Annotated in this window: 28 protein-coding genes, 1 pseudogene and 1 riboswitch; of the genes and pseudogenes, 12 read left to right on the top strand and 17 right to left on the bottom strand. The window is 71.3% G+C overall.

What is annotated here, in order from left to right; translation table 11 throughout:
- Nucleotides 1–2,114 (bottom strand): GNAT family N-acetyltransferase (locus ACGF8A_RS22775; protein WP_393110938.1); only part of this gene is annotated, 2,114 nt, incomplete at its 3' end.
- Between the two features lie 179 nt (nucleotides 2,115–2,293).
- Between ACGF8A_RS22775 and ACGF8A_RS22770 the strand changes: the two genes are divergently transcribed.
- Nucleotides 2,294–2,575, top strand: a complete 282-nt coding sequence (locus ACGF8A_RS22770) for an HPr family phosphocarrier protein (RefSeq protein WP_393110936.1) — start codon at nucleotides 2,294–2,296, stop codon at nucleotides 2,573–2,575.
- A 179-nt stretch (nucleotides 2,576–2,754) separates the two neighbouring features.
- On the opposite strand, the gene ACGF8A_RS22765 is transcribed toward ACGF8A_RS22770, so the two are convergent.
- The 4 genes from ACGF8A_RS22765 to ACGF8A_RS22750 form a co-directional block, all read right to left on the bottom strand.
- Nucleotides 2,755–3,450 (bottom strand): GntR family transcriptional regulator, encoded by a 696-nt coding sequence (locus tag ACGF8A_RS22765; protein WP_393110934.1) that lies wholly within the window; start codon nucleotides 3,448–3,450, stop codon nucleotides 2,755–2,757.
- A 187-nt stretch (nucleotides 3,451–3,637) separates the two neighbouring features.
- Complete coding sequence (locus tag ACGF8A_RS22760; protein ID WP_393110932.1) at nucleotides 3,638–4,402, bottom strand: M23 family metallopeptidase; 765 nt, start codon at nucleotides 4,400–4,402, stop codon at nucleotides 3,638–3,640.
- Nucleotides 4,403–4,414: 12 nt separating this feature from the next.
- Nucleotides 4,415–4,580, bottom strand: a riboswitch (cyclic di-AMP (ydaO/yuaA leader).
- 201 nt (nucleotides 4,581–4,781) lie between these two features.
- Nucleotides 4,782–6,170, bottom strand: a complete 1,389-nt coding sequence (locus tag ACGF8A_RS22755) for a M16 family metallopeptidase (protein ID WP_393110931.1) — start codon at nucleotides 6,168–6,170, stop codon at nucleotides 4,782–4,784.
- On the bottom strand, nucleotides 6,167–7,555 hold the full coding sequence (locus ACGF8A_RS22750; RefSeq protein WP_393110929.1) for a M16 family metallopeptidase: 1,389 nt from the start codon (nucleotides 7,553–7,555) through the stop codon (nucleotides 6,167–6,169). The genes ACGF8A_RS22755 and ACGF8A_RS22750 overlap by 4 nt, the downstream gene beginning before the upstream one ends.
- Nucleotides 7,556–7,875: 320 nt before the next feature.
- Here ACGF8A_RS22750 and ACGF8A_RS22745 point away from each other — a divergent pair, with 320 nt between their 5' ends.
- Nucleotides 7,876–10,332 (top strand): DNA topoisomerase (ATP-hydrolyzing) subunit A, encoded by a 2,457-nt coding sequence (locus tag ACGF8A_RS22745; RefSeq protein ID WP_393110927.1) that lies wholly within the window; start codon nucleotides 7,876–7,878, stop codon nucleotides 10,330–10,332.
- 60 nt (nucleotides 10,333–10,392) lie between these two features.
- Here ACGF8A_RS22745 and ACGF8A_RS22740 read toward each other — a convergent pair whose 3' ends face one another.
- Nucleotides 10,393–11,490 carry a CobW family GTP-binding protein gene (locus ACGF8A_RS22740; protein WP_393110925.1) on the bottom strand — a complete coding sequence of 366 codons (1,098 nt, stop codon included), beginning with the start codon at nucleotides 11,488–11,490 and terminating at the stop codon, nucleotides 10,393–10,395.
- Between the two features lie 248 nt (nucleotides 11,491–11,738).
- Between ACGF8A_RS22740 and ACGF8A_RS22735 the strand changes: the two genes are divergently transcribed.
- From ACGF8A_RS22735 to ACGF8A_RS22725, 3 genes and pseudogenes are all read left to right on the top strand, one after another.
- Complete coding sequence (locus ACGF8A_RS22735; protein WP_393110923.1) at nucleotides 11,739–12,146, top strand: DUF6082 family protein; 408 nt, start codon at nucleotides 11,739–11,741, stop codon at nucleotides 12,144–12,146.
- Between the two features lie 228 nt (nucleotides 12,147–12,374).
- Nucleotides 12,375–12,612, top strand: a pseudogene (locus tag ACGF8A_RS22730) (hypothetical protein).
- 90 nt (nucleotides 12,613–12,702) lie between these two features.
- Nucleotides 12,703–13,398 (top strand): DUF6082 family protein, encoded by a 696-nt coding sequence (locus ACGF8A_RS22725; protein WP_393110921.1) that lies wholly within the window; start codon nucleotides 12,703–12,705, stop codon nucleotides 13,396–13,398.
- Nucleotides 13,399–13,400: 2 nt separating this feature from the next.
- On the opposite strand, the gene ACGF8A_RS22720 is transcribed toward ACGF8A_RS22725, so the two are convergent.
- Nucleotides 13,401–14,567, bottom strand: a complete 1,167-nt coding sequence (locus tag ACGF8A_RS22720; protein ID WP_393110919.1) for a citrate synthase/methylcitrate synthase — start codon at nucleotides 14,565–14,567, stop codon at nucleotides 13,401–13,403.
- A 111-nt stretch (nucleotides 14,568–14,678) separates the two neighbouring features.
- On the opposite strand from ACGF8A_RS22720, the gene ACGF8A_RS22715 reads away from it, so the two are divergent.
- The 4 genes from ACGF8A_RS22715 (at nucleotide 14,679) to ACGF8A_RS22700 (ending at nucleotide 19,430) form a co-directional block, all read left to right on the top strand.
- On the top strand, nucleotides 14,679–15,980 hold the full coding sequence (locus tag ACGF8A_RS22715; RefSeq protein WP_393110917.1) for a citrate synthase: 1,302 nt from the start codon (nucleotides 14,679–14,681) through the stop codon (nucleotides 15,978–15,980).
- A 10-nt stretch (nucleotides 15,981–15,990) separates the two neighbouring features.
- Nucleotides 15,991–16,950 (top strand): sucrase ferredoxin, encoded by a 960-nt coding sequence (locus ACGF8A_RS22710; RefSeq protein ID WP_393110915.1) that lies wholly within the window; start codon nucleotides 15,991–15,993, stop codon nucleotides 16,948–16,950.
- A gap of 129 nt (nucleotides 16,951–17,079) precedes the next feature.
- On the top strand, nucleotides 17,080–18,750 hold the full coding sequence (locus ACGF8A_RS22705) for an ATP-binding protein (RefSeq protein WP_393110913.1): 1,671 nt from the start codon (nucleotides 17,080–17,082) through the stop codon (nucleotides 18,748–18,750).
- On the top strand, nucleotides 18,750–19,430 hold the full coding sequence (locus tag ACGF8A_RS22700) for a response regulator (protein ID WP_393111008.1): 681 nt from the start codon (nucleotides 18,750–18,752) through the stop codon (nucleotides 19,428–19,430). Before ACGF8A_RS22705 ends, ACGF8A_RS22700 begins: the two co-directional genes overlap by 1 nt.
- 275 nt (nucleotides 19,431–19,705) lie before the next feature.
- On the opposite strand, the gene ACGF8A_RS22695 is transcribed toward ACGF8A_RS22700, so the two are convergent.
- From ACGF8A_RS22695 to ACGF8A_RS22685, 3 genes are all read right to left on the bottom strand, one after another.
- Nucleotides 19,706–21,298 carry a cation acetate symporter gene (locus ACGF8A_RS22695; protein WP_393110911.1) on the bottom strand — a complete coding sequence of 531 codons (1,593 nt, stop codon included), beginning with the start codon at nucleotides 21,296–21,298 and terminating at the stop codon, nucleotides 19,706–19,708.
- Nucleotides 21,295–21,753 carry a DUF485 domain-containing protein gene (locus tag ACGF8A_RS22690; protein ID WP_393110909.1) on the bottom strand — a complete coding sequence of 153 codons (459 nt, stop codon included), beginning with the start codon at nucleotides 21,751–21,753 and terminating at the stop codon, nucleotides 21,295–21,297. Before ACGF8A_RS22690 ends, ACGF8A_RS22695 begins: the two co-directional genes overlap by 4 nt.
- A 97-nt stretch (nucleotides 21,754–21,850) precedes the next feature.
- On the bottom strand, nucleotides 21,851–23,974 hold the full coding sequence (locus tag ACGF8A_RS22685) for a type IIA DNA topoisomerase subunit B (protein ID WP_393110907.1): 2,124 nt from the start codon (nucleotides 23,972–23,974) through the stop codon (nucleotides 21,851–21,853).
- A gap of 443 nt (nucleotides 23,975–24,417) precedes the next feature.
- Between ACGF8A_RS22685 and ACGF8A_RS22680 the strand changes: the two genes are divergently transcribed.
- Nucleotides 24,418–24,648: a hypothetical protein gene (locus ACGF8A_RS22680; protein WP_393110905.1), complete on the top strand. Its 231-nt coding sequence runs from the start codon at nucleotides 24,418–24,420 to the stop codon at nucleotides 24,646–24,648.
- A 148-nt stretch (nucleotides 24,649–24,796) separates the two neighbouring features.
- Here the strand turns inward: ACGF8A_RS22680 and ACGF8A_RS22675 are convergent, their stop codons facing one another.
- From ACGF8A_RS22675 to ACGF8A_RS22645, 7 genes are all read right to left on the bottom strand, one after another.
- Complete coding sequence (locus ACGF8A_RS22675; RefSeq protein WP_393110903.1) at nucleotides 24,797–25,720, bottom strand: serine protease; 924 nt, start codon at nucleotides 25,718–25,720, stop codon at nucleotides 24,797–24,799.
- Nucleotides 25,721–25,988: 268 nt separating this feature from the next.
- Nucleotides 25,989–27,533 carry an RNA polymerase sigma factor gene (locus ACGF8A_RS22670; RefSeq protein ID WP_393110901.1) on the bottom strand — a complete coding sequence of 515 codons (1,545 nt, stop codon included), beginning with the start codon at nucleotides 27,531–27,533 and terminating at the stop codon, nucleotides 25,989–25,991.
- A 729-nt stretch (nucleotides 27,534–28,262) separates the two neighbouring features.
- Entirely contained in the window at nucleotides 28,263–29,150 is an 888-nt protein-coding gene (locus ACGF8A_RS22665) for a FadR/GntR family transcriptional regulator (RefSeq protein WP_393110899.1), read from the bottom strand.
- A 173-nt stretch (nucleotides 29,151–29,323) separates the two neighbouring features.
- A complete protein-coding gene (locus ACGF8A_RS22660) occupies nucleotides 29,324–31,924 on the bottom strand; it encodes an ATP-binding cassette domain-containing protein (protein ID WP_393110897.1) in 2,601 nt (866 codons plus the stop codon).
- A gap of 174 nt (nucleotides 31,925–32,098) precedes the next feature.
- Nucleotides 32,099–32,857: an NUDIX domain-containing protein gene (locus ACGF8A_RS22655; protein ID WP_393110895.1), complete on the bottom strand. Its 759-nt coding sequence runs from the start codon at nucleotides 32,855–32,857 to the stop codon at nucleotides 32,099–32,101.
- 192 nt (nucleotides 32,858–33,049) lie between these two features.
- Entirely contained in the window at nucleotides 33,050–34,969 is a 1,920-nt protein-coding gene (locus tag ACGF8A_RS22650; protein ID WP_393110893.1) for a glycogen debranching N-terminal domain-containing protein, read from the bottom strand.
- Nucleotides 34,970–35,718: 749 nt separating this feature from the next.
- The gene (locus ACGF8A_RS22645) at nucleotides 35,719–37,383 is read right to left on the bottom strand and encodes a DUF4192 domain-containing protein (RefSeq protein WP_393110891.1); all 1,665 of its coding nucleotides are present in this window, start codon (nucleotides 37,381–37,383) and stop codon (nucleotides 35,719–35,721) included.
- A 139-nt stretch (nucleotides 37,384–37,522) separates the two neighbouring features.
- On the opposite strand from ACGF8A_RS22645, the gene ACGF8A_RS22640 reads away from it, so the two are divergent.
- Both ACGF8A_RS22640 and ACGF8A_RS22635 read left to right on the top strand, forming a co-directional pair.
- Nucleotides 37,523–39,688, top strand: coding sequence for a RecQ family ATP-dependent DNA helicase (locus ACGF8A_RS22640; protein WP_393110889.1), 2,166 nt, complete (start codon nucleotides 37,523–37,525; stop codon nucleotides 39,686–39,688).
- Nucleotides 39,689–39,989: 301 nt separating this feature from the next.
- On the top strand, nucleotides 39,990–40,616 hold the full coding sequence (locus ACGF8A_RS22635; RefSeq protein WP_393110887.1) for a hypothetical protein: 627 nt from the start codon (nucleotides 39,990–39,992) through the stop codon (nucleotides 40,614–40,616).
- The last annotated feature ends 233 nt before the right edge of the window (nucleotides 40,617–40,849 follow it).

Here is a 40,849-nt window from a genome sequence, read left to right as displayed (position 1 = left end):
GACCTACCTGCCCCGGAGGACGACGGAGCCCCTCGCTCCGCGGACCTACCTGCCCCGGAGGACGACGGCGTCCACGGCTCCGCGGACCTACCTGCTCGGGGAGACGACGGAGTCCCTCGCTCCGGTGGCCTGACGCGCCCGGGAGCCGGCCCGCCCGAGCCCGCGCCCGCACCCGGCGCCTGCTGGCGTTCCGCCGGGCGGAAGGGCTGAGCGCCCGCACCGCCCGCCGGCGTCGCCTGCGGTGCCGTGCTCGCCGCCGCGGAAAGCGCGTCCGCGAGTCCGCCCAGCTCCACGTGCACCACCAGCACCGGCTTCGCTGGAACCGCCGTCGCGCCCGACCTCAGGGCCTCCGCCAGCGCCGCGTCCCCCGCCGTCCCCTCCCCCACCATCGGTATCGCGGTCACCACGACGGCGTCACAGGTGTCGTCCGCCAGGGCCCGCGTCAGCGCCTGACGGAAGTCCTCCGGCGAGGCCGCGGTGGTGAGGTCCAGCGGAGCCTGGGGCCGCAGCCCCTCGGCCAGACAGGCGTCGTAGGTGAGCAGCCCCAGCGATTCGGAGTTCCCCACGATCGCCACGCGTGGCCCCGCCGGCAGCGGCTGGCGCGCGAGCAGCAGCCCGGCGTCCACCAGCTCGGTGATCGTGTCGACCCGGATCACGCCGGCCTGCCCCAGCAGCGCGGACACGGTGGCGTACGGCAGCCGCGTCGCCCGTACCGCGTGTCCCTGCGGTGCCGCTCCCCCGTGGCGCGCGCCCTGGACCACCACGAGCGGCTTCGCCGCCGCGGTCCTGCGCGCGAGGCGGGTGAACTTGCGCGGGTTGCCGATGGACTCCAGGTACATCAGCACGACGTCGGTGTCCGGATCGTCGTACCAGTACTGAAGCAGGTCGTTGCCGGAGACGTCCGCGCGGTTGCCGGAGGAGACGAACGTCGACACGCCCGTGTCCCCCGTCACCCCGCCGCCGCGCCGGTGCAGCCGGGACAGCAGCGCGATGCCGATCGCCCCGGACTGCGCGAACAGCCCGATCCGCCCGGGCCGTGGCATCTCGGGTGCCAGCGAGGCGTTGAGCCGCACCTCCGGGGAGGTGTTGATGATCCCGAAGGTGTTCGGCCCGATGATCCGCATGCCGTACGCGCGCGCGTGCCGCACGAGTTCACGCTGGCGCTCACGTCCGTCGGGCCCGCTCTCGGCGTACCCGGCGGAGACCACGACGAGCCCCTGGACCCCGTGCTCCCCGCACTCGGCGACCACCTCGGGCACGTGCCCCGCGGGCACCGCCACCACGGCGAGGTCCACGGGCTCGTCGATGTCCCGCACCGAGCGGTGCGCCGGGACCCCGTCGAGTTCCTTCTGTCCTTCGCCGAGCGCCCTGTTGACGGCGTACAGGCGGCCGGTGAAGCCGGCTTCCCGGATGTTGCCGAGCACGCTGCGGCCGACGCCCCCGGGTGTGCGTCCGGTGCCGACGACGGCGATCGAGCCGGGCGTCAGCAGCCGCCGAACCGACCGCCCCTCCGCGCGCTGCTCCCGCGCGCGTTGCACCGCGAGCGAGCGGTCGGTGGGTTCGAGGTCGAACTCCAGGCGTACGACACCGTCCTCGAAGCTGCGCTTCTGGGTGTAACCGGCGTCCGTGAACACCTTGATCATCTTGGTGTTGGAGGGCAGCACCTCGGCGGCGAAGCGGCGGATGCCGCGCTCGCGGGCGACGGCGCCGATGTGCTCCAGCAGCGTCGAGGCGACCCCGCGCCCCTGGTGTGCGTCCTGCACCAGGAAGGCGACCTCGGCCTCGTCGGCGGGCGCGGACGCGGGCATGCCGTCGGCGCCGATGCGGTCGTAGCGTACGGTGGCGATGAACTCGCCGCCGATGGTGGCAGCGAGTCCCACCCTGTCCACGAAGTCGTGGTGCGTGAAGCGGTGGACGTCCTTCGCGGACAGGCGCGGGTAGGGCGCGAAGAAGCGGTAGTACTTCGACTCGTCCGAGACCTGCTCGTAGAAGCTGACCAGGCGCTCGGCGTCGTCGACGGTGATGGGCCGGATGCGCGCGGTGCCGCCGTCGCGCAGCACCACGTCGGCCTCCCAGTGGGCGGGGTACTCGTGCCGGTCCGACGGGCTCTGCATGGGCCCCAGAGTACGGCTCGCGTACGACATCGGCGCGAGGCAGTCTGTGGAGGGATGCCCGCCGGACCGAGGCCGCGGTCCGGCTCGCACTCCGGGACGGGCCACGGGCCCGTCCGGGCATGCTTCACCATATGGGAAACTGGTCTAGACAACCCTGAACACCTGAAGGGCAGCATCACATGGCTGAGCGCCGCGTCAACGTCGGCTGGGCCGAGGGTCTCCACGCCCGCCCCGCCTCCATCTTCGTCCGAGCCGCCACGGCCGCAGGCGTCCCGGTGACGATCGCCAAGGCGGGCGGCAACCCCGTCAACGCGGCCTCCATGCTGGCCGTCCTGGGGCTGGGCGCCCAGGGGGGCGAGGAGATCGTCCTGGCTTCCGACGCCGAGGGCGCGGAAGCCGCGCTCGGCCGTCTGGCCAAGCTGGTCGCGGAGGGCCTCGAGGAGCTTCCCGAGACCGTCTGACCGGCCGACGGCATTCCTGAAGCCGCGCCGCCCTTTTCCGGGTGGCGCGGCTTCAACCGTTTCCCGGCCCGCGCGCCCGCGTTTTCGCAACGGGTCTCGCCAACAATTCAGAGAACGCCGAAAACGGCAGCAAAAATGCGCCGCCGCAGATTTTCACTTCTTTGTATACGGCGCTCTTGTTAATGCCGTGGGCCCGACATGTTTACGGCATGTTGCGAAGTCCTCACACGGTCCGCGCGATCACCGTTTCCGGGAAACCGGAGCCGGTGCGCGCCGGTCGCACGCTCGGCGTGCAGCGCCGTGACCGCCCGCGCCCGCTCACCGTCGCCGCGCGCCACCGCGTCCACGATCGCGCCGTGCTCCGTCCAGGACTCCACAGGGCTGACAGGCGCCTCCACGGCGTACATCCAGGCGATCTTGTGCCGCAGCTGGGTCAGCATCGCGATCAGGGCGGGGCTGCCGGAGGCCTGGGCGAGCGTCTCGTGGAACCAGCCGCCCAGTGAGCGCAGATCCTCGCTGCCACCCCGCCTGGTCCTCTCCTGGCCCAGTCTGACCAGGCCGCGCAGCACCTTCAGATGGGCCTCGGTGCGCCGCTGGGCGGCCCGCGCGGCGCCGAGCGGTTCCAGCAGCAGGCGCATCTCCAGCAGGTCGGCGGCCTCCTGCTCGGTCGGCTCCGCCACGCACGCGCCCGCGTGCCGCCGGGTCACCACGAAGCCCTCCGCCTCCAGCGTGCGCAGCGCCTCGCGGACGGGGACACGCGAGACTCCGTAGCGGCGGGCGAGGAGTTCCTCGGTGAGCCGGCCGCCCCGCTCGTAGACACCCGCGACGATGTCGTCCCGGATGGCCGTGCACACCGAACGCGCCGGAATACGCATGACCGACCTCCGCCTTAATCCCCGTGCAACGTCGACGACTGACGTGTGTTCCGTGACTCTATTGCAATGGGCCGGGATTTCCGATGGCGGGCCGGAATCCATGGATATCTTTTGGACATACCGGAGCACGAAACGCCGAAAGCCCCGGCTCAGGGAGCCGGGGCCGCGGGAAGCGGGCGATTCGCCGTCAGACGCCGACGCCGTGCGAGCGGAGGTAGGCGACCGGATCGATGTCCGTGCCGTACTCGGCCGTCGTACGGGCCTCGAAGTGCAGGTGCGCTCCGGTGACGTTGCCGGTGGCGCCGGACAGGGCGATCTGCTGCCCCGGGGTGACCGTCTGGCCCACCGAGACCGCGATGGACGACAGGTGCCCGTACTGGGTGTACGTACCATCGTTCATCTTGATCACGACTTGATTGCCGTACGCCCCGCCCCAGCCGGCCTCGACCACGGTGCCGGAGCCGACAGAGCGCACGGGCGTGCCGCTCGCGGCGTGGAAGTCGACACCCGTGTGGCTGCCGGAGGACCACAGCGCGCCGCCGGACCGGTAGCCGGTGGAGACGTGGGAGCCGCTGATCGGCGCCACATAGGCGTTGAGGCGCTTGCGCTCGGCCTCACGGGCGGCGCGCTCCTTGGCCTCGCGCGCCTCCTTGGCCCGCTCCTGGGCCCGCTTCTTCGCGGCGGCCTCGGCCTTCCGCTCGGCGGCCGCCACCGCGGCGGCCTGCTTCTGGGCGGCGGCCTGGGCATCTATCTGCTCGGCGACCGAGTCGCCGATGGCGATGACCGGGAGCAGGCCGGACTGCTCGGCCGCGGGCTCGGCGGCGAGCGCGGGAGCGGCCAGGGTGCCGATGACACCGGTGGTGGTGAGCGCCGCGACACCCGCCGCGTGGGCGGTGGTGCGCTTCATCCGGCTGGGACGGCGATGCTTCCCGGTGGCGCGCGTGAACGCCATGTGGTGGCTGGTCCTTTCCTTCCCTCTCGCCTACCGGGTTAGCTGACGGGTTCGGAGCAGGAAGGTCTCCTACGGACTCCCTCGCCGCGCGCGGGCGTCCGATTCACCCCAGGGACTTCATGGTTGGGTCCCCGGCTCCCCTGGCTCGCGCCGTACGGGGACTCGGCGATGACTGTCCGGTGCCGCGGGTGCGGCGCACTGCCTGACGGACAGCCCGGATGACGCTAAGCGGGACATCTTTCAATCCCCAAACGCAATCCGGCGTTTGTAGCGCATCCCACAGGTCAGACGGGCAACCTCCGCCCCAATGCGGACATAGCGGGGCCCTGGTGACGCTTCCGTCACCAGGGCCCTGCACGCGCGTGCCCTCCGCGGGCCTCTACTCGGCCGGCACGACGGTGACTTCACCGATGCCGAGGGCCTCGACGGGCTCCTTGATCTGCGCCGCGTCACCGACGAGGACCGTCACCAGACGGTCCGCGGGGAAGGCGCTGACGACCGCCGCGGTGGCCTCGACGGTCCCGGTGGCGGCGAGCTGCTGGTACAGCCTCGCCTGGTAGTCGTCGGGCAGGTGCTGCTCGACCTGGTCGGCCAGGGTCCCCGCAACGGCCGCGGCGGTCTCGTACTTCAGCGGCGCCACACCGACGAGGTTCTGCACCGCGACGTCCCGCTCGGCGTCCGTGAGGCCGTCCGCGGCGAGCGTGCGCAGCACCGTCCAGAGGTCCTCCAGCGCGGGGCCGGTGTTCGGCGTGTCCACGGAGCCGCTGATGGCGAGCATGGCGGCACCGCTGCCGTCCGGAGCGGAACGCAGCACCTGGCCGAACGAGCGCACCCCGTAGGTGTAGCCCTTCTCCTCGCGCAGGACGCGGTCCAGACGGGAGGTGAGGGTGCCGCCCAGGCAGTACGTGCCGAGCACCTGCGCGGCCCATACACGGTCGTGCCGGTCGGGACCGACCCGGCCGATCAGCAGCTGGGTCTGGACCGCGCCGGGACGGTCCACGATCACCACGCGGCCGGTGTCGTCGGCGGTCACCGGCGGCACGGGGCGCGGCTGCGCCCGGGAGCCGGTCCAGGCGCCCAGGGTTTCGCCGAGCAGTGCGTCGAGGTCCACGCCGGTGAGGTCGCCGACAACCACGGCGGTGGCCGTGGCGGGGCGGACGTGCCGCTCGTAGAAGGCGCGTACGGCGGCGGAGTCGATCTTCGCGACCGTCTCCTCGGTGCCCTGGCGCGGGCGGGACATGCGCGAGGTCGCCGGGAACAGCTCCTTGGAGAGCTCCTTGGCGGCCCGCCGGGCCGGGTTCGCCAGCTCGTGCGGGATCTCGTCGAGGCGGTTGCGCACCAGCCGCTCGACCTCGCTGTCGGCGAACGCGGGCGCCCTGAGGGCGTCGGCCAGCAGACCGAGGGCCTTGGGCAGGCGGGAGACCGGCACCTCCAGGCTCAGCCGTACGCCGGGGTGGTCCGCGTGCGAGTCCAGGGTGGCGCCGCAGCGCTCCAGCTCGGCCGCGAACTCCTCGGCGGAGTGCTTGTCGGTGCCCTCGGAGAAGGCCCGCGCCATGATCGTGGCGACGCCGTCCAGGCCGGCCGGCTCGGCCTCCAAAGGCGCGTCCAGCAGCACCTCCACGGCGACGACCTGCTGGCCGGGCCGGTGGCAGCGCAGCACCGTCAGGCCGTTGTCCAGCGCCCCGCGCGCGGGGGCCGGGAACGCCCAGGGACGGGCCTCGCCCGCCTGCGGCCGGGGGTGGAAGTCCATCGTGGCGAGCTCGGTCACTTGGCCGCCTCCTCGGTGTCGTCGCCGGCGGCGGCCGGCGCGGCGTCGGTGTCGTCGTCTGCGTCGGTCTCGCCGGCTTCGGTGGCCGTGGGCTCGTAGACGAGTACCGCGCGGTTGTCGGGCCGCAGGCGTGCCTTGGCGACCTCCTGGACCTCCTCGGCCGTCACCTCCAGCACGCGCCGTACGGCGGTGAAGGCGAGCTTCGGGTCGCCGAACAGCACCGCGTACCGGCAGAGTTCGTCGGCACGGCTGGCGACCGTGCCGAGCCGGTCCAGCCACTCGCGCTCCAACAGGGCCTGCGCGCGTTCCATTTCCTCGGCCGTCGGGCCCTCCTCGGCGAACCGGGTGAGCTCCTCGTCGATGGCCGCCTCGATGACCGGCACCTCGACGTCCCCGGACGTCTTCACGTCCAGCCACCCCAGGGAGGGCGCTCCGGCCAGCCGCAGCAGGCCGAATCCGGCCGCGACGGCGGTACGGTCCCGTCGTACCAGCCGGTTGTACAGGCGGGACGACTCGCCGCCGCCGAGGATGGTGAGCGCGACATCGGCCGCGTCGCACGCGCGTGTGCCGTCGTGCGGGAGCCGGTAGGCGCCCATCAGGGCACGCGCCGGGACCTCCTCCTCGACGACCTCACGCAGCTCCCTGCCGATGACCTCGGGCAGCGAGCCGTCACGCGGGGTGGGCTTGCCGTCGTGGCCGGCGATGGAGCCGAAGTACTTCTTGATCCATTCCAGCGTCTGTTCGGGGTCGATGTCACCGACGACCGACAGCACCGCGTTGTTCGGCGCGTAGTACGTCCGGAAGAACTGGCGGGCGTCCTCCAGGGTCGCCGCGTCCAGGTCGGCCATCGAGCCGATCGGCGTGTGGTGGTAAGGGTGGCCCTCCGGGTAGGCGAGGGCGGCGAGCCTCTCGAAAGCGGTTCCGTAGGGGACGTTGTCGTAGCGCTGGCGGCGCTCGTTCTTGACGACGTCCCGCTGGTTCTCCATCGACTCGTCGTCGAGGGCGGTGAGCAGCGAGCCCATGCGGTCCGCCTCCAGCCAGAGGGCGAGCTCCAGCTGGTGGGTCGGCATGGTCTCGAAGTAGTTGGTGCGCTCGAAGCTGGTGGTGCCGTTCAGGGAGCCGCCCGCGCCCTGCACCAGTTCGAAGTGCCCGTTGCCCTTCACCTGGGCGGACCCCTGGAACATCAAGTGCTCGAAAAGGTGAGCCAGGCCGGTGCGCCCCTTGACCTCGTGGCGTGAGCCGACGTCGTACCACAGGCACACCGCGGCGACCGGGGTCAGGTGGTCCTCGGAGAGCACCACACGCAGGCCGTTGTCCAGGCGGTGCTCTGTCGCTGTCAGCCCGCCGGAGCCTGCCTCGGCTGTGGCCGTGTGACCCATGGGCATGTACGTCCCTTCGATCGCGGTGCGGTCGGGAAACCGCGGAAATCCTGCCAGTCCTGCCACTGTATGCAAGCGTGCCGACCTGGTGTGAAGTTCCCGGAGCGCGTACGCCCAGAGCGAGAACCGGGTTGCCCGTCGCGAGGGCGTAGCCTGCGGGTCGGCGCGGGGCCCGGCGGCCGACGTCGGGTCCAGCGTCCGCGTTGTCAGTGGCGCGGTCCACAATGGTCCGCGGCAGATGCCGTTCACGCTTCAGCAAGAGTGAGCCGCAGGGACCTCAGCGCCCCCGTGGGCGAACGACCAGAAAACAGGAGGAGCCGGCAGCGATGGCCCGCCGCAGCACGAAGACCCCGCCGCCCGACGACTCGTACGAGGAGCGGATCCTCGACATCGACGTCGTGGACGAAATGCAGGGCTCCTTCCTCGAGTACGCGTACTCGGTCATCTACTCCCGGGCCCTGCCGGACGCCCGTGACGGTCTCAAGCCCGTCCACCGCCGCATCGTCTACCAGATGAACGAGATGGGCGTACGCCCCGACCGCGGCTACGTGAAGTGCGCCCGCGTGGTCGGCGAGGTCATGGGTAAGCTCCACCCGCACGGCGACGCGTCGATCTACGACGCCCTGGTGCGCATGGCGCAGCCGTTCTCCATGCGGGTGCCCCTGGTCGACGGCCACGGCAACTTCGGCTCCCTCGGCAACGACGACCCGCCCGCCGCCATGCGGTACACCGAGTGCCGGATGGCCGATGCCACCAGCCTGATGACGGAGTCGATCGACGAGGACACGGTCGACTTCGCCCCGAACTACGACGGCCAGGAGCAGGAGCCGGTGGCGCTGCCCGCCGCCTTCCCGAACCTGCTGGTCAACGGCTCGTCCGGGATCGCGGTCGGCATGGCCACGAACATGCCGCCGCACAACCTGCGCGAGGTCATCGCGGCCGCCCGCCACCTGATCAAGCATCCGAACGCCGACCTCGACGCCCTGATGCGCCACATCCCGGGCCCCGACCTGCCCACCGGCGGCCGGATCGTCGGCCTCTCCGGGATCCGGGACGCCTACGAGACGGGCCGCGGCACGTTCAAGATCCGGGCCACGGTGTCCGTGGAGGACGTGACGGCACGCCGCAAGGGCCTGATCGTCACCGAGCTGCCCTTCGCGGTCGGTCCGGAGAAGGTCATCGCGAAGATCAAGGACCTGGTCGGTTCGAAGAAGCTGCAGGGCATCGCCGACGTCAAGGACCTCACGGACCGCGAGCACGGGCTGCGCCTGGTCATCGAGATCAAGAACGGTTTCGTGCCGGAGGCGGTCCTGGAGCAGCTCTACAAGCTCACGCCCATGGAGGAGTCCTTCGGCATCAACAACGTCGCCCTGGTCGACGGCCAGCCCCTCACCCTGGGTCTGAAGGAACTCCTGGAGGTCTACCTCGACCACCGCTTCGAGGTCGTGCGCCGCCGCTCGGAGTTCCGCCGCGGAAAGAAGCGTGACCGGCTGCACCTGGTCGAGGGCCTGCTCACGGCGCTGGTGGACATCGACGAGGTGATCCGCCTGATCCGCTCCAGCGAGAACTCCGCCCAGGCCAAGGAGCGCCTGATCGAGCGCTTCGGGCTGAGCGAGATCCAGACGCAGTACATCCTGGACACGCCGCTGCGCCGCCTGACCAAGTACGACCGCATCGAGCTGGACGCCGAGAAGGACCGGCTCACCGCGGAGATCTCGGAGCTCACGCGGATCCTCGAGTCGGACGCCGAGCTGCGCAAGCTGGTCTCGTCCGAACTGGCCGCGGTGGTGAAGAAGTTCGGCACCGACCGGCGTACGGTCCTGCTCGACTCGACCGCCACCGCGGTGGCCGCCGTCCCGCTTCAGGTGGCCGACGACCCCTGCCGGGTCCTGCTGTCCTCGACGGGGCTGCTGGCCCGCACGGCGAACGCCGAGCCGTTCCCCGAGGGCGCCGCCGCCAGGCGCGTCAAGCACGACGTGATCGTCTCGGCGGTGCCGGCCACGGCCCGCGGCGAGGTGGGCGCGGTGACCTCGGCGGGCCGGCTGTTGCGGATCAACGTCGTCGATCTCCCGCAGCTCCCGGAGACGACGACGTCGCCGAACGTCTCCGGTGGCGCGCCGCTCGCCGAGTTCGTCTCCCTGGAGGGTGACGAGACGGTGGTCTGCCTGACCACGCTCGACGAGTCCTCCCCCGGGCTCGCGCTGGGCACGGCGCAGGGCGTCGTCAAGCGCGTGGTCCCCGACTACCCGGCCAACAAGGACGAGCTGGAGGTCATCACCCTCAAGGAGGGCGACCGGATCGTCGGCGCCATCGAGCTGCGGACGGGTGAGGAGGACCTGGTCTTCGTCACGGACGACGCGCAGCTGCTGCGCTACCAGGCCTCACAGGTGCGCCCGCAGGGGCGCCCGGCGGGCGGTATGGCGGGCATCAAGCTCACCGAGGGTGCCAAGGTCATCTCCTTCACCGCGGTGGACCCGGCGGTCGACGCGGTCGTCTTCACGGTGGCGGGCTCGCGCGGCACCCTGGACGACTCCGTGCAGACGACGGCCAAGCTGACCCCCTTCGACCAGTACCCGCGCAAGGGCCGGGCGACCGGTGGCGTGCGCTGCCAGCGGTTCCTGAAGGGCGAGGACTGCCTGTCGTTCGCCTGGGCGGGCGCCACCCCGGCGCTGGCCGCGCAGAAGAACGGCTCGCCCACCGAGCTGTCCGAGATGGACCCACGCCGCGACGGCTCGGGCGTGTCCCTTGCCAAGCCGGTCGCGGCGGTGGCGGGGCCGGTCTAGGCCGAGAGGGGGCCGGTCCAGGGGAGCCTGTCCGGGCCGAGAGCGGCCAGGCCGGTCTGTCTAGAGCGGGGGCTCCGCGGGATTCGTGGCGTACGGATCCCGCGGGTCCGCATCCCGTGCGTCCGGTACGTAGCGCAGGACGCCCCACATGCCGTGCTCATCGGCGTGCGTGGCGTCACTCCTGCACGCCGCGAGCTCCTTGTCGAGCGCCGGCGCGTCGATGCCGGAGCCGATGAGGACGAGCTGGGTGAGGCGTTCGCCGTCCGCTTCCCAGGGCTCCGGGCAGAAGCGCAGGAACCGTCCGACGGCGTGCACGGCATACCGGTTGCGCGGATCGTGCGGGCCGAAGTCGACGTACCCCTTGATCCGGTAGAGCCCCTCGGGGCGGCTGTCGAGGAACGCCATCAACCGCCGCGGGTCGAGGGGTACTTCGGAGACGAAGGAGAGGCTGTCGTAGGCGGCGTGCAGGTGCCCCGCATGCTCGTGCTCCGCACCCGGGCCGTGATGATCATGCAGGTCGTCGAACGACAGCTGCCCGATGCGCTCCCGCGAGGGCCGGCAGTCGAAGAGGAACTCGGGGTCGATACGGCCGTACGTCGCGGGGACGACCGCGGCCCCGTCGATGAGGCTCCGGACGAGGGCGAGGACGCGCTCGGCGCCCGGCGCCCGGTCGGTCTTGTTGACCACGACGAGATCGGCGAGGGCGAGATGCCGGTCGATCTCGGGGTGCTTCGCGCGCGTGTCGTCGAACTCGGCGGCGTCGACGACCTCCACGAGCCCGCCGTAGACGATGCCCGGATGCTCGCTGGCCAGCACCATCCGCACCAGTTCCTGAGGCTCGGCGAGTCCGCTGGCCTCGATGACGACGACGTCGATCCCGGCACCGGGGTGCGCCAGCCGGTCGAGGTAGACGTCCAGCTCACCGGCGTCGACGGCACAGCACAGGCAGCCGTTGCCGAGGGAGACGGTGGAGTCACCGAGGGCGCCCGCCACCGCCATGGCGTCGATCTCGATGGCTCCGAAGTCGTTGACGAGGGCACCGATACGGCTGCCTCCGCTGCGGTGCAGGAGGTGGTTGAGCAGTGTCGTCTTGCCGGAGCCCAGGAATCCGGCGAGTACGACGACCGGGATCTGCCGGGAACTCGGGCTCAGCCCCACCGTGCGACCTCTCTCACGCCTACGCGCACACCGGTTCACACCCCGGCGCACCTTACGGAACTTGCATGCCGGGCAAGGATACGAGCACGCAGAATCTCCGCGAAGTGAACGATTGTTAGCAGCGCGAGCGGGGCAGATGGCGCCGGTTTGTGCGACCCTCGCTTCCTTCCGTGCGCCTCCTCTCCGCCTCCCCGCCTTTCAGAGCCGCTCGGCACCTGGCAGACCTGACTCGCTGACTGGTACGGAAGATGAAGGCAGGGACACGGGGGCTGGGCACCGCGGCTGCAGCGGGCCTGGGCCTGCTGACCGGAGCCCTCGCCGCGCTGGCCGCGGAACGCCGCACGGTGCGTGCCGTGCGGGCACGACTCGACCGCCTGGAAACACAGGTGGCTCACTCGCAACGGCACACCAACCTCGCCAACCAGCAGCACCTGCACTGGAAGCTGCTCAGCAAGGCGATCGACAGCCCGGAACTGGCCGAGGTGCTGGACATCTGCGAAGCGCCGGCATCACCCCTGGAGCGCCGCCAGTACCTCTTCGCGAACGCCCTGTACACGAACCTGCTCTTCTACTACCGCATCGGCAATCTCAGCCGGGAGGAGTTCTTCGGGCGGGTCCGCGGTCTGCTGCAGAACCCCGTGGTGCGCGAGTACTGATTCGCGACCCGCGGCCAGCGCGCCACCTTGCCCGAGGACTCGGACGAGGCCGAGTTGGGACGCATGGTGGACGGCCTTCTTCGGTAGATGAAGGAGGCAAACACCGAGGAATGGTGGGTGGTGGGCGAGCCGCCGGCCGACTGAGAAGACGCTCGCACAGAAGCCCGACCTTCTGTCGGTGCAGTAATGTGCGCGTCCTCCAGTCGTAGGGCAAACGGAAACGAAGTCATCGAGATCGTCCGTCGGATCGGCGACTCCCCTCGCGAACGCGGCAGCATCCCGGGGGCCAACTACCCCCGAAATCCTTGAACTGTCCGACGGCACCTTCGCCGTGATCGGCACGGAAGCGACTCAGTTCCTGGAACGGCTTCTCCCGAGTGACGCCGCACGGGCCGATCACGAACGGATCGTCATCGTCACCCGGGAAGCCCTCGTCAGGGCCAGGAAGGAATTCCCGGACACCTGACCGGAAGGGCGCCGCTCGCTATCCCCCGCTCTTCCTGCGGTTTCCCTCCCCGGGCATCGGGCAGTATCCCGCCGACCCAGGGAGGGAAACATGCCGCGTCGAACGCCACGGCAATCGCTGATCCGGTTCTTCACATGGGGGGCGTCAGCCATTGCCGGCACGGTCCTCGTAGGTGTCGCCTCCATCGTGATCAGCGGATGGCTCGTCACGGGCGTCGAAGAAGCCAACGGCGGGCGGCAGACAGCGATGGAACGCAGCGCCATCGGGAACTACTTCGGGGGGCTGAGTACCGTCTTCTCGGGCCTGGCCCTCATCCTCCTCGTGGTCACCTTGTTGTTTCAGCTACGGGAACTGCGTATGCAGCGTCAGGAGCTGGCGCTTCAGCGACAGGAACTCATCGCGTCGCGGGATGAATTGCACCGAAGCGCTGAAGCAGACCTTCGCGCCCTGCACGTCCAACTGACTCAGATGGTCATGGACGATCCCGCTCTGGCTCAGGTCTGGAACGACTACCCCGGCGAAGAACCTGCAGTGGTTCGCCAGTATCTTTTCGCCAATTTGACCTTCGGCCATTACCTCCTCGTATACAAATGGGGCGGAATAACCGAGTCGGCGTTACTCGAATACGCCCGCTCTCTGATACGGAGCCCGGCATTCCAGCGCTACTGGGCAGCCTCGCGCGCAGCCAAGGAAGGCCTTCCGCCGGACAGCGACGAAGGAAGGCTCTTCCGCATCATCGAGCAGGCCATCCAAGAGGCGCGGAACGGCGGGACCGCGGGTTCCTGACGTCAGATAGCTGCCGGCGAAGTCCGCCGCGGCGGTGGCCCCACATACCGCGCCGCCGGGCGGATGATCTTCGAGTCCTGGGACTGCTCCAGGATGTTGGCGCTCCAGCCGACCACGCGCGCCGCGGCGAAGGTCGGCGTGAACATCTCGCGGGGCAGGCCGCAGAGTTCCATGACCACGCCGGCGTAGAACTCCACGTTGGTGTGCAGTTCACGGCCGGGCTTGAGTTCGGCGAGAATCGTCTCCACCCGGCGTTCCACCTCCACCGCGAAGTCGACCAGCGGCCCGCCGAACTCCTGGGCGATGCCCCGCAGCATGCGGGAGCGCGGGTCCTCCGTGCGGTAGACGGGGTGCCCGAAACCCATGATGCGGTCGCCGGCGAGGACGCGTTCCCGGATCCAGGGGTCGATGCGGTCCACCGTGCCGATCGCGTCCAGGGTGTCCAGCGCCCGGCTCGGGGCACCCCCGTGCAGAGGCCCCGAGAGCGCGCCGACCGCCCCGCCCAGGCAGGCGCCCACGTCGGCACCGGTGGACGCGATGACCCGGGCCGTAAAAGTTGATGCATTGAATCCATGATCAATGGTTGAGATCAGGTACTGCTCGACGGCACGGGCTCGCCGCGGATCGGGTTCCTCGCCGGTCAGCATGTACAAGTAGTTCGCCGCGTACGACAGGTCCTCACGCGGCGGCACCGGCGCCAGCCCCTTCCCGAGCCGGTGCAGGGCAGTGAGCAGGGTCGGTACGGCCGCGGTCGCCACGAGTGTGTCCTCGCGCCGCCGGTCCGCGTCGATGTCGTACAGCGGGCGGAAGCCCTTCGCGGCGCCCAGCAGTGACAGCGCGGTGCGCAGTCCGGCGAGCGGGCCCTGCCCGCCGGCCGCCGCGACGGCGGGCAGGGCCGCCGCCACCTCGTCGGGAAGCCGTCGCAGCGCCGCGGTCCCGGCGGTGAACGCCGAAGCGCTCACGGCGTCGGCCGGGAGTTCCCCGTACACCATCAAGTGCCAGACGTCCTCGAAGGGCCGGGTCTGCGCGAGTTCGACGGCCGAGTACTGCCGGTAGTGGTAGAAGCCCTCAAGACCCCGTACGTCGCCGATCTCGGTGTCGGTCACGACGACGCCCGCGAGCCCCCGCGGTACGTCTACAGGAATGGATGCGGACCTGTTGACGGACATGTTTTCCTCCCTGGACTTGATGCGACTGTCCATGGTTGACTCAATGTCTGTCAATATTGATTGCATCAATACAGGAGTCAATGTGTCACTCAGACGGCTACGGTGACCCCCATGCGCGATCAAGAATCCGGCCGCGTCCCACCGGGCCGGCGGCTGAGCACCAAGGAGGCCGCGGAACTGCTCGGCGTGAAGGCGGAGACCGTGTACGCCTACGTGAGCCGGGGCCAGCTGAGCAGCTACCGCCCGCCCGGGGGCCGGGGCAGCACGTTCGACGCCGAGGAGGTGGAGGCACTCGCCCGCCGCAACCGGCGGGAGAGCGGCGGGAGTCCCGCCACCGGCACCGACATGGGCGTCCGCACCCGCATCACGCTGATCGAGTCGGACCGGTACTACTTCCGGGGCGTCGACGCGACCGAACTGGCCGCACGCCACAGCTACGAGGAGATCGCGGAGTGGCTGTGGACCGGGCAGCTGCGCCCCGGGATCACCTTCCACGCGCCCTTGGCCTCGGTCGCCGTCGCGCGGCGCGCGGTCGACTCCCTGCCCGAGCACAGCGGCCCCACAGACCGGCTGCGCGTCGCCGTGGCCGCCGCCGCCAGCACGGACCCGCTGCGCTTCGACCTGTCCGAGGACGCCGTTCTCGGCACCGCCCGCCTGCTGATTCCCACACTCGTCGCGGCCCTGCCGCCCCAACGCCGCACCCACCGCGACGAGGGCTCCCTGGCCCAGCGCCTCTGGAGACGGCTCAGCCCACGCGACCCGGACGAGGCCTCGCTGCGCGCCCTGGACACGGCGCTCGGCCTGCTCGTCGACCACGACCTGGCCGCCTCGACGCTCGCGGTGCGCGTCGCCGCGTCGGCCCGGGCACACGCCTACGCGGCCGTCTCCGCCGGGCTGGGCGTTCTCGAGGGCCCCCTGCACGGCGCGGCCAGCGGTCTCGCCCACCGGATGCTCGTCGAAGTGCTCGACCAGGGTGACCCGGCGCCCGTGGTCGCGGAGGAGCTGCGGGCCGGACGCCGTGTCCCGGGCCTCGGCCACCGGCTGTACCCGGGCGAGGACCCACGCGCGCGGGCGCTGTTCGCCGCGCTGGAGGAGATGCCGGACGCCGAGCCCGCCCTGGCCGCCGCCCGGGACGTCATGGCCACGGCCGCCCGGCACACCCCGCTGCACGCCAACGTCGACATGGCCCTCGCCGTGCTCACCGTCGCCGGAGGAATGCTTCCGGCAGCGGGGGAGACGATCTTCGCGGTGGCACGCACGGCGGGCTGGATCGCCCACGCCCTGGAGGAGTACGGCGAGCGCCCCTTGCGCATGCGCCCCAGCGGCCACTACGTGGGCCCTCGTCCGCCGCAACCCTTCCCGGGACAGGTCACCGGGGACGTCCGGAAGTCACCCTGGACGAAGTCAGGTTAGGCTCCCCTGTGTGAGTAGGTGTGCAACCGTCTCGCGGGACCTCGACGAGCCCGTTTCCGGAACCGCCGCGACCGCCAGGACCTGGCTCCTGGTGGAGCAGCCGGGTCCATGGGGCGCCAGGGCGCTCACTTCGAGCCACCTGGACCCCGCACTGGGCCGGGCGCTGGAAGCGGCCGCGAAGGACACGGGCGTCCGCATCGCGCTCATCCGCCGCCCCGGCCGCCACGCCGACTTCGGCCCGCCCGCCGTGCGCCATGTGTACGCGGCGCACACCATGCCCGGCAACGCGTGGCTGCACGCCGCCGTGACCGACGATCCGGCGCAGCTGCTCGACCTCGACTTCGCCGCCCTCGGCATGGGTGACCACCACACTTTCGACGCCGCGCTACAGGGCGGCGCCCACACCGGTGCCCCGCTCGCCCTCGTCTGCACCAACGGCAAACGCGACCGCTGCTGCGCCCTCCTGGGCCGCCCCCTGGCGAACGAGCTCGCCGCTTCCGGGATGAGCGGCAGCTGGGAGGTCACTCATTTGGGGGGTCATCGCTTCTCCCCGACGGTGCTGGTGCTGCCGCACGGCTACGCGTACGGCCGGGTGGAGGCCCACACCGTCAAGGACGTCCTGCACGGCGTCCAGGAAGGCCGAGTCCTCCTGGAGGGCTGCCGGGGCCGCTCGGCCTGGGAGCGGCCCGGTCAGGCGGCGGAACTGGCCGTGCGCACGGCCGCCGGCGAGTACGCGGCGGACGCGCTGAGCGTCGTACGGACCGAGAGCGCCGTACGGACGGACGGCGCGGCACCTCGCTGGGAGGTGACCGTCGCCCATGCGGACGGACGCCGTTGGCGCGTGCTCGTCGCCCAGGGTGCGTCCCTCCCCCCGCGCGAGGAGAACTGCGGTACGTCCGTCCTGGGCGCCCCGGCACGGATGGACGTGGTGGCGGTCCACGAACTCAGGCACACGGCACTCGCGGGCTGAGGCCGCCCCGGGCCCGGTCCACGGAGCCGATCACGTCCCGGCGCCGCAGGGCGGGCTCCGGCCAGCCCGCTCCACGTCAGCACCGCACCCCTCGACGGCTCCCCCGCTCCCCCACGTACCTTCGTGGGTATGAGCACCACTCCCCCCGCACGCCGTCTGCGCCTCGGTCTTCCCCGCCGGGTGTTCTCGCAGGTGCTGTTGATGCAGGTGGCGATCGCCGCGGGAGTCGCGGTGCTCGCGACCGGCCTGTTCCTCGCTCCCCTGGGCGACCAGCTGGACGACCAGGCGATGCGGCGCGCGCTGGCCATCGCGCAGACCACCGCGGCGCAGCCGCAGCTCGCCGAGCAGGTCCGCGGCACGCCCGCGACGGCCGACGGGCCGGTCCAGCGTGAGGCGGAGCGGATCCGGCGCGCCACGCAGGCGGAGTACGTGGTCGTGATGGACCACCGGGGCGTGCGGTGGTCGCACACCGAGCCCACGCAGATCGGCAGACACGTCTCCACGGACCCCAGTGACGCGCTCGCCGGCCAGGAAGTCATGGAGATCGACGAGGGCACCCTCGGCCGCTCCGCGCGCGGGAAGGTGCCGCTGCGGGACGGCGACGGGGAGATCGTCGGGGCGGTCTCGGTCGGCATCGCCTACGACAGTGTCCGCGCACTGCTGATCCACGCGATCCCGGAGCTGCTGGCGTACGCGGGCGGCGCCCTGGCCGCCGGTGCGCTGGCCGCCTGGCTGATCTCCCGGCGGGTCCAGCGGCAGACCCGGGACCTGGCGTTCTCCGACATCGCGGGGCTGCTCGCCGAGCGGGAGGCGATGCTGCACGGCATCCGGGAGGGCGTCGTCGCGCTGGACCGCACCGGCCGTGTCCGGCTGCTCAACGACGAGGCCCAGCGCCTCCTGGGCATCGGGCACGAGGCTGTGGGCAGCTCCCCGGACGAGGCGCTCGGCGAGGGGCGTACGGCCGACGTCCTGGCCGGCCGGGTGACCGGCACCGACCTGCTGACGGTGCGCGGCCGGCGCGTCCTGGTCGCCAACCGGATGCCCACCGGCGACGGCGGCGCCGTCGCCACCCTGCGCGACCGCACCGAACTGGAGCAGCTCGGCCGCGAGCTGGACTCGACACGGGGCCTGATCGACGCCCTGCGCGCGCAGGACCACGAGCACGCCAACCGGATGCACACGCTCCTCGGGCTGCTGGAGCTGGAGATGTACGACGACGCGGTCGAGTTCGTGGGTGAGGTGGTCGGCGACCACCGGGCGACCGCGGAGCAGGTCACCGAGAAGATCGGGGATCCGCTGCTCGCCGCGCTGCTGGTCGGCAAGTCGACCGTCGCTGCCGAGCGCGGCGTCGCCCTGCGCCTCTCGGGGCGTACGCGTCTTCCGGACCGGCTGGTCGACGCCCGGGGGCTGGTCACCGTCGTCGGCAACCTGGTGGACAACGCGCTGGACGCCGCCGCGGGCACGCCGCACGCGCGCGTGGAGGTCGAGCTGACCACGAAGGGCCGTACCGTCGTGCTCTCGGTACGGGACACCGGTCCCGGCATCCCGGTGGAGCTAGGAGAGTTGATCTTCACCGAGGGCTGGTCCACCAAGAAGCCGCCCGCGCACCGGGAGCGCGGTATCGGCCTCGCCACGGTGCGCAGACTGGCGGAGCGCCAGGGCGGATCCGCGGCGGTGGGTGAAGCAGCGGGTGGCGGCGCGGAGTTCACCGTAGTCCTGCCCGAGGCCCTGGCCGATCCGGGCGCGGAAGCGGCCCTCACGGTCCCTTCGGCCGAGCGGGCCACCGAGGAGGAGGCGTGATGATCGAGGTCCTGGTCGTGGACGACGACACCAGGGTCGCGCGCGTGAACGCCGCCTACGTCGAGAAGGTGCCGGGCTTCCGCGTGGCCGGGGAGGCGCACAGCGCTGTCGAGGCGCTCCGTCAGCTGGAGGCGCTGCCTCATGTGGACCTGGTGCTCATGGACCACTACCTGCCCGACGAGACGGGCCTGACGGTGGTGCGGGAGATGCGCCGGCGCGGCCATCAGACCGACGTGATCATGGTCACGGCGGCGCGCGACATCTCCACCGTGCAGGCGGCGATGCGGCAGGGCGCGTTGCAGTACCTCGTCAAGCCGTTCGCCTTCGCCGGCCTGCGCGCCAAGCTGGAGGCGTACGCCGAGCTGCGCCGGACCCTGGACGGCGGCGGCGAGGCGGAACAGGCTGAGGTGGACCGCATCTTCGGGGCGCTGTCCGCGACTTCGGAGCCGGACCTGCCCAAGGGGCACTCGCCCACCACCGCCGAGCTCGTACGCCAGTCCTTGATGAACGCGGAAGGCCCCCTGTCCGCCCAGGAGATCGCGGAACGGACCGGGGTGAGCCGGCAGACCGCTCAGCGCTATCTGAAGCTCCTGGAGCGCACAGGGCGGGCCACGCTGACCCTCAAGTACGGCGACGCGGGCCGCCCGGAGCACCGCTACGTGTGGGCGACCCGCACCTGAGGCGCGGGCGACCGGTGCCCGAGCCGGGGGCGACCACTGCCTGAGCCGCAGCGGCGTCCTGGGACCGCACCGCGCAGCCACACCCGATTCACGGCCAGGGCCGTGACGCAGCCGCACCCGGGTCGCGGCCGGTCCGCGTCCGCGCCCCCGCACAGCCCGTCACCCGGCCACACCCGAGTCCCGGCCCATGACCCGCCACACCCACAACACAGCCCGTCACCCGGCCGCGCCCACCGCACAAGCCCCTCACACGGCCAGGCCCGACGCAAGGCCCGTCAAGCGGCACCCGCCCCCGTCAGCGCCCGCACCTGCGTCTCCGCGTGCTTGGCGGCGTCCGGGGTCTCCGCCGACGTGACCGTGCCGAGCCAGCCCGCCAGGAAGCCCAGGGGGATCGAGACAAGGCCCGGGTTCTGCAACGGGAAGCACTGGAAGTCCACTCCGGGGAACAGTGATTCGGGGCTGCCCGACACCACGGGTGACAGCGCCACCAGCGCCACGGCCGGGATCAGCCCGCCGTAGACGGACCACACGGCACCGCGTGTGGTGAAGCCGCGCCAGAACAGCGAATAGAGCAGCACGGGCAGGTTGGCCGACGCGGCGACGGCGAAGGCGAGGCCCACCAGGAAGGCGACGTTGAGGTCGCGCGCGAGCAGCCCGAGGGCGATCGCGACGACGCCGACGCCGACCGCGGCGGCGCGTGCCACCCTCACCTCGCTGCGCGGCCCGGACCTCCGGCGCCGCAGGGACGCGTACAGGTCGTGCGCCACGGATGCCGAGGAGGCCAGGGTGATGCCCGCGACCACCGCGAGGATGGTGGCGAAGGCGATGGCGGCGACGACCGCGAAGAGAACCGTCCCACCCGTCGAGCCCGGCCCGCCGCCCAGGTCCAGGGCCAGCAGTGGGACCGCCGTGTTCCCGGCAGCGTTCGACGCCCGTACGGCGGCCGGCCCGACGATGGCCGCGGCGCCGAAACCGAGGACGATCGTCATCAGGTAGAAGCCGCCGATCAGCCCGATCGCCCACACCACCGAACGCCGCGCCGCCCGGGCGGTGGGCACGGTGTAGAACCGGGACAGGATGTGCGGCAGCCCGGCCGTCCCCAGCACCAGGGCGAGGCCGAGGCTGATGAAGTCGAAGCGGGCCGTCCAGTCCCCGCCGTACTTCAGTCCCGGCGCGAGGAACGCCTCGCCCTGGCCGCTGCGAGCGGCGGCGGTGCGCAGCAGCTGGTCGAAGTCGCCGTGGAAGCGCGTCAGGACGAGCACGGTCAGGGCGATCGCCCCGCCCATCAGCAGGACCGCCTTCACGATCTGAATCCATGTGGTGGCCCGCATCCCTCCCAGCGACACGTAGATCACCATCAGCGCGCCGACGCCGATGACCGTCCAGGACCGCGCGGCCTCGCTGGTCCCGCCCAGCAGCAGCGCGACCAGGCTGCCCGCACCCACCATCTGCGCCACCAGGTACAGAACGGACACGGTGACCGAGGAGGTTCCCGTCGCGATCCGGACCGGCCGTTCCCGCATCCGCGCGGCCACGACGTCCGCGAGCGTGAACCGGCCGCAGTTGCGGACCAGTTCGGCGACCAGCAGCAGCACGACGAGCCAGGCCACCAAAAAGCCCACCGAGTACAGCATCCCGTCGTATCCGAACAGCGCGATGAGCCCGGAGATGCCCAGGAAGGAGGCGGCCGACATGTAGTCGCCCGCGATGGCAAAACCATTCTCCATGGGCGTGAAGAGTCGTCCGCCGACGTAGAACTCCTCCGCCGACCCCTGGCGGTTGCGGCTCACCCAGGTCGTGATTCCGAGGGTGACGGCGACGAACCCGCTGAACAGCAGCAGGCCGAGCGTCTGATGATCGCCCGTCACAGCGCACCGCCGCGTGCGCCACGCGTCATTTCCTGGGTGTCCCAGCGCAGTTCGAGCGCGGCCCGGTCCCGGCGCCGCCGGGCGTGCCGCGCGTAGGCCCAGGTGAGCAGGAAGGTGGTGAGGAACTGCCCGAGCCCGGCGAGCATCGCCACGTTCACCGCGCCCACCACGGGCCGCGCCATCAACTCGTGCGCGGTCGTGGCGGCGACGACGTACGCCACGTACCAGACGAGGAAACCGGTCACCGCCGGGACCACGAACCTCAGGTAGCGGCCGCGCACCTCCTGGAAGGCCGCGCTGCGCTGCACCTCGAGGTAGACGTCGCCTGCGGACGGTGCCTCCGCGCGCGCGGTTGGCACCGGCGCGGGGGCACCGGCCGGCTCGCCCCAGCCGGAGGCCAGGGAGTCGTACCAGGGGTCGTCGTACTGCGCAGGGCGACCATTGCGTGAGGGCATGCCCAAGCATGGACAGAGCGGGAAGATCCCTGACTATTCTTCTTCCCGCTCTTCACCCCATCAGGTGATTCGGACCGCTGGTAGCCCGAGTCCTGCGCTATGCGTCGATGCGTGAGCGGTCCAGGGTCGCCGCCGAGTTGGAGATGAACTCCTTGCGCGGTGCGACGTCGTTGCCCATCAGGAGGTCGAAGACCTGCTCTGCGGCCTCCAGGTCGGCGAGGTTGATGCGGCGCAGGGTGCGGTGGCGCGGGTCCATGGTGGTCTCGGCCAGCTGGTCGGCGTCCATCTCACCCAGACCCTTGTAGCGCTGGATCGAGTCCTTGTAGCGAATGCCCTTGCTCTGGAACTCCATGAGCTTGTCGCGCAGCTCGCGGTCCGAGTACGTGTAGACGTACTTGTCCTGGCCCTTCTTGGGCTGGACGATCTCGACCCTGTGCAGCGGCGGCACCGCCGCGAACACCCGGCCGGCCTCGACCATGGGACGCATGTAGCGCTGGAAGAGCGTCAGGAGCAGGCAGCGGATGTGGGAACCGTCCACATCGGCGTCGGTCATCATGATGATCTTGCCGTAACGGGCCGCGTCGAGGTCGAAGGTCCGGCCCGAGCCCGCCCCTATGACCTGGATGATCGCGCCGCACTCGGCGTTCTTGAGCATGTCCGTCACGGACGACTTCTGGACGTTGAGGATTTTGCCGCGGATCGGAAGCAGCGCCTGGAACTCGGAGTTCCGGGCGAGCTTGGCGGTACCGAGCGCTGAGTCACCCTCGACGATGAACAGCTCGCTGCGGTCCACGTCGTCGCTGCGGCAGTCGGCGAGCTTGGCCGGCAGGGACGAGGACTCCAGGGCCGTCTTCCGGCGCTGCGCGTCCTTGTGCTGGCGGGCCGCGATGCGCGTACGGGCGGCGGCGACCGCCTTCTCCATGACGACCCGGGCCTGCGCCGCGGCGTCCCGCCTGGTGGACGTCAGGAACGCCTTGAGCTCCTTCGAGATCACGGTGTTCACGATGCGACGGGCCGCCGAGGTGCCGAGCACCTCCTTGGTCTGCCCCTCGAACTGCGGCTCGGCGAGGCGGACGGTGACGACCGCCGTGAGGCCCTCCAGGGCGTCGTCCTTGACGATGTCGTCCTCGGCGACCCGCAGCAGCTTCTTGGCGCGCAGCACCTCGTTGAGCGTGCTGGTCACGGCCGTCTCGAAGCCGGCGACGTGGGTGCCGCCCTTGGGGGTGGCGATGATGTTCACGAACGACCTCAGGGTCGTGTCGTACCCCGTGCCCCACCGCAGTGCGACATCGACGTCGAGTTGCCGCGTGACCTGGGTGGGGGTCATCTGCCCGTGGTCGTCCAGGACCGGGACGGTCTCCCTGAAGGTGCCCTGGCCGGTGAGCCGCAGCACGTCGCAGACGGGCTTGTCGGTGGCCAGGAACTCGCAGAACTCGCTGATGCCGCCGTCGAAGCGGAAGGACTCCTCGCCCTTGCTGCCGCCCTCGCCGAGGCCGTACTCGTCGCGGACGACGATGGTCAGGCCGGGGACGAGGAACGCGGTCTGGCGGGCGCGCTGGTGCAGGTTCTCCAGGGAGAGCTTGGCGTCCTTGAGGAAGATCTGGCGGTCCGCCCAGTACCGCACACGCGTGCCGTTGCGGGTCTTGGGGATCTTCTTGGCCTTGCGCAGGCCGCTCTTGGCCTCGAACTTCGCGTCCGGCCCCAGGGAGGCGAATGCGCCGGGCACACCGCGCCGGAAGCTGATCGCGTGGGTGTGGCCGCCGCGGTCGACCTCGACGTCCAGCCGGGCGGACAGGGCGTTCACGACGGAGGCGCCCACGCCGTGCAGACCGCCGGAGGCGGCGTACGAGCCGCCGCCGAACTTGCCGCCGGCGTGCAGCTTGGTCATGACGACCTCGACCCCGGACAGGCCGGTCTTGGGCTCGACGTCGACCGGGATGCCACGGCCGTTGTCGCGCACCTCCACCGAGCCGTCGTCGTGCAGGATCACCTCGATGTGGTCGCAGTACCCGCCCAGGGCCTCGTCCACGGAGTTGTCGATGATCTCCCACAGGCAGTGCATCAGGCCGCGGCTGTCCGTGGACCCGATGTACATGCCCGGGCGCTTGCGGACGGCCTCCAGCCCCTCCAGGACGAGCAGGTGCCGCGCGGTGTAGTTGGAACCGTCCCGGTCTGCTCCTGCCAGCAGCGCTGTGGACGGCACGGACGTTTCGGCGGTCACGCGGTTCGCTCCTCGCTGAATTTCATGTAGGGCCCATGGGGGTAAGGGCGCGGCTCCGGTAGCCGCTCAGAGGGTACCGAGGCCTGGTAGAGCCGTTGTAACGCCACCCTCGTCCGGAACTCAGACTAGTCCACGATCGCATACGTGTTCGATCCCTCGTTCGAGTGAAGCACATATCACGTTCCCTTCGAGGCATGAACCATTTAGGCTCCGGGCACGTCCTCATGAACAACCGGCAACCCGGCCGGGGAGGGCACCGACACCGACCGACTGCGCGAACCCGTAAGACACACAGACACGTACTACGGCACATTCGCCGCCAACCGGCAGCAGACAACCGCCTCGGAGATTTTTTTCGAGGATTAGCCACGAGCGGGAACGTTTTCGGGCTGGTTGGATGTTGACCCTGGTACGACAGCTCGTCGAGCTAGAGAAGAGGCGACGTGACTACTGTTCTGACCCCCGCGAGCCCGCTGACGGCCGCTGATCGCTGCGACCGCTGCGGCGCCCAGGCATACCTGCGCGTCGTCCTGCTCAGCGGCGGAGAGCTGCTCTTCTGCGCGCACCATGGCCGCAAGTTCGAGCCGGAACTCAAGAAGATCGCCGCTGAGATACAGGACGAGACGGAGCGGCTCACGGCCGTTCCCGCGACAGCTACGGAAGATGAGCGCTGACGCCTAGCGTCCACGACGAGCCCGGTCCAGACCGGTGAACGGGCGGCCGCCCCGCTCTCAGGGCGGCCGCCCGTCCTCGTCCTTTCGTATTCAGCGGTCCCGCCGGAACGCCTGTCTCCTGCCTCAGGCTCCCCGCCGGGAGCCCCGTTCAGGCTCCGTCACCGCCGTCAGCGACTCCCTTGGGGCCTCGCGGGTACCCCCCCCCGCGGCCCTCGCCCGGCGTGGCCTGTGATGCCTGCGCGGGGCGATCCCAGCCCAGCTTCCGGAGCAGGTCGGACACCCGCGTGTAGACACCCGGGCTGCCCGGCCGTCCGCAGCCGCTGCCCCACGACACCAGGCCGATCAGCCGCCCCTCGGCGACCAGCGGTCCTCCGCTGTCCCCCTGGCAGGCGTCCCGGCCCCCCACCCGCTGGCCCGCGCACACCATCGCGTCCGCGCGATAGGTGCCGTCGCTGCTTCCCGGATACGCGTCCTCGCACAGCGCGTCCGGCAGTACGCGCACGCGTGCGGCCCGCAAGGCGTACGGGTAGTCGCCGGCGCCGGTGACATCACCCCATCCGTAGACCGTGGCGTTCGTCTCGGCCGTGTACGCGGAGTCGCCCGCCGGGGCCATGGCGATCACCGCGCTCTCAGGGAGCGCCTCGGCGAGTGTGAGCACCGCGAAGTCGCCGGCGTTGCTGATGTTGTCGTACGCGGGATTCACCCATGTCTCGCGGACGGCAATCTCCTTGCCCTCGTCCGAGCGCAGGTCCGTACGGCCCGCGATGACCTTGAGGTCGCGCACCTGGCCCGGCGGCCTCCCCAGGACGTCCTCGCCCAGACAGTGCGCCGCGGTGAGGACGGTGGTACGGCCCACCGCCACCGCGCCGCAGAACTGCCCCGAGCGCGTACCTCCGAACCGGTCACGGCTGGACAGCGCGACCGTGTAGGGACTGTCACGGGAATCGACGGGGAAACCGCCGACGACTATGCCGTCCGAGGCGGCGGGGACTGCTGTGGCCAGCGGTATCGCGGTCGCCGCGGCCGCCAGAACCAGCGACCGGGCCAACGCCCGTACAAAGGGTCGGCGCATGACTGCTCCTCACTCTGGGAGTCTTGTGAGACACCCAGAGTGATTCAGCCCGCCACAGCTCGCACCCGCTCAGCGGACCCGGCCAACTCAGCCCACTCAACCCACTCGGCCCGCCCAGCCGACACGGCCGCCCGCTGAGCCCACTCGGCCCACCCTGCGCAGCGCGAAGGCCCGGCACCCCTTCGGGCGGCCGGGCCTTGGCGTCGTACGGGTGACGCCGCGGGCATCGCGGCAACAAGGCCGGGACGCCGGACGTCGTACGGACGACCTAGTCGAGGTAGTCGCGCAGCACCTGGGAACGCGACGGGTGACGCAGCTTCGACATGGTCTTGGACTCGATCTGACGGATGCGCTCGCGCGTGACGCCGTACACCTTGCCGATCTCGTCGAGGGTCTTCGGCTGACCGTCGGTGAGACCGAAACGCATGGAGACGACGCCTGCCTCACGCTCGGACAGGGTGTCGAGGACGGAGTGCAGCTGCTCCTGCAGGAGCGTGAAGCTGACCGCGTCGGCCGGGACGACGGCCTCGGAGTCCTCGATGAGGTCACCGAACTCGCTGTCGCCGTCCTCGCCCAGCGGGGTGTGCAGGGAGATCGGCTCGCGGCCGTACTTCTGGACCTCGATGACCTTCTCCGGGGTCATGTCGAGCTCCTTGGCAAGCTCCTCCGGGGTGGGCTCGCGGCCCAGGTCCTGGAGCATCTGGCGCTGCACGCGCGCGAGCTTGTTGATGACCTCGACCATGTGCACCGGGATACGGATGGTGCGGGCCTGGTCGGCCATCGCGCGGGTGATCGCCTGACGGATCCACCAGGTGGCGTACGTGGAGAACTTGTAGCCCTTGGTGTAGTCGAACTTCTCGACCGCGCGGATCAGACCGAGGTTGCCCTCCTGGATCAGGTCCAGGAAGAGCATGCCGCGGCCGGTGTAGCGCTTGGCCAGGGAGACCACCAGACGGAGGTTGGCCTCCAGCAGGTGGTTCTTGGCGCGGCGGCCGTCCTCGGCGATGATCTCCAGCTCGCGCTTGAGCTTCGGCGCCAGCTTGTCGGCGTTGGCCAGCTTGTCCTCGGCGAACAGACCTGCCTCGATGCGCTTGGCCAGCTCCACCTCCTGCTCGGCGTTGAGCAGGGGGACCTTGCCGATCTGCTTCAGATAGTCCTTGACCGGGTCGGCGGTGGCGCCGGCCGCGGCGACCTGCTGAGCGGGCGCGTCGTCCTCGTCCTCGTCGGAGAGCACGAACCCGGCGTTCTCGGTGCCCTCGGGCTCCTCCGTGGCTCCCTTGGGCTCCTCCAGCACCTCCTCTCCGAGGAGCTCGGCATCGTCCTTCTTGGCATCGGTGGACTTCTTCGGCGCGGCCGTCTTCTTGGCCGCGACGGTCTTCTTCGCGGTCGCCTTCTTGGCGGCCGTCTTCTTGGCAGCGGCCTTCTTCTCGGGTGCGGCCTCCTCGGCCGGATCGTCGACGGCGGGCGCGGCCGGTGCAGCCGTGGTCGTGGAGGCCTTACGGGCGGCCACGGTCTTCGCTGCGACCGTCTTGGTGGCGGTGCGCTTGGCCGGACTCTTCGCTGCGACGCTCTTGCGGGTGCGCTTGGGTTCTGCGGCACTGACCATCAGCGTCACACCCTCTTCCTCGAGGATCTGGTTGAGGCTGCGCAGTACGTTCTTCCACTGAGTGGCCGGAATCTGGTCAGCTTCGAAGGCCCGACGCACGTCATCGCCGGCGATCTGCCCCTCAGCCTTTCCCCGCTCGATGAGCGCCATGACAGAGACGGACTCGGCGATCTCCGGCGGGAGCGTACGGGATGTGCTGGCCGACACGAACAACCTCTCGGAACGTTGGAAAACGACTTCCGGCCCCGTCCACGGCGGACTGGAGCCGACCGCCGGCTTGGGGATGGGCCGACGGCGCGGGCAGGGGCCGGGAAGAATCACAACGCCTTGCATGGCGTCCGTGTTCCCTTCTCGGCTGTCACCTCTTAGGTCATCGCGCTGTTTCCACGAGCGTTACGCCCAATCTGCGTGGTCCGAGTCACACCCCGTAACCGCTCAAAAACGGCCAGACACGGGCAGAGGTGGTCACGGAAGGCTTGGAGGCGTGCCACTCAGATGCTCCCATCGGTCCGCCGTCGGCGCCGACCGGCCATGGGCGCGGTCCGTGACCGGTCCGTCGCTGTTCCCGTCCGTCGTCGGCCGGTCCGTGGCCGGTCGGCGCCGACTCGGCCGCCGCTCGCCCGGCGGCAACCATGCCGCCATCGGTACGGCGTCGGCCCTGACGCCATTGCCCCTGCTCGGCACGCCACAGGGCCGCCGTCGGTCTGCTCGGCGCTCCGTCCACCGCAGTCCACGCGCCTCGCCACCGGCCTGACCGCCGACCTGCCGTCTGCGTGCCCCTCGGCCGTGGCGTCGTCGGACCCCGCAGATCGGGAGGGAACCTGCGGGGTCCGAAGGACGACGAACGGCCGGGCGAGCACTAGCGGCAAAGCCGGGCGGCACCGGGGAAGGGGACACCTCGGACACCTACCGGTTGCGGCGCACCGCGGTGCCGGGTCAGTGCTCGCGAGGCGCCGGCACCACGCGCTCCACCTCGGGGTGGACCGTGAGCAGTTGACGCATGGCGGCCTCGGCCGCCCCGCCGTCACCGGCCGCGAGGGCGTCGACGATCCGGGCATGGTGCGCCAGGGTCGTCTCGTTCGGCCGGTCGCAACCGGTCACCGGGCCGCCGGAGACCTGGAGCGCGGCGGAGACGATGCCGGAGAGATGCTCCAGCATGCGGTTGCCCGCGATCTGGATGAGCAGCGAGTGGAACTCGGCGTCGGCTCGGGAGAAGGTGAGCGCGTCGCCCTGCCCCATCGCGTGGCCCATGATCTCGACCATGTCGGACAGCCGCTGCTGGACGTCCTCACGGCCGTGACCGGCGGCCAGGCGTGCGGCGAGTGGTTCGATGGTCCAGCGCAGCTCGCTCAGTTCGCGGCGCTGGTCGTCGCGCTGCGGCCCGAAGGCCCGCCATTCGATGATGTCCGGGTCGAGCAGATTCCAGTCACTGACGGGACGCACACGCGTGCCGACATTCGGGCGGGCACTGACCAGGCCCTTGGCCTCCAGAACGCGGAGCGACTCACGGACGACGGTGCGGGAGACCTCGAAGCGCTGGCCGATCTCCTCGGGCACCAGGGGGCGGTCGGCGCCCAGGTCGCCGGAGACGATCATCTGTCCCAGCTGCTGTACGAGTTGGCCGTGCAGTCCGCGGCCGCGGCTGCCCGCGGCTCGCCGGCCCACACGGCCCAGCTCGGGGTCCGCGCCCTCCCAGGCGGGGGCGCTCACACGGTCGGGGCCGTGGGCCTCGGCGTAGGGGTAGCGGTCGAGTTCGCCCGGGCCGACGAGACCGGAGTCGGTGGAGCGGGCGGAGGTCATCATGGTGTGCGCAAGGGTACTCACGGATCCTTTGTCGGCGCTGTCTCCAACTCCCTTGAGGTCTTTGGTGAAAAGCACACGAAAGGGTGATCGCTCACCCCGTCGCAATTGACGCCTTATCGGAAAGAAATGGGCTTTCCTGAGGGAGTTGTGCGCAGCACGGGATCGGAAGGGCGCGCAGGGTTGTCAGAAGCTTGTCACCGGGCCCTGCTCCGCAGGGTCGTGACCAGATAGGCGCAGAGCAGCGCGCTGAGCGACAACGTCAGCGCGCTGCCGACGGGTTGGGCGACGACCCGCGCCAAAGCCTCCAGATATCGCTCTCCGCCGAACGGCCACTGCAGCAGGAACATCTGCCTCATCCGCATCGGCAGACCCGCGGCCACTCGCACGGATGATCCCTCCACGAGCCTCTGTACGACGGGTACGACGAGGACCGGCACGGCGAGAACGGCGGCGAGCCCGGCCGTGGTGGACCGGAAGACGCCGGCCGCCAGCACCCCGGCCCAGGCGCATCCGACCATGAGGCCGAGCCAACTGGCGCTCAGCGAGAGCCAGTCGCCCGGAATGCGCGCGAGATCCTGTCCGTAGACGAGGTAGAGCACTTCGGCGTCGCAGCCCACTGTGAGGACGGCCAGGACGAGCGCGGTGGCCGCTGCCACGAGGAGTTTGGCCGTGAGCAGCCCCAGGCGGCGAGGGACGGTGCCTCGGTCCGCCGCCAGTGCGGGATGGCGGAACTCCTCCCCGAAGGCCAGCGCCCCCAGCAGACCCGCGCCCAGCGCCGCCGGCGGCAGCGGCAGCTGCTGCGGCCACGCGACGAGCAGGCGCGCCTGCGGGGTGTGCCCGATGCGCGCGAGCACGACGGCGGTCATCGCGGAGACTACGAGGACGGCGACGCTGGTGACGAATCCGGTACTGATGCCGGTGGCACGCCGAAGCTCGTAGCGGAGGGGGCGCAGGGGGGTGGGGGCGGGGCGGACGGTGATGGGCGGCGGGAGCGGGGGGAGGACTTCCTGACGGGTTGGGGGGTGCGGGGTTTCGGTGGTCCTGCTGGTCGCGAGGGTGTTCTGGCCGAGGGGGTTGTGATCGGAGGGCTTGGGGTGGAGGGCCTTGTGGGGAGGGCTCTTGTGGGGAGGGCTCTTGTGGGCGGTGGGGGCCCTGTGGTCCGCGAGGGCGATGTGGCTGGGAAGGGGATCGCGGTGGAGGGGGTGGCTGGTGGGGTTGGCGTGAGGCGTGTTGGGTGCGAGGGGCCTGGTGCCGGCTGCGGACTGGTGATCCACCGGCGGGGCGTTGCCGGCGTCGGGTTCGCGGTCGGGGAGAGGGTCGCCGTTGGCAGCGGGTCTCCGGTCGGTGAGGGAGTCCCTTGCGGCGACGGGCTCGACGTCCGGGAGTGAATGGCCGGCGGCGGTGGACTCGTAGTCCCTCAGGGCGTTGCGGTTGGCAGCGGGCTCGTGATCCCTCACGGCATTGCGGTTGGCAGCGGGCTCGTGATCCGTCAGGGCGTCGCCGTCGGCGGCACGTTCGGGGTCCGTGAGGAGGTCGCGGTTGGCGGCAGGCGTGCGGTTTGCGTCTGCGGGGGCTTCGGGGACGGGGGCGCGGAACGTGGTGGCGGGCGGCGTGTCGAGCGGGGTGGGCACCGGTTGAGGGGTGGACTCGCCGACGGTGGCTTCGCCGGTGGCCGCTCCCCCGGTGGCCGCTCCCCCGGTGGCGGCCCTGCCGCCGGCCGCCTCGGCGGCCGCGGGCGTGTCGACCGCTCCCGGCGACGTCGAGGTGTCCTTGCGCGACCCGTTGTCGGGCTGGCGCGGCAGGCCGGTCCTCGTGCGTCGCGTGTCCGGGGCGGGCCGCTCCTCGATGGGCGTCCGCTCGCGATCCGGCGGTGGTTCCAGCGGCGGCGCTTCTCCCACTCCCGCTCCCACTCCCACTCCCGGCCCCATGTCCCCGACCTCGTCGGCGAGTTTGAGTACGAGGACGCCGTGCCGGAACGCCGCCTCGCCGACGTCGGCGCAGGTACTGCCGTACACCGAGAGCCGGTTGCCGCTCTCCATGACGACCTCGACGGAGCGGTGCGCGGTACGCGCCTCCTTGGTGAGCACGGCGGCGAGGCGGGCGGCGTGCGGGCTGAGGACGACGACCCGCGGCCGCAGCCTGGTGCGAGCGAACTCCTTCGCCTCCTGGTCGGCGACGACCCGGCCCCGCTCCAGGGTGACCACGCGGTCGGCGGTGCGCGCGGCCTCCTTGGGATCCGACGTGGTGACCAGGACGGTGCCACCCTGGGCCGCGTGGGCGCGCAGCATGCCGTGGATCCAGTTGCCCTCCCGGACCGAGAGCCCGTCGGTGGACTGGTCCAGGATCAGCGTGTGAGGGTCGGGCAGCAGAGCGCATGCGAGACCGAGGCGGCGGTCCATGCCGCGGGAGAGCGTGCCGAGGTATTCCTCGCGGAGGCTCACGAGGCCGACCACTTCCAGGACCTCGTCGGCTCGGCGAGCGGTGATCCCCGCGGCGGCGCAGAGCATGCGCAGATGGCCGCGGACCGTCCGTCCGGGGTGTCCCGGCACGTCGCCCAGCAGGACGCCCACTTCGTGGGAGGGGTGGGCGATGCGGTGCAGGGGGCGGCCTCTGAAATAGGTGATACCGCGGCCCGGTTGCAGTTCTAGCATCAACCTGAGGGCCGTCGTCTTGCCTGCACCTCGATCTCCGAGCAGCGCGGTGACACGACCCGCGGGCGCTTCGAACGAGACGTCGTCGACGGCAGGCGGAAGATCCTTGCGGGAGTTGCTGGTCAGTCCGAAGGCCTGGATCACCCGTAGCAAGATAGCGCGCTATGTCCGTTTTTTCCGGCACTTAACACGTTGCTCCGAGGTGTGTGAGCGAACGCCTCGTCTCGTCGCGGGCCGGTCTCCCTCGGCCCTTGCCTGGGACTCCCGGGTCACGCCTCACCGACTGTGCTCGGCCCTGCGGCCGGTGGCACAGCCGACTTACACCTCCGGGCGCAGCATCGGCGGGTTCAGGAGCGTCGCCCCGCCTGCGCGGAAGAGCTGGGCCGGGCGACCCCCCTGTCGCGTCGTCGTTCCCCCTGTGGGCACCAGGAAGCCCGGCGTGCCCGTGACCTTGCGATGGAAGTTGCGCGGGTCGAGCGCCACTCCCCAGACCGCCTCGTAGACGCGGCGCAGCTCACCGACGGTGAACTCCGGAGGGCAGAACGCCGTGGCCAGGGACGAGTACTCGATCTTGGAGCGGGCGCGCTCCACCCCGTCGGCGAGGATCTGCGCGTGGTCGAAGGCCAGCGGCGCCACGGGCTCGCCGTCACGTCCGTAGCCGCCCTGCTGCAGCAGTTCCTCGACCGGCGCCCAGCGGGCGTTGCTGGCGTCGCCGCCCGCCCGCGGCGCGGGCAGGTCGGGGGCCAGGGCGAGATGCGCGACGCTGACCACACGCATGCGGGGGTCCCGCTTGGGATCACCGTACGTCGCGAGCTGCTCCAGATGAGCACCGTTGTCCTGGGCGGGGACGGCGGGGTCGTGGACGCAGAGCCCGGTCTCCTCGGCCAGCTCGCGGGCGGCGGCCTGCGAGAGGTCCTCGTCGTCCCGCACGAAGCCTCCCGGGAGCGCCCAGCGCCCCTGGAACGGCGGCTCACCCCTGCGTACCGCCAACGCACACAGCGCATGGCGACGCACGGTCAGCACGACCAGGTCCACGGTCACGGCGAAGGGCGGAAAGGCTGACGGGTCGTAGGGCATGCCGCGATCATAGTCGTCTGCCTGACGATAAACACTCCCTTCGTCGGCCGCTTCGGCAGCGGGCGGGTGGCCGGTCGTACGGGTCTCACCTGCGACTCCTGGCCGAGTCCTGTCGCCCCTGGGCCGATCCGCGTGTTCGGCCGCCTGCGCGCCTGACCAGCAGTTGCGTCGCGTCATACCCTCGCTGTCGCGTCATACCCCAAGCTGCAGTCCCTCTGCCGCCTCCTCGACCATGGCGAGGCCGAGCCGGCTGACTCGTACGGAGAAGGGGGCGCCCGCCACCCGTAATCCGTTCAGGGTGATCTCGCCGAGGGGTGCGCTGCGGACGGGACGCAGCGTGACCGTGCCGGCGGGGGCGTCCGGGCGGATGCCGACGACAGTGGTGAGCAGCAGGATCCCGGCGGCGGCCGTGGTAGCGGCGGGGCGGCAGGCGGCCGGATGAGGGAGCGGTGTGCTCCCCTCGGTGCGCTGTTCCCCCGCGTACATCTCGGGCAGCCGGTGGCCGAACATCCCGGCCGCCGCGAGGACGCCCCGCAGCAGCGAACTCGCCTCCTTCTCGTAGCCGTAGGCGGCAAGGCCGGCGACCGCGATCGCCGTCTCCTGGACCCGCACGGCACCGCTTCGGTGGCCGAAGGGGTTGTATCCCGCCTCTTTGACACCCAGCCCTCGCAGGCCCCACCCCGAGTCCATCGCCGGGCTGCCGAGGAGCCGGGCGAGCTGCTCGGTCTGCGCCCGGTCGAGCAGCCCCGGCGCCCATTCGCCCCCGCCCAGAAGGCCGGTGTCGAGCAGATGGACGGTGGTCGCCGCCAGGTGTGGCACGGGGCGGCCGCCGGGGGCAAGGGCCGCCGCCGGTCGCCCGCCTCCCAAATCGTCGACCCAGAAGTCGGCCCGGAACTGCGAACGCAGTGTCTGAGCCCACTGCCGCAGCCCGGCCCCGCCCGGTCGGCCGCAGGCGTCGAGAAGATCGGCGCCCAGCAGCGCCGCGCGGTGCGCATGTGCCTGTGTCTCGCAGCGGGCGGGGCCACCCGGCTGCGGGTCGCACAGGTACACGCCGTCGCCCACGGTGCTCCGCAGCCAGGTCAGGCAACGCTCTGCGGCAGGCAGCAGCTCCTCCGTCTCCGGCTCCGGCATCCCCCATCGGCGGGCCTCCGCCAGGAGCGCGGGGAAGAGGAGAGTGGCCTCGGTGCCGGTGCAGCCGGGCGGGAGGTGACCGCCCGCGTCGCGGCGCGGCCCGGGGATCAAGCCGGACTGCTGTCCTCGTCCGGTGGTTTGGCCACGGGCGAGGGCACGAAGGGTGCCCGCGGCGAGCCGGGTGCCGAGCGGCAGCGCCATGCGGGCCGACGCGAGGGCGTCGGCGGGGGCGAGGCCGCAACGCCACGGTGCCCCGGCTGCCGGATACATGTCGGCCGGATGTGCGGGATCTCGCAGCAGCAGTGCCTGGAGATCTTGGACGCTGGTTCTCAGGAGTGCCTGCACGCAAGGGTCGTCGCTGGACGCGCCCGCCTGGGCGAGCGGACTTCGCGCCGCACGCCCGACCGCCCGGACGGGACCGGCACCGTCCGAGCGCACCCTGAGTTCCACGGTCGCGGTGCCGCCTGGAGGCAGCTCGATCTCCCAGCGGAGCAAACCCGCCGAGGCCAGTGCGTCGGCGGCCGGCGGGTCCGCCGTGACCAATGAGGCTTCTTTGCCGTCGGTCCAGCGCAGACCGGCGTCATGGACGCTGGCCGGCACCTCAGGACCGGCGTTGCCCGAGGCGATCGCACCGAGCGCCGCCAGGTCCGTGCCGAGGGCGACCTCGACGGGCAGGCGCAGGGGCCGGGGGGCCGCACTGTGCAGGGTGATCCGCTCCGTGCCGTCCGCGTGCCGTGTGCGCTCGACCACGACGTCCGGGTCCGGTCCGGCGTGCGGTGAGGTACGCAGGGTGCCCACGAAGCGGGCACGGTCGGCGCCTGTCATCCGGGCCTGCACCGCGAGCGGTTCACGCCCGGCCACGCGGATCTGGCACCGGGAGAGCAGACGAAGGCCCGCCCGGTAGAAGCCCTCCAGTCCCTGTCCGTTCAACTGCCCGTGCTCCGCCGAGATGGCGAGGCCCGGGAGTCCGACGCAGATCATCGCCGTGTGGGTGGGCGGCAACTCGACAGGGCGTTGCGAAGAGGCGAGTCGGGGCGGGGCGGGCGATGCTCCGGGTGCCGTACCGGGCGTGGGAGGTCGCCCGGGTGGGCCGGCGGTCGTGGGCGGAAGGTACTGTCGGGCTCGGCCCGTCGGGACGGGCGTTTCGGGATCCTTCTCGCTCCCCGCGCCGGGTGCGGGTGCTGACGTCTCTCCCTCGGGGGTGTGCGGGGGTTCCCCTCCCTGGTCGGCCGGCCGGGGCAACCGTCCCACCCTGGAGGCGGGTGACTCGCGGTACCCGAGTCCGTCGGTCCCCGGCGGCGGACCGGTGCCCGTCCCGGGACATGGCGTGTGCCGGCCACGGGTCGAGCGGTCCTCGGCGGTGGACGGAGTCGTCCACCGCATCCGGTCGTCGTCAAAGACAGGTCGAGTCGGCCATCGCATGCGGTCGTCATCGGTGGCAGGCCGCGTCAGTGCGCGCGTGCGGTCATCGGCGGCGGAGGGCGGAGTCGGCTGGTGCATCGGGCTGCTTCCTCTGCGCTCTGTGCGCCTCGGGCTCGTTCGGAGCCGGGCAGGGGGCTCCTTGGGGACATGGTGTTGCGGCGTTACCACCCGTCCGGGTGTTCCGCCACTCAGGTGAACGGAACGGGGCTCCTTCGGGTCACGCCCCCGTGCGGACGGCACCGTGCGAACGGCCCGGCGCACTGGCGGGGTGCACGCGTGCCGGATCCGGCAACTCTCCCGTCCGTCCCTCATGCCTCCCCCTCGGCGCCGCGCCTCGGAACTACACCTCCGCGAGACGTCCCACGCCGCCGTACGCCTCCCTTCGCAGTCAGGGGTGGTCGCGTACCGCCGCTGCGCCCGCTCCCCGGGCCAGTCCCGGCTGCCGGCACCCTGCGTCGCGGCAAGGTCGTCTTCCGCACCTCTTGTCCCGCCGGTACGTGGGAGTCGTCAGCGCCGTCCGCCAGACACTTGCTGCGCCTTGTCCCCGCGCCGCCCCCACGTTCAGTCCGCTGGACACCGCTCCTGCCCCTGTCAGTGCCCTGAGCCGCGTCGACGCCCTCCGCCCCAGGCGCCGCGCCGGGCACGCCATGAGTGCTGCGAGCCGTTCCCTGTTCCTCAGTCGCCGGCTTCCCGTCCAGCTGCCGGGGCGTGATCTCGGCTCGGTCGTTCCGCGCCGTGCGCAAGCAGTGTCGGATCGTTTCCGGATCCAGGGCTTCGTTGACGGCTTGGTGCAGGAGCCGGGCGAAAAGGTAGTCGGGGTCGGCGCCCAGTGCCATGGCCAGCGCCTCCCGTGCTTCGAGGTCGTCGCCCGTCGACCAGGCCACCCAGCCCGCGAGAGTGAGAGGAGCTGCGGCGTGCTCGCCGTAGGGGCCGACGCAGCGGCGGGCCAGAGCTCGCCACAGTCGTAGCGCGTGTGCTGCCTCGTCGCCCTCCATCCACTCGGCGACCCGGTCACGTGTCGTGCGGTCCTGCAGCCCGAGAATCAAGGTGGCGGCCTCGTCCTTCCGGAGCAGGCCGTCGTCGCGGAGGTCCGCCATGAACGCGCCGGACGCGGGCGGCGCCTCGGCCAGCCTGCTCATGACCTGCCGGGCGAGCTCCACCGTCTCCTCGGCCACGTCCGCGCGGCCGGTGCCGTCGAGCATCCTCGGGACCAGTGCCATGCTTCCGGCGTCGAGCGCCGCCTCCTGCTCCAGCGCCGCGGCGGTCTCCCAGGGCTGAAGCCTCGACCTCAGCTCGCGCAGGGTCCCGCGCACCTGGAGCCCGGCGTAGGTGGCCGCGGCGGCCAGGACCGAGGTACCCGGCAGTCCCATGGGCAGGCCCTCGTCGGGGCAGCATCCCTGGATTTCGCAGCAGTACGACCAGAAGCGACCGCCAGAGAGGCACAAGGCCTCGATCACCGGAACGTCGAGCTGGCCGCACTCGGACCGCAGATTCTCGGCCAGCGGCCGTAGCCGCTCCATGACCTGCTGGCCGGTTTCTCCCTTGCCGGGCTCCTGGCAGACGTACGCCACGATCTGCTCCGGCCGGGCTCCCCTGCGCTCGCTCCCCCGCACCAGGCCGTGTGCCAACTGCCCCGCCACGGACTTCCAGTCGTCCGGATTGGCCGGGATGCCGAGCCGCGCCCGGCCACCGAACCGCCCACGCCCGTCCCCGTCGTGGAGGGCGACGAGGACGATGCTGTCCTCGGGGCGGTACCCGAGCAGATACGGCAGGGCGTCGGCCAGTTCGGCCGGGGAGCGCAGGGTGACGCGATGGGTGGCGGCGGCGAGCCCGTCGCCGTTTGTGGACTCGGTGTCGTAAGCCTCGTCGTCGTGCGGTGCGCGCCGTTCCTCACCGTTGGAGCGGTTCTCCCCGTCCCATCCGGTGATGTCCTCGTTCTCGAAGGGTCCAGTCGTTTCGCCGTGATTCGTCATGCGCCGACGATCTCGCGGAATTCAAAGATCCGCTTGAGCCTGTGGATAACTCCGATCAGGGACACGACACAACGGCCGTCCTAACCCGACCATGCGGCCGGCCCGCCCGTCTGTCAGTGCCTTCCTGTTGTATGGACGCATGGAGCACACGAGCAACGCGGAACTCCGGGCGGACGCCGACGCAGTCCTCGCACGCCTGGTCGGTGACGCCATGGGCACGGCCCGGCTGCGCGAGGATCAGTGGCGGGCGATCGAGGCGCTGGTCGCCGACAAGCGCCGGGCTCTCGTCGTGCAGCGCACGGGCTGGGGCAAGTCCGCGGTGTACTTCGTGGCGACCTCGCTGTTGCGGGCCCGCGGCAGCGGCCCGACCGTGATCGTCTCCCCGCTGCTCGCGCTGATGCGCAACCAGGTCGAGGCGGCGGCCCGCGCAGGCATCCACGCCCGGACCATCAACTCCGCGAACACCGAGGAGTGGGACGCCGTCCAGGCAGAGATCGCCGCCGGCGACGTCGACGTCCTGCTCGTCAGCCCGGAGCGCCTGAACAACCCGGACTTCCGCGACCACGTGCTCCCCGCGCTCGCGGCGACCACCGGACTCCTCGTCGTGGACGAGGCCCACTGCATTTCCGACTGGGGCCACGACTTCCGCCCCGACTACCGGCGACTGCGCACCATGCTCACGGAACTGCCGACGGGCGTGCCCGTGCTCGCCACCACGGCCACTGCCAACGCCCGCGTCACGGCCGACGTCGCGGAGCAGCTCGGTACCGGCGGCATGTCGGACGCCCTGGTCCTGCGCGGCCCGCTGGACCGGGAGAGCCTGAGCCTCGGGGTGCTGGCGTTGCCCGACGCCGCGCACCGCATGGCCTGGCTCGCCGACCATCTCGATGAGCTGCCCGGCTCGGGGATCATCTACACGCTGACCGTGGCCGCCGCCGAGGAGGTGACCACGTTCCTCCGGCACCGCGGGCACGCCGTCGCGTCGTACACCGGCAAGACGGAGAACGCCGAGCGCCAGCAGGCCGAGGACGATCTGCTCGGCAACAAGGTGAAGGCCCTCGTGGCCACATCGGCCCTCGGGATGGGGTTCGACAAGCCCGACCTCGGCTTCGTGGTCCACCTCGGCTCACCCTCCTCCCCCATCGCCTACTACCAGCAGGTGGGCCGCGCGGGGCGAGGCGTGAAGCACGCGGAGGTACTCCTGCTGCCCGGTAGGGAGGACGAGGCGATCTGGGAGTACTTCGCCTCACTTGCCTTCCCGTCGGAAGAGCTGGTGCGCCGCACCCTCGACGTCCTCGCGCGCGCGGAGCGGCCCATGTCGCTGCCCGCCCTGGAACCCCTGGTGGAGCTGCGTCGCTCCCGGCTGGAGACCATGCTCAAGGTCCTTGACGTGGACGGGGCGGTGCACCGGGTCAAGGGCGGCTGGATCGCGACCGGGCAACCATGGACGTACGACTCGGAGCGTTACGGCTGGGTCGCCCGGCAGCGCAAGGCGGAGCAGCAGGCGATGCGGGAGTACGCGGCGACCACGGACTGCCGCATGGAGTTCCTGCAACGCCAACTGGACGACGAGGGCGCCAAGCCCTGCGGCCGCTGTGACAACTGCGCGGGTGCGCGCTTCACCGCGGACACGTCCACGGCCGCGCTGGATGCCGCGCGCGTCGACCTGGGCCGGGCGGGCGTCGAGGTGGAGCCGCGCCGGATGTGGCCGACCGGCCTGCCGGCGATCGGCGTGGAACTCAAGGGCCGTATTCCAGCCGGAGACCAGGCCGCACCGGGACGGGCGCTGGGGCGCCTGTCGGACATCGGCTGGGGCAACCGACTACGGCCGATGCTGGCACCGCAGGCTCCGGACGGCCAGGTGCCGAACGACGTCGCGAAGGCGGTGGTCGAGGTCCTGGCCGAATGGGCCAAGGGGCCCGGCGGCTGGGCCTCGGGCGGGGCGGACGCCCAGCCGCGCCCCGTCGGAGTGGTGACGGTCGCCTCACGCACCCGCCCGCAGCTGATCGGCTCGCTGGGCGCCCGCATCGCGGAGGTCGGCCGCCTGCCGTTGCTGGGTTCGATGGAGTACGCGGCCGAGGTGACGCCGGTCTCCCGGAGCAACAGCGCCCAGCGCCTCAAAGCGCTCGACGGGGCGCTGACCGTACCGCCCGCACTCGGTGCGGCGCTCGCCGAAACGCCCGGCCCGGTCCTCCTGGTCGACGACTTCACGGAGACCGGCTGGACCCTCGCCGTCACGGCCCGCCTGCTCCGGCGCGCGGGCGCCCAGGCGGTGTTGCCTCTTGTACTCGCCGTACAGGGCTGATCGCACACACTGCCGTCGCGTCCGTGTCCGTGATCCACGCGCGTGCAACCATCCGCAGGCGCCGCACCCGTGCTGCCACACCCGGCATCACTCAACTCCCCACCGGGTACGGATATAAGCCACAGACCATTGGATAAGGGCCGGGCGTCCCAATTGCTCGTTGCCGCATCCAGGTCCGACGGGAAGAATTGGGGTCCGCTCCCCGCACGGCTCACCCCGTGATCAGGTAGGGCTCTGCTGCGGTGTGCGCTCCCCCGATCCAGACCCCGCCCGCAGTGGGCGCGTAGCCGAAGGGAGAAACGTGACCTTCGGATTCGCTCCGTCCTCCGCGGCATCCGCGTCGACTTCAGGAGCACCAGCCAACGCTGCGACGCGACTGCTGGAGCCCGCGGAGTGGGCCGCTGCGGGCATCCCGCTGCTGCGCAACCCTCGGGAAGTCGTCAGCGGACTGCACACGCGGCACCGCCCTCAGCTGTCGACAGCGATCGTGGCCGTGCTCGACGCGGACGACCGGCTGTGCGCGAGTGCCTCCTTCACCAGACGCCCCGCCCTCGCCGACGGCTGGCTGTTCCGCAACGCGCTGCTCGACCAGTTGCGCCGGGTCATCCCGCACGACCTGCGTCGCCGCACCCCCGTGCGCACCGCTGTGCTGCTCTACTGCCGCGAGGGCGAGGCGCGTTGGACGGAGGAGGACGGTGCGTGGATGTGGGGCCTGCGTGACGCCTGCACACTCCACGGCCTGCGCTGCGGGGCGTACATCACGCTGACCCGCGACGGCTGGCAGGTCTTCGGCGAGGGCCGGGGTGGCCGCCGGCCCAACTCCGGATCAGCGCCCGAGCCGTTCGCGACATCCGAGGCGCCGCCGCCCCCACCGCCGCGCACCGGAGGCTCCGCATCCGAGATCCTGAGTCGCGTGGCAGCCCGCTGAGGCCACGCCACCGCGAGTACCGGTTTCTCTCTGACACACCGGCGGCGTGGGGACCCCGAGCGGCGTGCGACAGCATCGCTCCGCGCGCAGACCGGAGGACGGCCCCGGCACTCCTCCGCGAGTACGGGAGAACCTCACGGCGCCTCATCCGGACAGGCCGGAGGACCTCACGAGCGTCCCCCGACGGACAGGAAGACCTCACGGCGCCTCATCCGGACAGACCGGAGGACCTC

The organism is Streptomyces sp. NPDC047706, from assembly GCF_043204795.1.
GTDB lineage: Bacteria > Actinomycetota > Actinomycetes > Streptomycetales > Streptomycetaceae > Streptomyces.
This window is presented reverse-complemented; position numbering and strand designations above follow the sequence as displayed.

Bases quoted from the DNA above. Each gene is read 5' to 3' on its own strand.
- ACGF8A_RS22770 (WP_393110936.1), top strand. From the start codon at position 2,294: ATGGCTGAGCGCCGCGTCAACGTCGGCTGGGCCGAGGGTCTCCACGCC.
- ACGF8A_RS22765 (WP_393110934.1), bottom strand. From the start codon at position 3,450: ATGCGTATTCCGGCGCGTTCGGTGTGCACGGCCATCCGGGACGACATC.
- ACGF8A_RS22760 (WP_393110932.1), bottom strand. From the start codon at position 4,402: ATGGCGTTCACGCGCGCCACCGGGAAGCATCGCCGTCCCAGCCGGATG.
- ACGF8A_RS22750 (WP_393110929.1), bottom strand. From the start codon at position 7,555: ATGCCCATGGGTCACACGGCCACAGCCGAGGCAGGCTCCGGCGGGCTG.
- ACGF8A_RS22745 (WP_393110927.1), top strand. From the start codon at position 7,876: ATGGCCCGCCGCAGCACGAAGACCCCGCCGCCCGACGACTCGTACGAG.
- ACGF8A_RS22735 (WP_393110923.1), top strand. From the start codon at position 11,739: ATGAAGGCAGGGACACGGGGGCTGGGCACCGCGGCTGCAGCGGGCCTG.
- ACGF8A_RS22725 (WP_393110921.1), top strand. From the start codon at position 12,703: ATGCCGCGTCGAACGCCACGGCAATCGCTGATCCGGTTCTTCACATGG.
- ACGF8A_RS22720 (WP_393110919.1), bottom strand. From the start codon at position 14,567: ATGTCCGTCAACAGGTCCGCATCCATTCCTGTAGACGTACCGCGGGGG.
- ACGF8A_RS22715 (WP_393110917.1), top strand. From the start codon at position 14,679: ATGCGCGATCAAGAATCCGGCCGCGTCCCACCGGGCCGGCGGCTGAGC.
- ACGF8A_RS22705 (WP_393110913.1), top strand. From the start codon at position 17,080: ATGAGCACCACTCCCCCCGCACGCCGTCTGCGCCTCGGTCTTCCCCGC.
- ACGF8A_RS22700 (WP_393111008.1), top strand. From the start codon at position 18,750: ATGATCGAGGTCCTGGTCGTGGACGACGACACCAGGGTCGCGCGCGTG.
- ACGF8A_RS22690 (WP_393110909.1), bottom strand. From the start codon at position 21,753: ATGCCCTCACGCAATGGTCGCCCTGCGCAGTACGACGACCCCTGGTAC.
- ACGF8A_RS22675 (WP_393110903.1), bottom strand. From the start codon at position 25,720: ATGCGCCGACCCTTTGTACGGGCGTTGGCCCGGTCGCTGGTTCTGGCG.
- ACGF8A_RS22655 (WP_393110895.1), bottom strand. From the start codon at position 32,857: ATGCCCTACGACCCGTCAGCCTTTCCGCCCTTCGCCGTGACCGTGGAC.
- ACGF8A_RS22650 (WP_393110893.1), bottom strand. From the start codon at position 34,969: ATGATCTGCGTCGGACTCCCGGGCCTCGCCATCTCGGCGGAGCACGGG.
- ACGF8A_RS22645 (WP_393110891.1), bottom strand. From the start codon at position 37,383: ATGACGAATCACGGCGAAACGACTGGACCCTTCGAGAACGAGGACATC.
- ACGF8A_RS22640 (WP_393110889.1), top strand. From the start codon at position 37,523: ATGGAGCACACGAGCAACGCGGAACTCCGGGCGGACGCCGACGCAGTC.